The organism is Vibrio sp. 10N.222.52.C12, assembly GCF_041474215.1.
In the GTDB taxonomy this organism is placed as follows: Bacteria; Pseudomonadota; Gammaproteobacteria; order Enterobacterales; family Vibrionaceae; genus Vibrio; species Vibrio crassostreae_C.
Genome location: NZ_JBFRTR010000025.1, coordinates 1 through 57,671 on the forward strand (window position 1 = coordinate 1; position 57,671 = coordinate 57,671).

The following is a 57,671-nucleotide window of genomic DNA, read 5'->3' on the forward strand; positions in this document are numbered from 1 at the left end:
AAATAATTAAATTCTAATTACGGTAAATAAAAACGCCTGAACGATTATTTTTTACTTTTCCTTTTTGGTAAGTTAACTCACCATTTACAAATACACTTTCGATTCCCTCAGCAACTGAAATAGGGTTTTCAAATGTTGCTGTGTCTTTAATATTCTTTGGATCAAATAAAACTAAATCGGCAAATGCGTCTTGGCGAATCTCACCTCTTCCCGCGAGGTTGTAGCGCTTCGCAGACATTCCGGTCATTTTGTGAATCGCTTCTGGCAGCGCAAACAGTTTTTCATCTCGGCAGTAGTGGCCTAAGACTTTCGGGAAAGTGCCCCACAATCTTGGATGTGGATGCGGGTCATTTGGTAAACCATCAGAACCAACCATGGTCAGCTTGTATTTCAATACGCGCTTTACGTCGTTCTCATCCATGCAGTGGTAAACCGCACCGGCTGGTTGAAGCGCTTTTGCTGCGTCCATCAGTGGTAGGTTCATCTCATCAGCAATCTGCTTAAGCGTTTTGCCTGCATGTTCAGGCTTTGCTTTAGACCAAGTGATGAAGATGTCGAAATCGTCCGTCACCTGTTTTAAATCTAACGTCGAAGAGCTCGCTGAATATGGGTAACAGTCGCAAGACACATCTTGGTGCTCTGAAACCTTGTCCATCAAATCAAGCACTTCAACGGTTCTGCCCCAGTTGCCTGCACCTGCACATTTAAGGTGAGAGATAACAACCGGTACTTTCGCGTATTGGCCTGTCTCAAACGCCTCTTCCATCGCGCTTAAGATCTCTTCAAATTCGGTACGCATATGCGTGGTATAGATGCCGCCATGGCTAGACAGCACTTTGGCTAACTGCATCACCTCATTCGCGTTGGCTTGCTTCGCACTTGCGTAAGCCAAACCAGAACTCAAGCCTAATGCGCCCTGCTCCATTGCTAAATCAAGGTTGCTTTGCATTGCTGCAATTTCTTCTTCGCTTGCGGTGCGTTGTAGGTCGTCCATCACTTGGTTACGCAGTGTGGTGTGGCCAACTAACGCTGCTACGTTCACCGCTGGTTGCGCCTGCTCCACTGCTTGTGCATACGCGGCAAAGGTTGGGTATTTGAAATCAACCTGCGCGCCTAAAAGGTTCATTGGGTCTGGTGGGTCGCCGGCCAAAACTGTAGGTGATGCACTGATACCGCAGTTACCAACAATCACGGTTGTCACACCTTGGCTGATCTTTGGTAGGCAGTCTGGGTAACGAATAACATTGGTATCGTCGTGTGTGTGTACATCGATGAATCCAGGAGCCAATGCTAAGCCTGCTCCCTCAACCAACTGGCTGCAATCTTCATGATCGATTTTGCCAATTTCGGCGATTTTTCCATCTCGGATTGCTACATCGGCACAAAACGATTGTTCGCCGGTGCCATCGAACACCTCTACATTTTTAATTATCGTATCGAACAACATTTCTCACTCTCTCAATCCACTCTGTTGATGGAGCTATATTAGAAATTCAGCCGATTATTTTCAGTGACAAAACACACATAATATTTTAATTTGTGTGATAGTTTCTACCACAAAATAGATTGTGGATATATTTAAACATTAAATAACAACAACTTAAATCATGTTAGGAATCAGTAATGAAACATAACCCTGCACATAAAGATGTTATAAAGTATCAAAACGATAGTTTTATCTTGACTGAAAAAGGCCAAAAAGGGAGAGCAATATCACAATCTGAGAACGGTGTTTATCGACTGGTTGATGAAGACATTTCGCTTCCGGTAGCAATTATCAAACAATCAGCGTTGACCAATAACCTGAATTGGATGCAATCATTCGCCGATCATCATCAGGTTAAATTGTCGCCACATGGCAAAACATCGATGACGCCTGATTTCTTCCGTCAACAGCTAGAAAATGGCGCTTGGGGAATTACCGTTGCGACACCTGCACAAGCAGAAATTGCAGCAATGGCAGGCGCAAAAAGAATCATCATGGCTAACCAATTGGTAGGTAAAACCAACATGGCGATCGTTGAACAGTTGATCAGTGAGTTTGATATCGACTTTTACTGTTGTGTGGATTCTTCGGTAAACGTGCAGCAACTTAACCAATATTTCTCTAATACAAAACAGACACTAAAAGTACTGATCGAATTTGGTGTACCGGGCGGTCGCTGTGGTTGTCGTTCACCACAAGAAGTTCTAGAACTGGCTCAAACCATACAAGACACACCTGCCCTTTCGCTGGCAGGTATTGAGGTATATGAAGGTGTGATTCACGGTGACAATGCAGAACAAGACATTCGTACCTTCTTAAATCACGCGCTCACCTCGGTCGAAAGCCTCGCGTCAGATGGCCTAATTGCAGGGCAACCTATCATCACGGGCGCAGGTTCGGCTTGGTATGACGTGGTTGCAGAATGTTTAGCGAACCTAACCGATTACTTGGCGATCATCCGCCCGGGCTGTTACGCGATTCACGACACAGGTATCTACCTAGACGCTCAAAGCAAGGTGTTGCAGCGTGCCCAAGTAAACCAAGGTTACGCGTGCGAATTGGGTGGAGATCTGGAATCGGCACTTGAGGTATGGGCGTATGTAATCTCTCGCCCAGAACCGACCAAACTAGTTGTTGGGCTAGGCAAGCGTGATGTGGCCTTTGATGCGGGGTTACCTATTGCCGAACGCGGCTATCGCAATGGCGAAGCTATCTCTGTGAAAGGGCTGACTGCGACCGCCGTGATGGATCAGCATACCTTTGTTGAAACGGACGGCTCTTCTGAAATTGAAGTGGGCGACATGATTGCATTCTCAACCTCACACCCGTGTTTAACCTTCGATAAGTGGCGCCACATTGCCATCAGCGATGACGACCATCAGGTAACAAACTGGGTGGAAACCTGCTTCTAGTTCGATTTTTCAATAAGCTAGAATCAGCGAAACAATAAGATATACTAACGGGGCTAACGCTTAGTTTTAAACGGCTAAATGGCTAAAAAGCTAAAGAGCTTACTTCTTACGAGCTAGGTTCTTAATAACTAGGTGATAACGATTAGCCCCATCAACAAAGGATCAGGATTCTTGAGTTTAGAAGTAGATATCATTTCACAGATAACGGAGCGTTTTCCCGCTCTTCGTGATGCAGAGAAAAAAGTCGCTAAGCTGATCATGGACGACATTGATTTTGCTGCCAATGCCAGCATCACAGAGCTTGCTGAAAGCGCTCAAGTCAGTGAAGCCACCATTACACGTTTTGCTAAGGCTATCGGCTGCAGCAACGTACGTGATATGAAGATCAAGCTTGCTCAAACACTGACAGTTGGCCAGCGTTTTATTCTCGAACCGGTTGACCAAACGGGTTATCAAGGTATCTACGAATCGATCAAGCAAAGCCTAGACATCAACCGCACCTTGTTCAAAGAGCAAGACGTTGAAACCGCAGTCAGCTGGCTGCATAACGCCAGACAGATCATTGCTATTGGTATGGGTGGTGGTTCAACCATTGCTTCTCAAGAGCTGCAACATCGACTGTTTCGTTTAGGCTACCCAGTGGTGTCGTACAACGATGGCTTGATGTCACGTATGGTTGCTGCCACGGCAGATGCTAATGACGTAATGGTGATGATCTCTGCGACTGGCTTTACACCAGTGATCACAGAAACGGCAGAGCTGGCTAAGCAGTACGGACTTAAGATCATTGCGATTACCCCACAAGATACACCGCTAGCAAAAATTGCCGATATCTTGTTACCCATCAAGCATATGGAAACCGACTTCATCTACAAGCCGTCGGCTTCTCGCTACGCTATGTTGGCGTTAGTGGATGTGCTTTCTATGGGAATCGCAGTCAATCACAAGAACCGCTCGCGCGACAAACTGCGTCGCTTGAAAGTTGCGCTCGATTCTTACCGAGGCGGTGGCGATAGACAGCCTCTCGGTGATTAACGAATCAAGGATAGAATGAGCTTAAATTCACGCGCGCGGCAGTCTTTCACAAGCTCGTATAAGCTCATTTCTAATCCTGTGATTTGGATACCAGCATCCATTAGTCGACGGATTGCCAGATCTTTGTTGAGTGCCGTTCGTGAGCTAACACAGTCGCCAACTACCTGAACCTTGTACCCAAGTTCCAACAACCCCATTGCGGTTTGATAAACACAAATATGAGCCTCAATACCACACACTAACCAAGTCTCTACATCCTTGGCTTGAACCGCCTCAACAAACTTGGGCTCATCACACGCGTTGAAAGTGAATTTAGGTATCGGCTTTGCATCATTCAGCAAGTCATTAAGTTCGTCGACTGTAGCACCTAGCTTCTCTGGGTTCTGCTCCAAACGAATAATTGACAGCCCCAAAACCTGCGCTCCTTGAGCTAACTTCCCGCAATTAGCAATCAGCGTATCGCTCTCATCAACAAGGCGTGCGAGCTTGCCTTGTACGTCCACAACCACCAAACCTGTGTTTTGTTTCGTTAGCATGTTTATTCCTTGTTTTAAACAGCCTGACTCACTAAGCAACCTGATGTGTATTTTTTCTACTATGTAACGATTCAGCTTACAAAGCCATACAGTAATACATACAAGACTACGGAATAATACTCACCAACGGTCGAAAGGTCGCAAAATAAAAATTATTGATACTGACATGACATTTAAGAGTGAGTAACAAAGATGAACAAGATAACGAAATCAGCATTAGCACTGGGTTTAATCAGCGCAGTTTCTCTTCCAGCTTTAGCAGCAGGTACTGACGGCGGTGCGTACATTGGTGGCGGACTTAGTGTCTACCAAGATTCTGACACAGACGGTCACGGTAGCTTAGATTCAGATGGCATGGGCTACAACCTATACGGCGGCTACCAATTCAACCGTATCGTAGGTGTTGAACTTGGCTACACAGATTACGCAAACTACAAAAATAGCGCTGAAAAGCTGTCTCCGACGTCTGTTTCTTTGTCAGCAAATCTTGGTTACACATTCGACAACACAATCCGCCCATTCGTATTGGCTGGTTTAAGCTCTGTTGACCTAAACGCAAATAAGAGTGCTGGTTACGCTGATGACAGCGGTACGGGTTTCCACTTTGGTGTAGGTGTTGAATACACGCCAATCGAACACCTAACGCTACGCTTAATCTCGCAAGCGGATGCAGTGAGCGTAGACGACACAGTCCAATTTGGTAACTCTCAAATATCAGCTGGTGACCACACGCTTGCCTTCAAAAGCATTAGCTTCGGTGGTTCATACAACTTCTAATGTGATTGAACCACATAGAATAAGCTGAACATACTAATTCACTTTGCTGTTCCACCTTGTCATGAAGGTCACTCAGTAAAGTAAATTTTTTGTATCTACACACCTTAGCGTCATTTCACTTTAGCCAGTTTATCGCTCACCATCACTGATTGAGCTTTATGCGTTGATATTAGAGCTTTCTTGGTAGCGAGACTAAAATAAAGGGATAAGTGACACAGGAAGACAAGACCTATGAATCTACCACGCTTAAACATGTCGATAAACAAACTCCCTTTCGTTTTGGCAGTGTATTACCTGCTTGTCATTAACTTGCCTATCTCACGCGAACTGTTCAATATTCTTAGTGCCTCACAAGCCGAAAGCATTGGGTTTATCATCTCGATCCCATTTTTCTTTCTCGCCGCATTCAACTTTATCTTTCAAGTATTCAACTGGCCGATATTCGCCAAAGCTTTTTTTATCTTGTTACTACTTACTTCCTCTTTAGTCAGCTACAGCATGTTCAACTACGGCATTTTCGTAGACTATGGAATGATAGAAAACGTCTTCGAAACCAACAGCGGAGAAGCCGCTAGCTACCTAAGCAGCTATTCTATTTTATGGTTTGTTCTGATGGGAGGAGTCCCGTCACTGCTGCTTTTATTTACGGATCTTGAAAGAGAATCTTGGAGAGATTTTGCGATTTGGAAGTCGATAGGGCTGCTGTCTTCGTTGATCGTCATTGCCATCATTGCCGGGTTGTTTTACAAAGATTACGCATCGATTGGTCGTAATAACTCTCATCTTAAAAAGATGATCATTCCGACCGAATACGTCGCTTCAACCGCAAAATACATCAACAATACTTACATCAAAGAACCGATTCCTTACCAAGAAATCGGCTTAGATGCGCAGCTAAAACCAGAAGCTAAACAAGCTGAAAAACCAACCTTATTGGTGTTTGTTCTTGGTGAAACGGCACGTGTATATAACTACCAATATTATGGCTATGAGAAAGAAACCAATGCTCATACCAAACCCTATAACCCGATCTTTTTCTCTGATGTTCAGTCATGCGGAACAGCCACTGCGGTTTCTGTGCCGTGTATGTTTTCTAACATGAATCGCAGCAACTACGATCGTGATAAAGCCTACAACCAAGATAACGTAGTCGACATTATGAACCGCGCGGGCATTCACTCTATCTGGCGAGAGCACGATGGTGGAGACAAGGCGGTCGCACATCGAATCAAAGAGATGACTCTCGTCGCCAAAGACAGCGACCCGCTGTGTAATAAAGATGTGTGCTATGACACAGCCATGCTAGAGAACTTCGAACAAGATACTCAAGTTCTTAAACAAGATAGCATCATTTTCTATCATATCTCCGGATCTCACGGCCCAACTTACTTTGAGCGATACCCAGAAGATCATAAGAAGTTTGTGCCAGACTGCCCACGTTCTGATATCGAAAACTGCACCAAAGAGCAAGTGGTCAACACCTACGACAACACCATCTTGTACACAGATTTCTTTCTATCACAGGCTATTCAGAAGCTAGAGAAACTCACCGATAAGTACAATGTTGCGCTGATGTACATTTCCGATCACGGAGAATCATTGGGAGAAAATGGCGTCTACTTACACGGCATGCCTTATTCATTGGCACCGAAAGAGCAAACCCATGTGCCTATGATAATGTGGATGTCTGATGGTTTCGCCGAGCAGAAAGGGATAAACCAGACCTGCTTAAGAAAGGCAGGCAAAGAACAGAGCTTCTCCCAAGATAACCTGTTCGACTCTTTACTCGGCCTAATGGATGTACAAACCAAAGAATACCGAGAAAACCAAGACATTTTTGCTGCGTGTCGGTAGTGCTTTTACTTATGTAAACCATCGGAAAACTCGAGTTGCCTGAACAAGCTCTCCTCAACTTCCCCTAAAAAGAAAAGACCTCGGTCTTTTCTTTTTTTCGTCGCTAACATGGAGCCAGAGTGCTAATTTATAACGACGAAACAATGAGCTACATTTAATAGAGACAATAATGGAAGAGTCCGTCGTACTCCAAAGACCAACATGTCTTATTAGACTTCATCTCACTCACATCGCTCATTGAACTTACCACGATTAAGCTCAGTTCAATACCGCGCCTGAATGGCGCATAATATCAATGTTTACGTCATATCATTAAGGACAAATGAATGGACGCTTTCATAATTTCAAGCTGGCAATTTTCTGAGGGGGTGGCACATGAACACACCACCAGCCCAGCCTCATTCGAGCAATCAACTTGGTATCACTGCCAAAGAGATGCTGACGGTTTGAGAGAATGGCTCCACAGTAATACGGTTCCAAATGCCATCATCGATTCATTACTCACCGATGACACCCGCCCTCGGTTCGAACAATTTGGCCACGACTGTTTTTTGATGATTCTGCGAGGCATTAATCTAAACGAAGGTGCTAACCCTGACGACATGCTTAGCCTACGCATCTTATGGTACAAAGGCACTTTAATATCGACACGTAAAGTTCCTTCAAAAGCGGTCAGTAATCTGATATCTGATCTCAAACAAAACCAAGGCCCTACATCATTACCTGATGTGTTGTTGGGCATGATCCGTGGAATCAACCACAGTATTTCAACCTTCCTAGCACCCGTCGAACTATTAATTGACGAGTTAGAATCTACATCCAATATCGACATAAGATCCATTAACGCTCTACATTCAAGGCTACTCAGACTAAGGCGTTATTTGAAGCCACAGAAATACGTTTTTGAAGATTTAATGAGTGACCTACCTGCGCCATTGAGTAAGCACAACAGTCATATAAAGAACAGCCTTGATACCATCCTGAGAATTAACGAGTCTGTTGAGTTTTACATCGAACAAATTAATGTATTTTTAGCGAGCCTAAGTCAGCAACAAGCTGAAAAAATGAATAGAAATACGTACCTATTTTCTATCATTGCAGGTATTTTCCTCCCTGCTGGGTTTTTCACCGGTTTACTGGGTGTCAATATCGCTGGGATACCCGGAACAGATAACCCGATAGCATTTCCACTATTTTGCGTTGGGCTGCTCGTGGTCATAGCGGCAGAGGTCGTTATTTTGAAAAAATTGAGGTTTATTTAATGGTTGAGTTTTTGCAATCCAATATGTGGCTTAGACAAGTAGTTTTAGGTTTACTTCTTATCACTGTGTATTGGGTGATCAAACGCTTAGGTAAGAACTGGATAGAAACATTAGCGGAAAATAAGCGTGTCGAATTGAAGCGAAAGCAGTTCGTGATTAAGTGTTTCAATATTGTTCTGTTTCTACTCTTCATCGCTGTGTTTACGATTGTTCTTAACTTGGGTTTTGGTGATATTTCTCTGTTCTTGTCTTCGATATTTGCGGTGCTGGGTGTCGCTTTATTCGCGCAATGGTCGATTCTAAGTAACCTCACAGCCAGCGTACTAATATTTTTCGTCTTCCCTTATCGCATTGGCGACAGAGTAAGAGTCGCGGAGAAAGACGAAGACATCAGCGGTGTGATCATCGATATCACCATGTTCCATGTTATTCTTCGACACAGTTCGGGCAACATTATCACCTACCCTAATAACCTGATCCTACAAAAAGGCGTAATCAAAGTTTTGGTTGAACCGGAAGCAAAAAGTGAAGCAGGTGATACTGAGCTAACCAAAACTGAAAATTCAGAATCATAAGATTTACTGGTGCCTTAGATATCGGCAAGTCAAACAGATAGACACAGCGAACTGATTCGTAAGATATTAAAAGAGCTTAGTTCGACATGGATTGCAAAACTTGGCGATAAAGGACATTAGAGAGAAGCTTCAATAAGGTAAAAAGTCTAACACCCAATACTTACGCCAAACAAGGCGGATTAACCATAGATGTGTATGGTGGAGTGAGATCTGACTAACCCACCTTTTCTCTATGACGAACGCACTGTTTATAACGTACACCTCTGTCTTTTGTGCCCCATTCGTAGCAAGTTTTATTGAGTTTAGATTTGCGACTAAATATACTGGGGACATCATCAGACGGAGGACAAAAATGAATAATAAAAACAAACATATAGTTTTAATTCATGGTCTATATATGCCTGCGTTGATCATGCAGTATCTGGATAGAAACTTCAAAAAACGCGGCTTTACAACGCACAAGTTTGCCTACAACTCGCTGCGTTTCCCTTCTGCAGCCAAACGCCTCAATCGCTTCGTAAATGCTCGCTTTAATGAGTACGATGAGGTCTATTTTTTTGGTCACTCACTCGGTGGCTTACTCATTCGTCACTACTTTAAGTTTTATCAGCCCAATTTTGCCGACACCTGCATTATTACCGCAGGGACGCCGCACAATGGGGCAACTATCGCCAAAACACTGTCGAATCATGGGCTTGGTTTTATATTTGGTTCGAGCAAAATGATCTTAAGCGATGGCCTGGGTGACTACGATATTGATGTGCCGATTGGCGTGATTACAGGTACCTACAACGCCGGAGTCGGACGTATTGTTCTGGGAAGAAACCCGGGCGATGGCACAGTCACACTCGAAGACGCCAACCTGAGAGGAGCAACGGATACTTACGCCCTCAAACTCAACCACACGGCGCTCGTCTACTCCAAAGAAGTCGTAACACTGTCGGCTCAGTTCATCGAACACAGAGCTTTTAAGGACGCTTCATAGCTTATTTCCATTAGCTTTTGCGCGTTGACTCCTGTATCGAGCTCTGTTCTCTTATATGTGAAAGACAAAAACAAAAATACCACTCTGCGATAAGAGTGGTATTCAAAGATTCATTACTGAAAGTGAGTGCTTGTTATACTTTCTATACTTGTTACAAGCGATTAACTCGTGTTGGTAGGAACACCTCACCCAACATGCATCGCACCGAACCACCGCCAATGTCTTCAATCGTTTTCACGTTAAATGGCAGCAGTTTTCCATGCGTCGAAAGCTGAGCTAACTGGGCTGGAGAAAACGCATCGTAAGCCGATTGAGACATCGCGATCACCTTGTCGCCATTCACGGTTTCAAGCTGCAGGATGTTGCCACAGAAACGGTTCATCTGATCAATTGAGATAGAGATAACCTGCTTATCTTTAGCAAGCGACTTCACCACAAAGCGGCGTTCAAACTCAGGAATCACTTCATCACAGATCACGCAGAAGTTATCGCCAATCGCCATCATCACATTGGTATGGTAAATCGGTTGGCCAGACGGTAATGCCGTTTGGAACGAGACCACGCGAGAATAACCAATGCGCTTCGCATAATCTTCTAACACTTCGCGGTCACAACGCTGAGAAAGCGCAGCGTAGATGGTCTTGTTGATATGGTCGATAACCATCACGCCCGTGCTCTCTAGATAAGAACCTTGCGCGATGTAAGACTCTAGAGACTCGCTATGGTTAACAATGCGACCCGACGCTTCTAACGCTTCAATAAGAGCATTTGGCTTAACTTCATTCTGACGGTTTTCACACGCCATAGGGAACGTGAATAAGCTTCCATCACTACAGGTACTGAACCAGTTGTTTGGGAAAACAGCATCCGGAGTTTCAACGCCCAATTCTGGGTAATCAAACTCTACAACTTGCACACCTTCTTTACGCAACGAAGCGACCATAGCTTTAAATTCGGCCATCGTTTCTACTTTCACCTCAGCTTCGGTCAGATTAACTCTGTGCTGAAATTCGTTATCACGTGCTGTTTCTTCGTTAAATTTAAACTCTTTTGGTGGCACCATAACAACGCAATTGGCGTTTTGAACATTAGTGATATGAAGTGATTTTTTGTGTAGGTTTAACATTTCAACCGTCCCTATCTTTTATTTACTTCAGAATTGTAAACAACTTGTTACGACAAGATTCACTGAAAAGAATATTTATTTGAATATTTATCCCAAACAATTACTGCAGATCTTAGATTAATCGGTAATTTTTACTGCAAGATAACAGCACATCAGAAAGAACCAACTGTATGCATATTCGTTAAGTCACTTTATGGATAAATATTCTGATTCCATTTTCTCGCCCATCACGAGTTTTGATTACAATTCAATCCATTTAACGTTAGGATTATCACCGTTGCATAACAATCAATTACGTTTGAAATAAGCTTAACTTTTCCTGTCTAATTCAATCTAAAATAAGCGTCATGAAAGACACTCTTTGGACCTTTCCTGTATCGCTTAGACAAAGTTTTAGTGTTTTAAAGCCAAGTGCCTAAATAGGCGCTAGAACAAAATCCATCGAATGACTTAATACTGATAAGAACCCATGGGCGCTTATATAATTTCAAACTAAGACAGTTAAATTTCGAATCAAGACCATAAAAACAAAGCTGCACCAACGATGCAGTCGCTTATAGATGCACTAGTTTATAAAGGGAAATCTATGTACAAGAAATTTGAAGGCTTTACTGAAGCCTTTCCAAAGGGAGAGCCGATACAACCTCCTACTGGCATACTGGCATTCTGCCGCCATTACACTCGAGGTTTCGAAAAACCATTGATTTTGCTCGGGTTGATGAGCATGACCATCGCGATCATCGAAGTCGCGCTGTTCGGTTACATGGGGCAATTGGTCGACTGGCTATCAACAAGCAACCCAGACACTTTCTTAGCAGACAACGAATCGACATTGATGGGGCTCGGTATTCTGCTGTTGGTTGTGATGCCAATCTTGATCAGTGTTTACTCGCTATTGCTTCACCAAACTTTGCTGGGCAACTACCCAATGTCGATTCGTTGGTTAGCACACCGCTACCTTTTGAAGCAAAGCCTGTCCTTCTATCAAGATGACTTCGCCGGACGTGTCGCGACCAAAGTGATGCAAACCTCGCTTGCAGTGCGCGAAACTGTGACCAAGATGGTCGATGTGTTTGTCTACGTGACGGTTTACTTCACGGCGATGCTGTTCATGCTTGCTGAATCAGATTGGCGCTTGATGGCTCCGATGCTGATTTGGCTATTCGTTTACATCGGTATTCAACTGCACTTCGTGCCAAAGCTAAAAGACGTGTCTTCAGAGCAAGCGGATGCTCGTTCACTGATGACAGGTCGTATTGTTGATAGCTACACCAACATCGCGACGGTGAAATTGTTCTCACACAGTAAAAGAGAAACCGAATACGCCGAAGAAGGCATGGAAGGCTTCCTAGATACTGTGCACCGCCAAATGCGCTTGGTAACCGGCTTCAACATCTGCGTGGAATTCGCTAACTATCTATTGGTGTTCAGCATTGCGGGTATCTCTATCTACCTATGGCTAGATAGCGCAATCACCGTGGGTGCAATCGCGATTGCGGTCAGCTTGGCTCTGCGTATTAACGGCATGTCGAAATGGATCATGTGGGAAATTGGTGGTCTGTTTGAGAACCTTGGTACCGTGATTGACGGCATTAAAACTCTGTCTAAGCCTATTGCTATTGAAGACAAGAAAGACGCGAAGCCTCTGGAGGTTCCACAAGGCGGTATCAACTTCGACAATGTAAGCTTTAACTACGGTGAGAATAAGGGGGTGATCAACAACCTAAACCTCAACATCAAACCGGGTGAAAAAGTGGGTTTGGTTGGCCGTTCAGGTGCAGGTAAATCGACCCTAGTTAACTTACTACTGCGTTTCCACGATGTAGAAAGTGGTCGCATCCTGATTGATGACCAAGAGATCTCGAGCGTTACTCAAGATTCTCTGCGTAGCAACATAGGTATGGTGACCCAAGATACCTCACTGCTGCACCGTTCGATCAAAGACAACATTCTTTACGGTCGACCAGAGGCATCAGACGAAGAGGTATACGCGGCGACTAAACAGGCACACGCGCATGAGTTTATCGAAACGCTAACCGACCCGTTTGGCAACGTTGGTTACGATGCTCAAGTGGGTGAACGTGGCGTTAAGCTTTCTGGTGGTCAGCGTCAACGTGTGGCTATCTCACGTGTTCTTCTAAAGAATGCTCCATTACTTGTTCTCGATGAAGCAACTTCTGCACTCGATTCTGAGGTAGAGGCAGCGATTCAAGAGAGCTTGATTGAGCTAATGGAAGGCAAAACGGTTATTGCGATTGCACACCGCCTGTCGACCATCGCAGCGATGGATCGCCTGATCGTGCTTGATGCCGGCAATATCGTAGAAGAAGGCACGCACCAAGAGCTGATTAACCAGAATGGTATTTATGCGCAGCTATGGAATCACCAAACCGGTGGCTTCATTGCCGATGACCTTGAGCAAGCTACAAACGCTTAATTTTTGTGCTATTTTAAAAGTGCGATGTGATTCACAGCAATTTGTTTATTAGCGGTAAATTACACATGGCAGAATGTTATGTCGTAATTATATAATGACATTAACACCAAAGACGCCTCGCTTGCGCGTTCTGGAATAAGGCTAGACTTCGGGGGGAGGCTAGCCTTTTTTATGCCTGCTATTTGGCGCTCTTTGCTACCTGTCCAATAAACTTCATCGATCCTTTTGTTTTTTTCTTGGCGTTTTTTTCTTAAAATGCGCGCAATATTCTTTCTAGAGATCAACCATGAACAAAAGTGTCTTAACTAACGTTATCGCGTTAGCGCTGCTTGCTGGCGGCTATGCGACAGCAAACCAATACTTGCTTTATGCAGGCCTATTCGCCTTTTCTGGTGCCATCACCAACTGGCTTGCGATTCACATGTTGTTCGAGAAAGTACCCGGCCTATACGGTTCTGGAGTGATTCCAGCGCGCTTTGAAGAGTTCAAGGCAGCCATCAAGCAACTGATGATGGAGCAATTCTTTACAGAAAGTAACATCGACCGCTTCCTAAGCAGCGAGATGACAGGAAAGTCGCTCAATCTAGAGCCTGTGATTCAGAAGATCGACTTTAACCCTGCATTCGACTCACTGGTGCATGTTATCGAGAACTCTCAGTTTGGCGGTATGTTGGCAATGTTTGGTGGCACAGAAGCACTAGAGCCAATGAAAGCGCCGTTTGTTGAGAAGATGCAAGAATCTGTGATTGAAATCAGCAAGAGTGATTCTGTAAAAAATGCCATCAAAGACGAGCTAGAATCGCCTGCGATGATGGATGAAATCAAAGAAAACATTGAGGCGATCATCGATCAGCGCTTGAATGAACTAACACCTAAGCTGGTTAAAGAGATGGTTCAGACCATGATCAAGAAGCACCTTGGCTGGCTTGTGGTTTGGGGCGGTGTATTCGGTGGTGTGATTGGCTTAATCTCTGCGGCCATTACGCTTTAAGGCGAACAAGTTTATCGGATTGCTCTTTATCTGACGCTCAACAAAAAATGGAAGCTTATTGCTTCCATTTTTTATATCTAAATCACGTTGGTAAGCGAAATTAGGCCACTATTTTAGAGTTGCCAACAACTCAGGGTTCACGCCGAAGCCCTTTTTATGCTCTTCAATCACCACTTCACTACGTGTCTGAATCACACCAGGCAAGGTGCCCAACTTCGTTGCCATAAACGCTTGGTACGCCTTCATGTCTTTCACTCGAACCTTGATCATGGTGTCAAAGTCACCCGACAGTGAGTAGCACTCTTCCACCTCAGGCATCATTTCCACGGCTTGGGCAAATTTGTCGAAGATCGAAAAGCTAGTCTGATCGAGACGGATATGGATAAAGACTTGAACATCGAGTCCCAGCTTTTCTGAACAAAGCTCAGCATGATAGCCCGTGATGTAGCCCTCTTTCTCCAATCGCTTGAGTCTATCAGAGCAAGGTGACGTCGTAAGGTTGACCTGTTTTGCCAGTTCAACAACAGGTAAACGCCCTTTCATATGCAGAATTCTTAGTATCTCTTTATCGATACGATCGAGCTGATGCTGAGACATAACATTCCTTAAACATTCTAAATTCCGCTCAGTATATTCCATACCAAGTGCAATCGAAGAAAACCTCGCTCACACATTTAAAAACTAAATGCACGGATGATATTCACGCCAGATATAAACACATACAAATAGATAAGAACCCTTATAAATCAAACTCTGGTTATTAACAAATTATTATAGAAATGACCCGATTAACAAATAAGTTGAGCCGGAAACGAAAGAAAGGATATAGGCCAAAGTGAATAATATAATTATCAAAGAGAAAGGATGACTCTATTATGAAAACGCAAGAACTCGCATATAAACCTTACGGTATTGGTTCATGGACACACGTAACGGTATCAAAAGATGTTGCTCAGGCACTAGCAAATGAATACTCAAACTATGGTTGGGATGTGAAGATTGATGGCGACGCCATTGTTGCCGAGCTAGCACTCAAAGCCGCATAGAAACGCAAAAACCTCCTAAAACGGAGGTTTTTTGATCTAAGTTAGTGAGCGCTTACTGTAAGTTAAGCTAAACCAATTTGGGGTACAGTACTTCCTGTTTCGCAACGGCAGTTACACGTGCGGCAGAAGTGCTGAGTTTCCATATCGTAGTGCAGGTTTCCACTAAATAGCTTTGACGTCCATTGCATCATACGGCCAGAAGCTGTCTCGGGCTCTGATTCACAACGTTTCATTATAGACTTATGTAGTGTTGTTTTTTTACATCCTTTGCAATAGAGATCAGGCATACCTTTGTCCTATAGGTCTTTAGTGGTTACTGACAATTGACACATCATGTCTAATTCAGTTCAACAATTCACCGAGCTAATCACAAAAGTGAGCGCCAAGTTCAAAAAATAGCCATTTTCTGTTTTATTTTTTGACATCACACGCCACCAACAAGACAGACCTTTCATTTCTCGCTCAAGATCCTTCGCTTTCGATTTACATTGTAAACCCCCATTTCAATATCAGAAAACCTCGAATAAACTTAATTTGAAATAAGACAAAGGTCGTACTCACATAAAAAAATAGAGCCACCGAAGTGACTCTATTGTTCATGTCTTTTGCTAATTCATTGGTATTTTTACAATGTAAATTAGTCTAGCTCAACGAGGTTCTTCTCGAACTCAGCGTGTTGCTTCTTAACTTCGTCTTCAGGCTCGCCCGTAATTAGACTCACGATAACGATAGAAAGAGTCGATAGGATGATTCCCGGTACGATTTCGTACACATCGAACCAACCGCCCGTGAACTGTTTCCAAAGTACGATAGTCACACCACCAACCACGATACCCGCGAGAGCGCCGTTACGGTTCATACGAGACCAGTACAGGCTCAATACAATAGCTGGGCCGAATGCAGCACCAAAACCAGCCCATGCGTAAGACACAAGGCCAAGTACTGAACTGTCTGGCGTCATCGCTAGCACAAGTGCAATCAAAGAGATTAGGATAACCGCGAAGCGGCCTACACGAACAATCTCTTCAGACGTCGCATCTTTCTTAAGTACTTGCTTATACAGATCTTCGGCTAGTGCAGATGAAGATACAAGTAGCTGTGAATCCGCAGTACTCATGATTGCCGCTAGGATTGCAGCAAGTAAGATACCTGCGATTACTGGGTGGAACATCGCGTTCACAAGAAGCATGAAGATCTTCTCGCCATCGTCTAGCTTAGGCGCGCCAGAGTTAGTCACGTAGATTAGACCAACCAGACCTACTAGCATTGCACCAACCATAGACAGAGCAGACCATACCACCGCGATACGACGCGCTGTTGTTAGGTCTTTGTTGCTACGTGTTGCTTTGAAACGAGCAAGGATGTGTGGCTGACCGAAGTAACCTAGACCCCATGCCGCTAGCGAGATGATCGCGATAGCAGAAAGTGGCTCACCTTTCACATCATTCCATAGCGTGAGAAGCTCTGGGTTGATGTTGTGAAGATCAGTCGATAGCTGACCAAGACCACCGTTCATCGCTGCGATTGGTACAATCAATAGCGCAGCAGACATCAGCAGACCTTGAACCAAATCCGTCCAAGATACCGCAAGGAAACCACCAAATAGCGTGTAAGAAACCACACATACTGTACCGATGATTACCGCTGTTGTGTAATCTAGGCCGAATACTGTTTCAAACAATTTACCACCTGCTACCAAGCCAGAACTTGTGTAGAAAAGGAAGAATAAAAGGATAAAGAAAGCAGAAATTGTTTGGATCAGCTTAGAATTATCATTGAAACGACGAGATAGGAACTCAGGTAGCGTCAGTGACTCTGTTGTAATGCTGTAAGTACGCAGACGCTTAGCACTGATTAACCAGTTCGCCCAAGTACCAACTAGCAGGCCACCAGCAAGCCAGAATGCTTCAAAACCAGCAGCATAAGCGTAACCCGGTAGACCAAGTAGTAGCCAACCACTCATGTCTGATGCACCAGCAGAAAGTGCAGCAGGCCATGGGCCTAGCGAACGACCACCTAGGAAGTAGTCTGTCGAGCTAGAAGTACGTTTGTAAGCAATAACACCGATTGCCAGCATCATAATTAGATACGCAATGAACGTCGTCGTTATTGCAAAACTGTTTTCTATCATTTGATAGTCCTCATTTGTAAAAAGCCTTCCATACCTAATTCAATGCAAGACACTCACCGTAAAGGCAAGCGAGTGCATTGAGTTAGGTATTGAGGCTCCAAGGCACTATGAGTTAAATCCAAAGATGGTGAAACCAACAATGGAGAAAACAAAAGTGCTTAGAGCCAATGTTACTGAAGGTTAGTGAGCTTCGCTTCCAAGTTCGAGCAAGGTCGCGTTACCGCCCACGGCTGTTATATTTATAGTTCGCGTACGCTCGGTAATGAAACGCAGCGATAAGTGTGGATCGTGAGCAACATGCATTGCTGTCAGATCCGTTTCAGCTACTAAACTGACGATGGCACCGTCACGCTTAGCAAGTTGTAAATTGATAGCTTGAGCCGTTTGTGAGTTACCTACGTAACCTGCGCTACGTACATCGCAAGACAGCAGCTGTTGAGCCGCGTCGTACGAAGCAACCTGCACCAAGTTCGTCGGTAAATTCGCTTGTTTCGCTGCATCAGCGATCAAGGTGTTGAATTGCACGTCATCACTGCACAATTGCACGCTGTTACCCGCTAATAGTGCTGCGGTAATCATCGCGGTTGCTGTTTGCAGTGCTGGCTCTTTGTCTTGGCAATCATCAACAATCACCAAAGCCACACCACGTCCTGCAGCATACAGCTCGTTTGTTTCACCAGTCGGGCCAGCCATTAGGTGCTGCTCAGAAAGCAGCGCAGAGGCTTGCTCTAGGTGATAAGTTGCCACTGCCGCCAAAGACGTAGATTGGCTTTCGATCTCTGATTTGAATGCAAGTACCTGAGCACTCTTATGATCAAAGTCGGTAAGATTCCATTGTTCCCACGCTAACAAAGCATCAGAAAAACCTGTCACTTGATGAACCATGATACTGCTCCTTATGCCTTGTCTTGTGATTGAGAAAAATGAACATCAGTAAAGCGGTATAGGTAGTGAGGACCACCCGCTTTAGGGCCAGTACCCGACAAACCTTGACCGCCGAATGGTTGAACACCAACAACAGCGCCCACTTGGTCACGGTTGATGTAGCAGTTACCCACACGAATGTGTTTCTCGATCCAACGGTAAGTTGTTTCGTTACGGCTGTGGATACCCATAGTTAGACCAAAACCGGTTTGGTTAATTTGGTCTACTACTTGTGTCAACTCACTCGCTTTGAAGCGAACGATATGCAGTACAGGACCAAACTGCTCTTCTTTCAAACAGCTGATGTCATCGATTTCAAATGCACTTGGTGGAACAAAGTCACCATGTTCACAATCCGCTCCTAGAGAAAGTTGAGCCACTTTCTTCTGGGTCTTAGTCATATTTTCTAGGTGCGTCATCAACTTCTGCTTCGCGTTTTGGTCGATAACTGGGCCCACATCCGTTTTATGAAGATGTGGAATACCAACGCTTAGCTCATCCATCGCACCGTGAATTAGTCCAATCACGCGATCTGCAATGTCTTCTTGAATGTAAAGCACACGTAGCGCAGAACAACGTTGACCTGCAGAAGCGAATGCCGAACGAATAACATCACGGACTACCTGTTCAGGCAGTGCGGTACTGTCGACGATCATCGCATTCTGACCACCGGTTTCCGCGATAAACGGAACAGGCTTAGCGTTACGACTCGCCAATGACACGTTGATACGTTGTGCTGTTGGTGTTGACCCCGTAAAGGCAACGCCCGCAATCGCATCATGACTGGTTAGCGCACTGCCGATCTCAGCGCCACGACCCGGTAGTAACTGAATCGTGCCAGCAGGGAAACCCGCTTCATTCATCAATTCCACTGCGCGAGCTGCAATTAAGCTTGTTTGCTCTGCAGGTTTCGCCACAACCGTGTTACCCGCCACTAGTGCAGCTGTAATTTGGCCAAGGAAGATCGCCAATGGGAAGTTCCAAGGGCTGATACAAACGAATACACCACGACCTTGTCGCGAAGCGATTCGAGTTAGACCATCAAAGCCTTTTAGCTCAAAACCTTGTAGGTTGTTCGCTTGTTTTGCGTAGTAACGACAGAAGTCGACCGCTTCACGCACTTCATCAATGCTGTCGTGAATTGTCTTACCCGCTTCTTGATGACAAATTGCCACCAGCTCAGCCAGGTTTTCTTCCATCAGATCCGCCAACTTCTCAAGCGCAGCGGCTTTGGTTTCAACCGATGTCGCATTCCAATCAGCAAATGCGGCGTCTGCACCAGTGATCGCTGCGGAAACATGATCAAGGTTTGCAAAAGCCACCTGACCCACGCTAATACGACGATCGTAAGGTGCTGTTACTTGTTCAACATTCTGATCAGCCTTGATCATGCTTTCGGCAAGAGATTCGCCGTTGATCACAGGTCCAGCAGTCCATTGATTGTTCAAAAAGCCTTTTACTTGCTCTTCAAACTGATGCGCTTCGCTCTCGATATCAATGTTCACACCGTATGAGTTCTTACGCTCAGGGAATACCGCTGGCGGCAGAGGAATCTTAGTGTTGTTCAACGTATCGAATGCCAAAAGCATGTCGACTGGATGCTGTGTTAGCTCTGCTACAGGGCAACGAGCATCAACCAAACGGTGTACAAACGAGCTGTTTGCACCATTCTCTAACAGACGACGTACTAGGTATGGCAGTAGATCTTTATGGCTACCAACTGGCGCGTAAATACGTACCGACTGTTGGTAAGCTTCCATTGCATGGTTGTAAAGTGAATCACCCATGCCGTGTAAGCGTTGGAATTCAAAGTCTTTATGGTCTGTCATCACTGCAATAGCGGAAACCGTATGAGCATTGTGGCTAGCAAACTGCGGGAAGATATTGCCACGAACACTTGGGCTCAATAGATAACGCGCACACGCTAGGTAGGCTACATCAGTCGCTTCTTTGCGAGTGTAAACAGGGTAGTTATCGAAACCAGCTTGTTGTGACCATTTGATCTCACTATCCCAGTAAGCACCTTTAACTAGGCGAAGTGGGATTAAGTCACCCTGCTCTTTTGCTAGGCGGTTTAGCCAAACTAGAACCGGTAACGCACGCTTTGAATACGCTTGAATAACCAGACCAAACTTGCCCCAGCCTTTCACTAGCTCGCTGCGATACAGTTTTTCGAATAACTTAAGCGAAAGCTCTAGGCGATCCGCTTCTTCTGCATCAATCGTGATCGCAACATCAAGCTCAATCGCACGGCGCAGTAACTGCTCTAGCGTGTCGCATAGCTCAGTCAGTACGCGGTCTTCATTCGCCACTTCATAACGTGGGTGAAGCGCAGAAAGCTTGATAGAAACAGACGGTGCTGGGCTAGATTTTGAAGAGACGTATGTGTCTCGACCTACGGCTTCAATCGCCATTAGGTAATCTTTGAAGTATTTGTTTGCGTCAGCAGTGGTCAGTGCCGCTTCACCTAGCATGTCGTATGAGTAGGTAAAACCTTTGTCACGCATAGACTTACCGTTCTTCTGCGCTTCAGCAATGCTGCGACCAAGAACGAATTGGTGACCCATCACCTTCATCGCTTGGTGCATCGCTTTACGAATCACCGGCTCAGAAAGCTTGTTCACTAAACGGTTAACCGCTTGACCTGCACTCTGCTCTTTAGATGAAAGTCCAACCACCTTGCCTGTTAGCATTAGGCCCCAAGTTGATGCGTTAACAAAAACCGAGTCAGAATTCTTCAGGTGAGATTTCCAATCCGCAACGCTAAGTTTGTCGCGAATCAACGCATCAGCGGTTGCCGAATCAGGAATACGCATCAAGGCTTCCGCCAGACACATTAGCAAGATGCCCTCTTGAGTATCTAAGCTGTATTCAAGCAACAAGGCGTCGATCATCTGAATAGATGTTTTATCCGCACGGATAGACTCAATCAACGACGTCGTTTTGTCTGTAATTTGCTGCTTTTCAGACTCAGAAGGGGTAGCTAGCGGCAGAAGTTGCTCTAGCCATTGGGTTTCATCCACCATATATAATGGTGAGATAAGCGTCCAAAGATCAGCAAGCGACTGCTCATTGAATTCTGGCTTTAACACATCAGTAGCTGTAAACATGCGTTTTCCTTAATCTCACACCCGAAAAGAGTTCGGGATCTCTACAATGGCTGCAGTGTATTTAGAGTATATAAGGATTACTTGTCAAAAACTCCGAGTTTTTTGCTAAAAACTCGCTTTATTAACAAAACAAACACAAGGTCACATATGAAACTTTAAAATAATATGCCGTTTTGTTTCACTATTTAACAGAAATTTTCTTTTTGTATTGGGATGGTGACATGCCTTGAAGGCGTGAAAAGGTGTGAGTAAAGGAAGATTGACCGGAGAAACCAGCCAGTTCAGCGACCTGACCAAGGCTTAGATTACCTTGTTCAATTAAACGACGAGAACGGTCGATGCGCTTGCCAAGAACGTACTGGTGAGGGGTAATGCCCATTTGCTCTTTGAATAACATATGGAACTGGCTTTCACCCAAGAACACACTACCCGCAAGCTGCGCGACGGAGATCTTGTTTGCTAAATGCTGTTCTATGTAGCGATCCAACGCTTCAAGATCAAAGCGTGAATCTTTGATTGAGGTTTCAAATGCCGAGATGTGCCTTTGCATCAATGCAATCACCGTATCATTGCACGCACGGCTTAATAACAGATCATCAGGACTGGCCTGCATCTCTTGCACCAACATATGGATAAGCTTTTGAATTTGCGCATCTAATTGGAAGTAGACGTTCGATGATTCTAACTGGTTAATCTTCTCTAGCATCAGAGGGTCATCATCGGTTGGCATAGGCATGTTGAGCACGAGAATATCCGACTGACCAACCACTCCGCCGAAAGCATGATCAGAGCTCGCTGTCACCACACAACCTTGTCCTGGGCCAACAAGATTCCCCTTACCACTCACTTCAAATTCCGCCTGACCTTTTAAACCAATCACCACCTGAGAATAATGGTGATCGTGGCAATCCATATGCGATGGCAAAGTGATGATCTCAGCAGGACGAGGGCCAGTAAGGCCTAGCGGAGAAAGGTCTAGGTTAGGAAAGGGTAAAGGTTTAGACATGACAGAAAAATACTCGGGTCAACATAGTAAGAATAATACTCTTAAATGCGCATAAGATGAATTTGTAAATGCTCATGAGAGTTATTTGCTCGCGAGAATGAAAAGATCATTATCGCGATCATCTTGATCATGCCTCCGGAAGGATGATCAAGAGTGTACAAACTACGGGCATTGTAAAACCAATCGTTCCGGCGAGTTTAGGGACTTCACAAGCAATCACACAAGCACGAAAAACCATGTGGTCAATAAATGCTTTTTCACGCCAACATAATGAATAAATTTTCTTATATAGCTCAAATAATTGGCTATAAGCCTGTAAAAAGTGTATCCGAAGTACCGAAACTTGGCTTTTGAGTAGATTGGATAGCAATAAAACGGTATAAAGACGGGTACTGTGTTAATTGCTAATAACTAGTGACTCACAACTAGGAAGTAGACACTTTATTAACGAGCCAATTTTCAATCTACAAGTTGCAGGGACCTATGACTAACTTTCGAATTTCAGCGCTTTTACTTGCGCTATCCCCACTTTGGGTATCTGCATCGGTATCCGCTGAAGAACTGAATCAAGTCGATCCCGTTTCAGCTATCGATGCAAAGCTAACAGAGAAAAACTCAGATATTGAGCGTATTTCAGCAACCAAAGTATCGGCGACTGAAAACCTAAAACAACTTCAAAACAAGAACAGCAAGTTGTTGCGCGAAGGTGAAGAACTTAAGGCAAAACGTAACAGAGCCAAGTCTGTACTCGACAAACAGTACAGTCGCTTGCTTGAAGATCCAGAAACAGATTTAGTCTCTTTCCAGAAAAGTTACCAAGACGCTTGGGCTGCGGTTAAAGAGAATCAATCGTCTCAGCTAGATAACGAACAAGCGATCAACGAGAGCGAAATTCACCTTTCTCAAATCAAGCAAAAGCAAGCTCGCCTGAATAATGAGCTGGCAAACTTGAGAGAGTCAAAAGTTGAAGCTCGCGTAAAACGTATCGCAACAGAACTGCGTGAAAGTGCGGTGCTTGAAACCAGCTATACCACCACATGTTCATCAACAATGACACTTGGTGAGTGTACTGCACAGGGTAAACACCTGACCAATCAAAAAGCCGTGCAAACGTTCAAGAGCCAATTACTTGAGCAGCTCACAGAAAGCACACTTGCGAAGCAAAACTTACAAGGTGTTCAGCTGAATATCCATGTTCAAGACAGCCAAGCGATCAAGAGCGGCTTCTCTGGTAACAACTCTTACTTCATGCAGATGCAAGCTCAACTTCAAGCAAAACCTGAAGCAGTTGCAGCATGTAACCTATTGAATGTTTCGACTCGCTACTGTTTAACAGGCAGTGACGCAGCAGTCGTTAAGAAGAGTGACAAACAGTGGGCTAACGTGACGGTACGTTCTGATCAGTACAACGACTCAGTAACCATCAACGGCATTAAGTATGGCAGCACCCCTCTTGAGGTTGCGCTACCAAGTGGTCGTCACCAAGTAACCATTTCAAAACAAGGTTACGAGTCTTACAACCGCACAGTTACCATCAACGGCAGCGACACGATTTGGGTTAAGCTTCTTCCTAGCAAAGAAAGCTAAACACCCTTTGTATATAGAGCCTGAGCCAATTCAAAACGCTTAGCTCGATATCAGATAGCCGTGCCTATTTCACAAAGCTGAATGAACACTCGCCATTTTGTTGATAGTTATAAACTGTATGATCGTTACAAATTTGTATGGTCGTTATAACCTTGTTTTATCGTTATAAACAGTAGCTGCAGACGAAATGGCGTTCTCGTTTAGAATATTCGATTAACCTAAATTACGATTGAAGTAGCCCATCATGCGCCAAGGTCTTCCTACTCTATTATTTGCACTTGCTCCATGCTTAATGACGCCAGCTGTTTTTGCTGAGGCAACACCACCAGCGATCGCGTCATCTGTCACCGACATTGAAAGCTCACTTTTTGAAAAGCATGCCGACTTAACGGCTGTTGAAAAGAAATTAGCCGACAAACAAAACGAAGTCGACAATCAGGCGCAGCAAACGGCACGTCTAGCTGAGTTATCAGCTCAAGCAGAGCAAACACTCGCAAAGGCAAAAGCCAGCCTAGAGCAAGATTACACGCGCATGATTGATGATCCCGATTTCGATATCTCGCTTGCTCAAAAACGCTTCCAAGACGCTTGGAAAACCGTAAAAGAAGGCAAACTTGCGATTTCAGACTCAGAGCAAAAGCAGCAAGGCTTGGTGATGGAGCTTGAGGCTATCCAAGCCGAGAAAGCCGCGGCAGAAGCTTCAATCGCAAACCTAAACCAAGACAAGCTAAGAGCAAGAGCAGAGCGACTAAGATACGAGATCACTCAGACGGAAGAGCAAACTGTTAGCTTTACCAACCGTTGCAGCAGCGATATGACACTGGCGCAGTGTTCAGACCAAACGGTGACTTTGGCACTTCAAAAAGCGGTAAAACAATTCCAACACAGCCTAATCGATAACGCGACTGAATCGAAAACAGTGAAAGAGCACCTTGCGTCTGCTTCGCTGAACATTCACGTTCTGCAACACAAAGTGAAATCCTCTGGCTTCTCTGAAGATAACCGTTACCGAGCGGTGATTGCGGCGAACCTAGAAACTCGTCCAGATAAGAACACACCTTGTCGCCTGCTTGGTATTCAGTCATCAAACTGTTTCACACAAAGCGAGCAACAAGCCAACGACCAGCAAAAAGAAGTTGCTTGGGTTAACTTGGTGGTGCGTTCAAATCAATACAACGACAATGTTTCTATCAACGGCGTGAACTATGGCAGTACACCGGTTGAAGTGATGTTACCGACGGGCCAACACATGGTCACGATCGAAAAAGAAGGCTACCTTTCTTTCCATCAAGAGCTGAAGATAGCCCGCGATCACAACCTACGAGCCGTATTGCAAGCGAAACAGAATTCATTAAATGTCGGCACCAAGTTTGCCGATCCGATGGGTAACGACATTCAGAGCCCTGAAATGATTGTTGTCGGCTCGGGTCGCTACCTACTGGGTGAAAATAACGCACAACAAGTGACGATCAAACAGCCGTTTGCATTAGCCGCAACACCAACCCGTGTTCAAGACTTCAAAGCATTCGTAAAAAACACAGGCTACCAGACAGACGCTGAGCTGATGAACACCTGCGATACATTCGTCAATGCAGAGATCACAACCGTTTCAGATAAAGACTGGCAGAACCCAGGCTTTAAGCAAGCTAATAACTCACCGGTAGTTTGTGTTAGCCAAAACGATGCCAAAGCTTATACACGTTGGTTATCTAAAAACACCGGCTTCACTTACCGCTTGCCAACACCACAAGAGTGGGAAGCTGCAGCAAGAGCTGGCCAAGACACCAACTTCTGGTGGGGCAATGAATTCCGTTCAGGCAAAGCCAACACTGGCTGGGCGGGTACACCATGGTCAAACGTTAGTACATCTCCGGTTAAGTCATTCCAACCAACACCAACAGGCTTCTACGACATGGTGGGTAATGTATGGGAATGGACAACCGTTCAGAAAGGCCTAGCGAAAGGTGGCGCGTGGAGCTTCTCTCCTGAAGAAGCAAAAGTGTTTAACGAACTGTACGTACCGCCTTCAACGGCAGCGAACTATCTAGGATTCCGAGTAGTACGAGAGCTGTAGGCTCCCAGTCATAGGCTCAGAACCCCAAATATTTACTCTAGGTTCTCAATTATCACATTGAGCAACATTTATAGGGGAATTCCCCCCTTATGCATAAGCACTCCTGGGAGTAGATTCGTCGATAGAGTAGTAAGTCACTCTGGGTATCAAATTGATGCCTCAGTTTAATTTACCTGACCCTCGTAAATTAGACTGAAAATCTTCTACATGTCGACAAGGCATATCTTGTCTTTAGCCAGCCCCTCTTCAGGCTGGCTTTTTTTTGCCTGATTATCACCCTTTATGCCCATCGATTCTCCGTGATTGACACAGTTAATCAACAGTCCGTTTAACTGTCAGTCACCCCTTATTTTTCGTACTCTAATTGCCATTGCAGCGCTATAAGAAACTGATATTATTGCAACATCGCAACACACGAGATAAAACCTTGCCAGATCCACTCAACTCCATACATCGTTCTTTATTCGAACAACTTCCAGGCTGCTGGGGCTGCAAAGATACTGACTCGGTCTTCGTGTACGCCAACCTTGCTTACAACCAATTGATTGGCTTAAAACCCAATGAGACTTGTACTGGCTTGACCGACTTCGACATGCCCAGTCAAACCACGGAGTGCGCACAAGATTTCAGGGCTCAAGATAAACATGTGATGGATACACGCAGTACCCTTAAGATTCTCGATATTCACCCCTATCCAGACGGACGCTGGCACGCCCATATCTTTACCAAAACCCCTTGGCTTGATGATGACGACAACGTCCAAGGCACCATCTTCTATGGCCAAGAGCTTACCGATACCGCGATCTTAGAGGTTGGTCATTGGGTTTGTCAGGCCACAGGGACAAAAGGCGATCAGGCATCGCTTGCGGGGTCAGAGCCGCGCGTGTCTAAGCTGCAAAAGCGGCTGACTTCGAGAGAATCAGAGGTACTGTTCTTACTGCTTTTCGGCAAGAAACCACAGTACATCGCGTTGACGTTAAACATTTCAATCAAAACGGTCGAAGGTCATGTCGCCAGATTGAAACAGAAGTTTGATGCACGCAGTAAAAGCCAATTGATTGAGTATGCATTGGATTCAGGATTGGGCTCAGTGATCCCAGAAACTCTGCTCAAAAAACAGATCTCTGTTGTTCTTCACAGTGACTGATTGACTGTTCAGCTGAAAATGCAGACAAAAAAATGCCGTTGATTTGATCAGTCTAATCAACGGCACTTTTGGATCTGTTAAGCAGCTAAGCGATCAAGCAGCCTAAGGCGCTAGACGATCAATATCCCAACTGTTGTCTTGGCGAGAGAACAAGAAACGGTCGTGCAAGCGGTGTTCACCACCCTGCCAGAACTCAATGCTATCAACACGAACTCGGAAGCCACCCCAGAAAGAAGGCACAGGAATCTCGCCTTTGGCAAACTTCTGTTTAAGCTCTAGATACTTACCTTCTAAAATCCCACGCGCTGAAATGCGGCTACTCTGCTTACTTGCAATCGCGGCCAATTGGCTCTCTTTTGGACGTGACGAGAAGTACTTCATATTTTCCATAGCGGTCAGCTTTTCAGCCGTGCCCGTAATATGAACTTGTCGTTCGAGTGGATGCCAAGGGAAGTGCAAACTGATTTTGCTGTTGTGCTCAAGCTGGTGCGCTTTGCGGCTACCTAAGTTGGTGTAAAAAACGAACCCGTCTTTATCAACATTCTTCAGCAGAACAATTCGTTGGAATGGCTGACCATTTTCATCAACCGTAGCAACTGTCATGGCAGTAGGGTCCGTCAACTTCGCTTCAATGGCTTGCTCTAGCCATAGATTGAATTGCTCAATCGGGTCTGCGGCCAAGTCTTTGCGTCTCAATCCACCCTTAGCGTATTCGCGACGAATATCTGTCAGTTCCATTTGGTTGCTCCTTTTAATTTTTTTGTGATTTTGCGCCGTAATCCTTTGAAACACAAGTCTAAGCCATGGTTTTGTCTCACAGAAGGTGCTCTGTGTTAACAAGATCTCGGTACTCTCTCCATCATATTGATAATCTTTATACAAACCGATGACAAGCTGAGATCCGAGTGACCAAAATACTGCCTAACCTAATGACGCCCTTTGTTTTATTCTCATTGTTATTGGGAGCTGCAGGGCTGACCGCAACCCACTTTATGGCAGTACAATTCCAAGAAAAAATCGTCACTCAGCAACTCGATGAAGCGGCGAATAAAGCCAATCTACAAATCGATTCTGAGCTGGATAAATTCAAACAGATCCCAGATTTGCTCAGCCATGACCCGCGCTTGCTCTCTTATTTTGACTCATCGATTTCCGCCGCGCAGCTCAATCAATTGCTGTTTGAATGGTCGAATCAAAGCCAGGCCGACACCATCTATATTCACGACCCGAGCGGTACTGTGGTCGCTTCCAGTAATTACCAAAAGCCTCGTACCTTTGTCGGTGAGAACTTCTCGTTTCGTCCCTACTTTGCTTCTGCCATTCAAGGTAACAACACACAATATGTCGCGCTAGGCGCTCGCTCGAACGTACGAGGTTATTTTCTGTCTTCACCTCTGTATATCGACAAGGAAGTTGTTGGCGTTATCACCGTAAAAGTGAGCTTAGAAAATCTCGAAAACATCCTGACCAGCGACGATTTTGAGATCGTAGTACTCGACTCTAACCAAGTGGTCTTTCTATCAAGCCAAGCTCCGTGGCTTTACCATTCATTGTTGCCATTAACGCAGCAACAACAAACGGATATCGCACTTCAACGCCAATACGGTCAAAGCGAAATTTCGATCATCGAAGCCTTTCGTCCTTCAAGCTCTCAGTCAGAAGCGAGCAATACCAATCAATCTAGCAACCTTCAATCCAATGAAATCCGAAAAGAGCTCACCGCCAACCAGTTATTCAAGCTTGGTGCTTTTAATCTTTACCCTGCAACGGTCAGCAACAACCAGTACCAAGTTGTCGCACTAAAAGAGACCAGAGCTGAACTTATTAAAATCTTTCAGATCGATGTCATCTTCGTGGTGATTTATAGCTTGGTGATGCTCATCGCTTGGTCGTGGCGCCAGACTTATCTCGCGAAAGTGGCGTTGACCCGACTCAACCAAAACCTAGAGCAAACCGTTGATAAACGCACTCACTACTTGAAGCAATCCAATCAACAGCTGCAACAAACCCTTTTTCAATACCAAGAGTCGCAATCCAAGTTGAAACAGACAGAACAAGAGCTGACACAAACCGCGAAATTAGCGGTACTCGGCGAGCTGTCAGCGAGCATTAACCACGAAATCAACCAACCGCTTGCAGCGTTGCGAACCTACAGTGAGAACAGCTTAAAACTGCTTGAAATGGAACGAACCGATTTGGTGAAAAGCAATCTTGAGAAAATGATTGGCCTCAACAACACCATTACCGACATCATCGCGCGACTCAAAGTCTTTACTCGCAAGGTCACTAAACAAGAGCATCATATGGCGAACCTGCACCAAGCGGTCAACAACGCCACCAGTATTCTCAGTGCGCTGATGATCAAGCAAGGAATTACGCTAAGGCTAAGCACGGTGCCAGATGACATCAATATTGCGATTCATCCAACCGAACTCGAGCAAGTACTGGTGAATCTGATTCACAACGCGACTCAAGCGCTGCAACATCAAGTTCTTGAACAGAAAATCTTGCAGGAGCAACAAAACCTGGAAAGCGTTGACCAACAGGCTAGCCCACAGATAGGCATCGAATGGCAACTGCATCATGACTCTTGTCAGCTGATCATTTGGGATAACGGAATTGGCATGCCGAACGATAAGCTAGAACAGCTGTTCGACCCGTTTTTTACCACCAAACCGGAAGGTTTAGGGCTAGGGCTTTCAATATCGAAACGGATTATTGAAGCGTATCACGGCACGATCAGCGCGAACCGGTTAGAGCCTTCAGGCATGGTATTCTCGCTAAACATCCCGTTATATAACGATAAGGGCTAACACGCCGTTGTTATTGTTAACGGAAAACGAATTTCACATTACTGCTAATCTCACCTACAGCTAAGGACTCGACTTTTGCACTCTATGCCTAAACTCTATTTTGTCGACGATGAACCCGCCATTCGAGACTCCGTAGAACAAGCCATGCTCATTGAAGGCATCGATATCGTCTGCTTTCCCAATGCTATTGAGGCATTAAAGAAAATAGATACCACGCAAGCCGGAATTGTCATCACCGATATTCACATGCCAGTGATGGATGGCATTCAATTAACGCAAAAATTACTGAGCCAAAACCCTCATTTTCAGGTCATCGTACTTACCGGACATGGTGACGTGCAAACCGCGGTATCAGCGATGAAAGCCGGTGCTTACGATTTTCTGGAAAAGCCATTTGTGGTCGATGCCCTACTCACTGCCGTTAAAAAAGCCGCAGATAAGCTCGCACTGGTTGAAGAGAACAACCTATTGCGTAAAGAGTTGGCAATGCAAAATCAGGTTGGCCCGAAACTGATTGGTCAATCACCATCAATGCAGGCATTACGCCGAGAATTGATCACCCTAGATACCAAAACTAACCCACTTCTATTATTTGTTGGTGATTTAGGGACGGGGAAAAGGGTCACAGCACAATACACCCATGATTTACACAGTCATCAAACCGCGGAGCTTTGCCCTGTCGCTGCGTTTAATTTGCCACGCAGTGACGAAGCGACATTCCATCAGTTTATTTTGCAACTGTTCTTGAAGCATCAAGGTGGAACACTCTATATCCATGAGACAGAAGCACTAACTCAGGATCAATGGCTGTGGTTAGCGAACCTAAAACCTACTCTACTTCGTGAAAACTCATGCAAGACCAATGCAACTTGTATCATTATCGCAACTACAGTAGTTCCTACTACAATTACAGGTGAACTGCGCCGATTTAATTTACTACCCTTGGCGCAAAGAACGGAAGATATTGGCTCTTTGTTCAAACACTTTGCTCGTGGTGCAGCCAGTCGCTATCAACTGCCGCCACCCGTCATTACAGAAAAAGAGATTCGGCGACTCATTACAACGCATTGGACTGAGAACATTCGTCAGCTTCGCCAACATGCTGAACTCAGAGTGCTGACTCAAATTAAGCAGCCGTCGCTCGACAGCGATACTGATGAGCAAAATGAACTCGATATGAGCATTGAAGAGCAACAACAGTCGTTGAACCAACGCACCGATAGCTTTGAACAAATTATCTTGATTGAGGCGCTACATCGCCATCAAGGTCGTTTAAAAGAGGTACAACAAGAGCTGCAGGTGTCGCGAAAAACACTGTATGACAAACTAAGAAAGCACCAACTCGATAAAACAGATTTCAAGAACCGATAAGTCTTAAAAAATATATAAATTCAAAGATTTAAATGAGCAAAATCTTAACATTTATCAAAAGTAAGAATACACTCAATAGGCTTGCACTTTTATTTAGCGAACAAGGACTGTTATGAGTCAGAAAAATTTCAGCAAATTGAACGAGACCGAGCTTGAGTATGTCGATGATAAAACAGCGGCACTACTCCTCAATACGCCCACCAGTGCGCGAATTATGTTGTGGGTGATCGTTCTGTTTTTTATTGCTGCTATTGGGTGGTCTGCATGGGCAGAGATCGACAAAGTTACCGTTGGCCAAGGCAAAGTGATCCCCTCCTCTCAGATCCAAGTGGTACAAAACCTTGAAGGTGGCTTGGTTAAAGAGATCTTAGTTAAAGAAGGCCAACGCGTTCAAAAAGGTCAACAACTGCTGTTAATCGATGACACACGATTCCGTTCTGACTTCCGCGAACGTGAACAACAAGTCGCGAACTTGACCGCCAACGTGTTAATGCTTTCCGCTTCCCTGACCAGTGTTGTCATCAACGAAGAATTCTCTGAAAAAGAATGGAAGAAAAGTGTCACTCTCGATTATGGCAAGCTTGCGTTCCCACCTAAATTCTATGAACTTCAACCTCAACTGGTTAATCGTCAAAAAGCAGAATACCGTCAAGATCTCAATAATCTGAGAAACCAGCTTTCCGTTTTTGATCAACAAGTTGAACAGAAACAGCAAGACCTAGTTGAGATTAAAGCGCGTGTTCGAAACCTAAAACAGAGCTACCAGTTTGCTCGCCAAGAACTGGATATCACCAAACCTCTCGCCGATGAAGGGGTGGTACCACGAATTGAATTACTTAAACTGCAAAGACAAGTGAACGACACTCGCCGAGAAATGACTTCGAGCGAGCTAAAAATTCCTCTTTTACGCTCAGCAATCAAAGAATCCATGCTCAGCCGTATTGACGCCGCACTGAACTTCCGCTCCGAACAACAAGAAAAACTCAATCAAGCCCAAGACAAGCTCTCTGCAATGACCGAATCTGCCGTTGGCCTAGAAGACAGAGTAAACCGTACCGTGGTGGTTTCTCCTGTAACAGGCACAGTTAAAACATTGGGTATTAATACTGTCGGCGGGGTTATCCAACCGGGTATGGACATCGTTGAGATTGTACCAACAGAAGACTCTCTATTGGTTGAAGCGAAAATCGCCCCGCAAGATATCGCGTTCCTACGCCCAGAATTGACTGCCATCGTTAAATTCAGTGCTTATGACTTCACTAAGTACGGTGGTCTAGAAGGCGTGTTAGAGCACATCAGTGCCGATACCACTCAAGATGAAGAAGGCAATAGCTTCTATATCGTGCGCGTGCGCACCGAAAAACACAATTTTGGACAGAACGAAGAGTTGCCAATCATTCCAGGTATGACCGCCTCTGTCGATATCATCACGGGTAAAAGAACCGTGCTTGAGTACATGTTGAAGCCACTATTAAGCGCTCAAAACAATGCACTAAAAGAGTAATGACGTTTGATGTTTGATAACGCCTTTCAATACACAGCAAATAGACAAGAGCAGAGGCTATGAAGTCTCGGATTTCGCTATTGCTGCTGGTCCTCACCTCTTTCACCTCTGTGGCGCTCAACAAGAGCGACCAACGGTGGATAGATGCAGTGACCAAAACCTACGGCGATAGAGCCGGAAAGCGAGTGGCAACATGGCGCTCAAATATGACGTCATACGACGGATTAAGTGAAAAAGAGAAGCTCAGGTCGGTGAACCAGTTCTTCAACCAGATGTACTTTGTCGATGACAACATACTGTGGGGAAAGAATGATTACTGGGCAACACCACTGGAATTTTTAGGCAGCAACGCCGGTGATTGTGAAGACTTCACAATCGCAAAATACTTCTCTTTGCTTGAACTGGGCGTCCCAGATAAGAAATTACGATTAGTGTACGTAAAAGCACTGGAACTAAACCAGTTCCACATGGTGTTAGCTTACTACTCAACACCGAGTGCAGAGCCATTAATTTTGGACAACTTAAACCCTGAAATTAAACGCGGTTCCAAACGCCCAGATCTAAGACCAATTTACAGTTTTAACGGTAAAAACCTTTGGTTGATCAAGTCGGCAGCAGGCAGCGGCAAGTTGGCAGGGAAATCTTCAAGATTGAGCTTATGGAACGACTTACGTTCACGTGAGCGCTCTCTAAAATTAAACAAACCCATTATCAATTACGATGAGTAGGTACAATGACTTTATATAAACAGCTTGTGGTCGGGATGGTTGCAGTGTTCATACTGCTGATGACGTCAGTTTTTATGATCGAATTCAATACCACCCGTGGATACTTAGAGGAGCAGCAACGCTCTGAGGTAAGTAATACCATTAATACTGTTGGACTGGCTCTCGCCCCTTACCTAGAAGAAAAGGACAAGGTGGCAGTAGAGTCTGTTATCAACGCCCTGTTTGATGGCAGTTCTTACTCAGTCGTTCGATTGATCTTTCTCGATAGCGGTGAAGACATTCTCCGCTCATACCCTGTAAAGCCAACTGGCGTACCAGAGTGGTTTACCAACCTAAACCTGTTCGAGCCTGTTCATGACCGCCGCGTGATCACCAGTGGCTGGATGCAATTGGCCGAGGTCGAGATCGTAAGTCACCCAGGCCCTGCCTACGATCAACTTTGGCAAGCATTCATCCGCTTACTGAGCATATTTGGCACGATCTTCTTGCTCGGTTTGGTGTCTATCTCTTGGATCCTTAAGCGCGCTTTACGCCCGCTCTCGTTGATCATTACCAAGATGGATCAGATCGCCAAGAATCAGTTTGGCGAACCTCTGGCTCGTCCAAAGACAAAAGATCTCACCTTGGTTGTCGATGGTATCAACCACATGTCGACTCAAGTTGAACTGGCATTTAAAAACCAAGCGAAAGAAGCTCAGAAGTTACGTGAAAGAGCATATATCGACCCTGTATCTCAGCTAGGTAACCGTGCTTACTACATGTCTCAGTTAACACAATGGTTAGAAGAGTCGAGCTTAGGTGGTTTAGCGGTACTTAAAGCGGAGTTTATTAGTGAAGAATACGATGAAAAGGGCTATCAAGAAGGTGATGCCTTGGTTCATCAACTGGCTGAACAGCTACAGGCTTCAATTTCATCACCAGACATCACCATCGCTCGTATTTCTAGTGACGAATTTGGTTTCATCATGCCAAACATTGATGAGAGCGAACTGAAACTTGTCGCGAGCAGCATCGTAAACTGTATCCAGAGCCTAGGTTCAGACCCAACAGGCACTGCGAACCCACACATTGCTCTTGGTGTGACATACAGCAACACGCGTAAAACCAGTACTGAAATCATGTCGCTGGTGGATAACGCACTTTCAAGTGCCAAGGCGAATCGAGAGCTTGCTTACGGCTACGTAACCGCAGACGATCACGGCGCTGTGATGGGCAAACAACAATGGCGTATGTTGGTTGAAGAAGCGATCATTAACGACCTCATTACCTTCCGTCTGCAGGCTGCAAACAATGCCTTTGGTAAAACGTATCACCAAGAGGTGTTCTCTGCGATTGAAAAAGATGGCGTGCGTTACGGTGCCAACCAGTACTTATACGCGCTAGAACAGCTTGAAATGAGCCACATCCTCGACCAATACGTTATCGAGAAGATGATTGAAAAGCTCAATGCAAAAGAAGTAACCAGCCCTGTCGCTATTAACATTTCACCAAGCAGCATTTCTCAACCAAGCTTCATCCGTTGGATCGGTAAGACGCTTGAACAGAATGCTTCAATCGCTCACCTGTTGCACTTTGAGATTCCAGAAAACTGCTTCATCAACGTTCCGCACTACACGGCACTATTATGTAACACCATTCGCAACGCTGAAGCGGTGTTTGGTGTCGATAACTACGGACGTAACTTCCAATCACTGGATTACATCAACGAATACCGTCCAAGTTATGTGAAACTAGATTACCTGTTCACACATAACCTTGATGACGAAAAACAGAAGTTCACCTTAACGTCGATCTCTAGAACCGCTCACAACCTAGGCGTCACCACCATCGCGTCTCGAATAGAAACTCAGACTCAGCTAGATATCCTGTCTGATAACTACGTAGAAGTGTTCCAAGGCTTCATTGTTGATAAATAGTTGTAAGGGTTATATCACATGCAAGATCCACTATTGAACTCACTGATCTACGTTAGCCGGTATTACGGGTTAGCTAACTCGCCCGAAGCGTTGATCAATGGGCTACCACTATCTGATGGAAAGCTAACCCCTTTCCTATTCCCTCGTTCTGCTGAACGAGCAGGATTAGTGGCAAAAGAAAACCGTTCCGACTTAGAAAAGATCCCTCACCTGATTCTGCCTGCAGTTTTATTGCTTAAACAAGGTGAGGCGTGCGTTCTCAACAGTATCGATTTAGAGAAGCAAGAAGCGGAAATCATTACAGCGGAAAGCGGAATGGTGCCAATCATCATTCCCGTCGAAGAGCTGAAAGAACAATTCATCGGTCGCTACTTCTTGGTCAAGAAACAGTTCCGTTATGATGAACGTTCACCAGAGGTTCTAAAAACACGCAAAGGGCATTGGTTTTGGAGTACGATTTGGGAATCGAAAAACATCTACCGAGATGTGTTGATTGCCTCCATTCTGATCAACATCTTCGCGATAGCCGCGCCCATGTTTACACGCTTGGTGTACGACAAAGTCGTACCTAACCTCGCCTTTGAAACTTTGTGGGTGCTAGCGAGTGGTATCTTTGTCGTGTTCCTATTCGATTTGCTGCTCAAATTGATGCGAAGCTACTTCATTGACGTTGCTGGTAAGAAATCCGATATTCTCATTTCCTCCAAGCTGTTCAGTAAAGTACTGGGGATACGTATGGAAGCGAAACCTGCTTCTGTCGGTGCTTTCGCTAAAAACTTGCAAGAGTTCGAATCCATTCGTGAATTCTTTACCTCTGCAACCATTGGCTCGTTAATCGACCTCCCCTTCGCACTGATGTTCTTAGCGCTAATTTGGTTAATGGCTGGAAACCTTGTGTTTGTTCCCGTTGCTGGCGTGGTCATTTTGATCGTCTATGCATTGCTAATCCAAGGTCCACTGCGCCGTACCATTGAGGAAGGCTCTCGTCTTGCTTCGCAGAAGTACGCGAACTTAATCGAGAGTTTGGCAGGGTTAGAGACGGTTAAGCTGTTCAGTGCGCAAAGCCAATTCCAATTCCGTTGGGAAGAAGCCGTTGCTCACATGGCGAATTGGAATATCAAAAGTCGACGCATCACTGACAGCATCCAAAACACCGCCGGCTTTGTTCAGCAAAGTACTAACGTTGGTATGATCATCTTTGGCGTGTATCTAATTGCAGAAGGTGAACTTACGATGGGTGGCTTGATCGCTGCAACCATGTTGAGCGGCCGAGCGATTGGCCCGCTTGTTCAGCTGTCTTTGCTTTCGACTCGTTACAACCAAGCAAAGTCATCAATGACTCTGATTGAGCAAGTGATGTCGATGCCTGATGAACAAGAAGAAGGTAAACGCTACATTCACCGTCCGATTATTCAGGGCCATATCGCGCTAGATAAAGTGACGTTCCACTACCCAGATTCACCAGTGGCTTCAATTAGAGACTTAACCCTCAATATTAGTCCTGGTGAGAAAGTAGCAATCATTGGTCGTATTGGTTCAGGTAAAACCACACTAGAACGTCTGATTATGGGCCTGTACAAGCCCACAGAAGGCCATGTACGTATTGATGACACGGATATGGAGCAACTGCATCATGTCGACGTACGACGCAATATAGGTTGTGTTCCGCAAGACAGTAACCTGTTCTACGGTTCAGTAAGAGACAACATTACTTTAGGTCGCCCTTTGGTGGATGACCGTGACGTAATGGATGCGGCAAACCGTGCAGGCGTAACTGCGTTTACTCAGCAAGATCCTGCAGGTTTGGAACGCCAAGTGGGTGAAGGTGGTGCTTTGCTGTCTGGTGGTCAACGTCAGTCAATTGCCATTGCAAGAGCCTTCCTAGGACGCCCCCCAGTATTGTTAATGGATGAGCCGACCAGTGCTATGGATAACCGTTCAGAGATGCACATCAAGCACCAGCTTAACCAATTGCTACCAAGCGAGACGTTGATTCTGATTACACACAAAACGTCGATGTTGGACATTGTCGATCGAGTGATCGTAATGGAGAAAGGCTGCATCATTGCAGATGGTCCAAAAGCACAGGTTCTTTCAGACCTTAAACAAGGCCGAGTGAGAGCCGTTAGTTAGAGCGCTCAAGCCACCTAAATAAATAATTATCAGTAGAAACCAAAAGGGGGAGCATCAGCTCCCCTTTTTTATTTGTCAGTATCGGCACCTTAACCATACGTAACTTTGTGTTCAGCACAAAAGTCTACAAAGCAATATCCTCTTGCTCCATCTTGAATGAACATTGGATCTCGTATTGGTTGAATGAGAAAACACTTCCGCCGTGGGTTCGCTTGGTTGTGACTGTCTCATCACCAAATTGAATCGTCACTCGGGTATACACTTTTTCGTGTACCTCTACAGTGCATTCAGCAAGGTTGGTTGCAAACTCCGCTTCGAGTGTATCTAGCTGCGACTTTGTGTTTTCTATTGCGAGGTTATTCTTCTCACGTTGCTGCTCTATTTCTAGGGCTTGCTCTTCGCTTCTCTCTGCTTTCGGGCGCTTCTTAAATTCTAACTCTTGGCGAATCACACCCATGGTTTGCTCTTGAGTGTATTTATAAGTTTCCTTCAGCTCAGCTATCTTTTGGCGGTAACCATCGTAGCGCGCAAAACCATGTACCTTAGTTGCGGTGTCTCCCTCAACACCTAAGAAGACACATTCTACTTTTCCGCCAACTTTGGCTTCACCACCGCTTAGCGTGCCGTGTTTTTTCAAGCTGTCCATCACGATAAGGTTGTTACCACAGCGAATGTCGTTACTCATACTGTGCACACCAAGTCGAAGGTCATTGGCCGTTTGTAGCTCGGCATTCTGTGCGTAGCTTGCTGTGATAGAGCCTTTACTGAATACCTTACAACTTTTTGGCTCACCCTCTTTGGTCGTGTGGCCGATAATGCCTTTCGCGACTTTGATATCCCCCTGAGCTTGCACTTCGGCCGATTCGATAAAGCCACCAACCGTAACACTTCCGGTCGCCTTGACGATCATCCCCGGCTCGATGTTGCCAGAGACAAAGACATTACCTTTAAATTTAACGTGCCCAGTTGAGACATCGACGTTGCTGACACATAAGGCGTCGTCCACTTCGATGGTTCGGTCTTTAATGATGGGCAATCCAGGGTGTGAGGCGAGTAGTAAATTGGGATCTTCAGGGGAGATGTAAGTGCCCTTTCCAGGCTTGATTAAACTGTCTTGTCCAGGAAGCGGTGGGATAATTCGGCCTTGAACGGTAAAGCCAGCGATGCCTTTGGTAGCGGGGGTTCGTTTCATTAAGTGATCATTTTGACCAACGGTAATGGTTTGTCCCAAGTCTCGCATATCAATCTTGCCTTCGTCTTTGCTGCGAGGCTTCAAGACTTGGCGAGTAATATCTTCAACCAAAGCGGCAAACTTAGCATCCTTACCTTTTACTGGTTGTGTCCCTTTAGCGACGGGCTGAGTAAACTTTTCCCCGGGCTTAAGTTTGCTACTCATCATCAGAACTTTTCTGAGCGCTAACTTATTTATTCCTTTTGTTATTTGAGCTAGAGATAAGCACTGAATGATGTCGCTACCACGCAGTGGGTGTCCATTGTAGGGACCAGTGACCACGAGACTCGCCAACATCTCATCATCAGACAGTTCGACCGCAACAGTGGCATTTCGAACTTCAGCAATCAAGATTCCTTCATAAGCTTCACCCTTACCTTCTTTAGCAAGAGTAACGAAACGCAACACCTCTTCTTCGAAAAGAAAATAGTTTGATGCATTCAAAGCTTCCAAGGTTGGTGGCAGCGTCTTGTTATCAAAGCTTGCGTCAACCACAATCCCGGTTGGCAGACATGCCATTACTTGTTGCTTGTCTTCCGACAATGTAACGATGTTATCCCACATTCGAATTGAGTATCCCTAATGACTCAGTTGTTATTCAGTCTATATAATTCATTCTGCGCTGAGTATCACATTATTAGAATAATCAGCGTCACATCACTTACTTTCGATTCTGCAAACATGACTCATAAATAAGACTTACACATTTTATGATCTGCTTCGCCTTTACAAATACATAGGAAGATTTTTTCAGAATATTTCGTGTGATTGAATGTCGATTCGATATTGGTGCAAGATAGTAAAGGCGAATAGCTTTAGAAGATTAAAGGCTGTCATGGAGAGATGAAACAGAAGTGATGTAACAGATAGTCAGGGTAAAAACGGATTTCAATATGGAGCTTCAGTTTACAGTGTAAATCCAAGATTCTAATTTACACTGTAAATCTAATTTGTAGCGGTCAGTCTATTTAAATGATGGCTAGCCTATTTACACTGTAAATTTGCTAACAGAGCATCGACATCTTTACGAAACTGAATCTCTGCTTGTTTACGACCAACCAGATTAAACTGTTCGACACAAGCCTCCCACTCTTTCTGCTGAACAACCTTTGCGATGAGTAAGTCAGAAATACCTACGTTTCGATCGTTACTGAGTAGAATCAAGTTCAGTACGCTGAAGCTGATCGCATCATAACTGTTGCCACCGTTCACGTAATTTCTAACTAACTGAGTTTCAAACTCGCTAACGGTTTGGACACTCTTTGGCAGCAGATCTCGCACCATATCGGTTTCAAGTGAAACCAAAGAACCTGAAACAAGAAAACAGTAGCTACGCTCGAAATGATTTTGAACTTGGTTTATCCAGCCTTGAGAGTTTGAGTTAAGCGCCTTAACCATCAGAACCGAGTGACAGCCACTTGCCTGATCTCGCTGGTGGCCGATGTGCACAGCTTCAAATTCACTACGCCGCCAAAAAGAAATCAATTCGCTGGTCGCGCCAAAGCTTGTCGCCAGATAATCTGCTTGGCTGGTTTGCTGTGATAACTGAGCCAACATCCAACGGCCAATACCCAAACCTTGATGACGCGCTGAAACAGCAATGCGCATCACTCGAAGGCAACGGCTGCTCGCCGCATGAGTACAGCCAAGTTGGTTTGCCAGTAATACTGGAGCAAGGTGACCTTGAGGCCTGCGTTTTCCAAGTTGAATTTGAGTAATCAACTCGCTGTCCAAACCACCCTCTTCCGTCACCAACATACAACCTAAACATTCACCTTGCTGCCAAGCGGCGTATAAACGGATTGCTGGATTGTTGAGAAACTGCATTAAGTCATTAGGCGAGGTCTGATAGTGCGCATCCACAAGAAGAGAAAAACATTGTTGTAGCTGCTCAGGATTAGCCAAGCATTCTGCTTTTGATAACTCGACTAAGTTTAATTTTTTGATTGCGTCAGCAGAAAAGCCATCGAGTTCATCAACCGCCGATTCAGTGACTGATGCGTCATTACCAAGTAGAAAGCAATCAAACAACCAATCCTCTAGCGGATCTTTGTTATTCCAACGAATCGGTTGTTCGAGCTTAAAGCCTTTCCACCCCGGACGATGCTCAGAAAGCCAAGACTCAAACTTAATACCGAACCCTCGCCCACTGCCTTCGTAACCATGTACCGTGGTTGAAAAGACCATACGGTGATAGATGTCGACCATGGATTTAAGCATCGGAATTGGAATTGCAGCTGCTTCGTCAACCAATAACAGATCGCAATCAGGCTTAGATTTAAGTAATTCATCTGTTGCGACGAATCTTAAACTGCCACCTTGATGACGAATGTGAGTAGCGTTTACCACTTCGCAAGATTCCAACCCTTGGCCAGCAAGAGAAAATACCGGCTCTACCGCTTTCACTGAAGGTGCAGTAACAATAATATTAAAACCGTGACGCTCAACTAACAGCTGCGCTGCGGCAATACCCAATGTCGAGCTTTTACCACGCCCTCTATCCGCAGTGAGAATCAAAGGACGTTTACGATGTCCAGACACCACTTTTTTGACTAATTCAACAGCCGTGTTTTGCTGTTCAAATTTATCCAATCCGTTTTGGGCGCTTTGCATCTGAGGAAGAGCGTGAGTTGCTTGAACTACATCGCCGGCTTCATTGTGTTGTGAAACAGAAATCAGTTTATCGAAATGACGTTTTAACCAACGTTGGCCAAAGCTTTCACTATCTTCAGAGGCATTAACTTTTGGCGGCAACACCAACAACAACCCACCACCAACTAACGAACCCAACGCGGCACTAAAACCATTCGCATCGAACTGCTCTCTAAAATCACAAACAAGAACTTGGCACTCACGACCAAGCAGTTGTTGGCCTTTTTTTACTGGAGCATGAATCACACCTTCAAATGGCGTACCGCCAACCTGGAAGATGCTCGGAGTGTTTGAATCTTGAAGGAAGGTAAAAACAGCAGAGTTTTGCCAATAAAAATCGCCATCAAAGACCACGCCGTAACGGTGATCGTTATGCTGAGCAATATTAGAAAGTGTATGTAGAAAAGTGTTGGTTGGGTTTGTCATAGTTAGCGTCCAGATTCATCTAAACACAGTTTATCACAGCCAAATAAAAAGCCGCATTAAGCGGCTTTAGAGGAGTAATGAAAAGTCGTCGACTTAGTCGAGCTTCGATTGAACGAAGGCGAGGATTTCTTCCATTGTTGCATCATCAACTTTCTTAAGGTTCAACGCCAAGTTTGAACCCTTGCGGCTGTATGATGCGCGGCCCTTAATAAGCTCAACTTTTGGAGAAGCTTTCTTCGCTGGCGCTGGCGCCAATTCAAGAATCCAACCTTCCAAAGTTTCTGTCACGTCTTTGGTTAGACGAGTTACGCCTTGAGCTTCGCTACGCTGCCATACGAAACCTTCAGAAGCATCACACTTAGTAAGCAGTGTTTGCTGCTGTTCACTCGTCAATCCACCAAACTGCTTGTGCAGTTTAACAATAGTTGGACGACCAAGGTCGCTCACATTTGGGTAAGCTTGTAGCAATTCAAGTGGTAGAGCAGCTGCTTTCAATGCACCACTCACTAAAGCTTCACTGCACTGGAACATTTTAGCCAGTGCTTTCTGATCTTCAGCTTCGCCTTTATCCAGCTTCGCTTGCATCTCTTTGCCCTTCTCGTAAAGAGAAAGCGGTTTATGAGCGTTAGCTACGTCTGATAGGAACTTAGCGTGTTCGCCGTTAATGTTTTCAGCAACATAGATTAGGAACTCTTTGTCAGCCAAAATACATGACATACGACGACGGCTACCATCAAGAACTTCAATCTTACCGTCTTTGTTCTTACGACCAACCGCTGGGTATTGCTGACCACGTTCTTTCAATGTTGTAAGAACATCAGAAAGCGCGTGCTCGTTTAAGAAAGATTGCTCACGAGCGTTCTCTTCAAAAACAACCGTTCGAGTAGCCACTTCAGCCGCAGGAATTCGAACCAATTCAAATGAAACCAAATCTTCGCCAGCAACAGAAAGCTCAATCACTTGAGCCTGCTCTTTTGCCGCTGTTTGCGCTTCTTGTGGTGTTGCTACGCGACGTTTGTTTGCTTTACCAAATAGCTTTGCATTTAAGTCAGATGTTTTAATTGCCATTGTTGTTATCCCTGATTAAGTGAAGGCCAGTTGCTATGTAATACGCGCTCTAATTCTAGAGCACTTTTTTGTACTGCGTCTTGAGCAACAGCTAGAGTTTTCTTACCGCCCTCAAAGTCGCTCACCGTTAGATCGAAAACCGTGCTGTAAGTGTCGGCACAGGTTTCAAAAGCACGGCTTCTTGGAATGGTTGCCATCATTACTTGGTCATTCAACAGGTAGTTCATTTCAGTCAGAACTGACACCTGTTTCTTGTTGTCGTCTTCAAACATGGTTGGCATTAGACGAACAAATTCGAGCCCTTTCCAGTCATCCGGGAACATTTCGTAAACCGTTGGTAAGTGCTGGAAGAAGTTAACCGTTGAAGCCCAATCCAAACGCTTAGCTGCACATGGAATCAGAAGTGCGTTCGACGCGTACATTGCATTCCATACTAGAGGGTCAACGTGCGGGCCGGTATCAATCATAATCACATCGAAGTCATCGGCGATTTTGTCGATAAGCTTCTCTTTTAACAGACGAACAATATCAAGTGACTGATCTTGTGAAAGGCTTTGCCACGCTTCAGCGTTAAACATCGCATCTTCTGGGAAAGCAGAAATTGTCTTCAGGTTTGGATACTGAGTTGGCAATAGTACGTTCTTACGAAGAAACTCTAGATCGACATCTTGGCCTTCAGGCACGTTGTCCAACATGATATCGACGGCAGAATAGATGCTGTCGTGCTCTGCCCCACTAATTTGTGGATTTAGGAACAGACGCAAAGAGCCCTGTGGGTCCAAGTCAATCAGACAGATACGGTAGCGCTTATCCAAATTCAGAGACAAACAAGCGGCTAAGTGAACTGCTGTCATTGATTTACCCGTACCACCCTTCTGGTTTTGTACGTTGATAATCCATGGCTTATTGTCAGCGTGCTGCTTACGTTCATGGAACTTCGGCACTTCTGCCGCGTCCATCAACATGTGAGCTTCTGTCAATGAAATCGAGTAATGATTAGCGTTGTTCTTTGTGAACTGATGGCCATCAGCTTCAAGTTTAGTGATCGCTTCATCGAGCTTACGACGCGTTAAACCAGAACGAGTCTCCATCATAGCTTTAGACATTGGAGGGAAATGTTCATCACTTCGCTCTTCCAAAATAATCTCAATTCGGTCAGCCTGAACTTGTTGAGTTTGTTCGGCTAGCTGATAGAGCTTATCAATCGTTTGTTCTCTTTTCATTGCCAGTTTCCGTAATGATTAACTAAGTACAAATTGTACAGCGATTAACAACAAACACAACAAAAACATGAACATACATTTATGAGTAAAATCACATAAAATAGACCGCGTTTTTACAATTTGATGAAACATCGCCTTAGACAAACACAAAAATGACTGTTTCTATCATGTATAACCATGCTATTTCTAGTCTACATTTTAAATGTTACAGCATCACTTATTTACAATGTAAATGGTATTTCAACGAAAAACCTTCGGAACGATTGAAATACAACCGTAGATTACGGTTGGTGTGATTTGCATTCGAATTTATAGATTTTCAATCCAATAAAATTAAAAAACACTCAATGACCAAAAAATTCAAAACAGAAGAGAAGATGGGGTGTCAAAAAACAACAGAGGATTGGAACTTAACCGGAAGAATGATCATGGAGTACATCCAGTGTAAGATAATTGATAACGCCAAATTATGAAGCATGATCAAGGCGTAAACTGAGCAATATTGATCCGAGCAACTGCAGATTGGAAATGATCAACCTCCGGAAAAATGATCAAGTAAACATAGTTCCGGAAGCATGTAATTTATGAACTAAGTTACGGACAAATGCTTTTGGAATGGGGATTCAACGCCTATAAGGGCTCAATGATTGAAAATTCAATCGACACAGACCAAGAATACACAAACATGACAATTTCATGATCATGCTTCCTAGTTAAGACCCACCCGCTCTAAATACATCAAAGCAATCCATTTCCAGCGGATACAGACTAAATTTTGCACTCAATAGGGTAGGAACGATAAAAAAGTATGCTCTCTTGATCATTGTTCCGATAGATTGGCCACCACAAGTGTCCACTTAGACAAGTCAAAAGCGACTTAGAAACCGATGTTGAATTCCGATCTGTGGATAAGCTGTATAAGTATAATGATCATGCTTTCGAACCAATAATGATCATGCTTACAATGACTTAATGATCATCGTTCTGATGTTCTGTGATCATGCTTTCTTAAGTTTAATGATCATAGTTTCGGAACCTTTATGATCATGCTTTCCAATGCGATTTATTTTAATACTTTAAATTCAGCCACTTATAATCAAAGTTACGTCCAGATCATTAGATCACTTAATCATTTAAGATCATATTAATCAAAAAGATCAGTTATTTAAAAGCCAATAAATTCTCTTTATTTATGATCATTCTTTCTTTATCATTCAGGAACTATAGTGAAATTACGGTTAGTGTGATACGGATCAAAAATGAAACCAGAAGAGAAATTGTTAATTAAGGCACGAAGCCACAAAGATGGTCATTTATTTGAGGTATCTGAAACAGCCGTTGAATGGATAGAACAATATCAATACTTCAAAGGTGTCACCAAAAGCATAGTTGAGCTTCTTAACCTAATTTCACTTCGTGGGTTTAGCAGTAAAGACGGGTACGTTTCCACCACTGAGATTATTGAATCAACCGATGGTCAAGTCACTCGCGCAGCCTTACAGCAAAGGCTGAGAGCTGCAGTTAATATCGGATTGTTCAAACAAATCCCCGTTCGCTTTGAAGAAGGCCTTGCTGGTAAAACCATGTTGCATCGCTTTGTGAACCCAAACCAATTGATATCGGTGCTGGGTGCCACCAGCTTAGTGACAGAAAGCGTGAAGCAAAATGAAAAGCAAAAGCGCTCTAAAGCCCTAGCTCAAACCAAAGTAAACAAGCGCTTACTGAATGAACATGGGTTGAATACCCCACCAACGATGAAAGATGAAGCGGATCAATTCATTGTTTCGCCAACCAATTGGGCGGGGATTATTGATCAAGCGTTAGCGCCACCTAGAACTCGTAAGAGCTACCAGAAATCCATGGTTTCGATCTCTGGCACTCGCGCTGTGATCGAGACACGATCTTCTAAAAATATCATGACCGTTGACGATCTGATGACGCTATTCGCGTTATTCACTCTCACCGTTCAATATCATGATCATCACCAAGATGATTACCATCTAGACGCGAAACACACGCCAAACAAAACACCACTCTACATCACTGATATTTTGTCTTTACGTGGCAAGAAAGACAGCGGCCCTGCACGTGATTCTATCCGCGACAGTATTGATCGTATCGAATTCACGGATTTCCAACTGCACGAGCTTACAGGTCGTTGGCTTAGTGAGAACATGCCAGAAGGCTTTAAGAGTGATCGTTTCCGATTCTTAGCTAGAACCATTACCGCATCGGAAGAAGCGCCTACAGAAGGCTCTGACGGCGAAATTCGCATTAAACCGAACCTATACATCCTGGTTTGGGAACCTTCGTTCTACGAAGAGCTGCTGACGCGTGACTATTTCTTCCTATTTCCGCCAGAAATCCTGAAGCAACATACCTTGGTTTTCCAAGTGTATTCGTACTTTAGAAGCCGCATGGCACGTCGCCATTCAGATAGCATGTTGCTCAGTGAGCTCAACCAGAAATTGGCGCGTAACATCGATTGGCGTCGTTTCTCGATGGATCTGATCCGCGAGCTCAGAAAATTGGGTGAAGTCGGGGATCAAGAAGATACCTTCCTGGTTAATCTATGGGGTTATCATTTGACGATCACCGCGTTGATCGAAAAAGGGAAAACGACCGATTATCAGGTAGATATCAAATGTAATGTGGAAGAAGTATTACGTTACTCAAGAGCGCGTACCACTAACGCAGGTAAGCGTAATATGGCACCAACGCTGCCGAACCCACTTCGTAACGAAATGGTGTCTAAGCAGAAACTGGAAGAGCTGTCTGAGATTATCGATGGTGAGTTTGAACCCATTCAGCGTAAAGCACCGTCGCCAAGAGGCAAATTGGGACGTCGAGTTAAGCAGCGTAAACACTCTGTTGAGATCAACGCTGACGAGATCATGATTACTCTCTCTAAATATACCTCTGCAGAGGCTCTAGAACGCAGCATAACGGCTTTATCTGCTATGACAGGGCACTCACATGCCTCAATCAAAGAAGAGTGCTCAGAGCTCATTGAGAAGCTTGATTGGTTGAGAGTAGGGGAGGACGTTATCCCATACGAAACACTGAGTCGCTTGATTGAGCTATATAACGACCGAGATAGCACCAGCAATCGACATCTGTCCATTGAACGTTTGATCTCTGGTTTAGCGGTGCGTCGTAAAGTGTGTAAACAAGTTCATGAAGGTCATTTAGACGAAAACGTGTTCCTTGCGCTCGATGAAATGGCGATTGGCCACTAGTCATTATCCTATCGCGATAAGCCTGTTTTACCGTCGCTGAATGGATAGTTTTGAACACATTAGGTGCTGATTAAAATCGCACCTAACGCTGACAAAGTGATGACAAAGTAGCGCATCTAGTTGATTATTATTTATCCCGAATAGACAACCTTTGTCCTTTCTTGTGATTAATAGATTGGCTCATATTTTGTTACATCATACTGAATAGATTTTTGCGAGTTCCCAAGGGACTCGCTTTTTTTTGCCTAAAATTCAGTCAATCATTAAAATTCAATAGCTTACAGAGTTAAACGCCGAAGCATGATCAAGGCTCGATCATGCTTTCTACGGATCTAGCTCTGGTGAGATTCTGATTTGATGCTTGATCGAGAAGGGCTTGATCAGTGGAGATGGCGTTGAATAATTCCTTGATCATCGTTTCGGGGATGGGTTGCCATAAAGCGTACATGCGACTCGATCAATTTTTCAGACTCTGCTTTCCAACGTGGTTCTTGCTGTTGGTTCGTAAACTCCAAAGCCAATACACACAAGTGTTGTAGCCGCTGTGTACACCACTCTTGCAATCTTGCTTCTGATTTTGGGTCACATGACACCGCTTGCAGCTTACTGTAGGCAAACATTAGGTATTGGTAGGCTTTATCTTGATGGCTTGAGCTGTTGGCCTCCTGCGAAGCCAAGTCCGGATTCGATGAATCCGCGAGGTTGCGATAGAAAGTAAAGATTCTCAGGCATCCGTCTAGCCAACATGCGATGCCTTTGCTCTGATCATCCGTGATCAATGGCCCCCAGAGCGCATCTGGAGGCGTTAAGATCAAAGGTTCTAACCGGTCCACTTGATCATGCTTTCGGTCTTTGTACCAATCTCCGATCCGCTCTAACCAAGTGTCTAGTTCATTCATGCAACGTTATCCCACTGTTTTACAAAGTGATTATCAGAAACTTGTTTGATTTCATGCTGTATTTCACTGCTCTGCTCTCGAATACGATCAGCGTCTATTGAATAGTTTGGCTCATTTTTGACGAGTTCGCCAAATGGCAGATCGGGATCTGGTACCGCAGAGATCAACAACTTAGTGTACGGGTGTTGTGGATTGGTCAAGATCGACTGGGTTGATCCCCACTCGACGATCTGCCCTTTGTACATCACCGCCGTCTCTTCAGCGATGTAATGTGCCGTGGCAAGGTCGTGGGTTATGTACAAAAAGCCTATGCCTAACTCTTTCTTCATTTTTTGCATCAAGTTCAACACGCCAAGTCGAATCGAAACGTCCAACATCGAGGTGGGTTCGTCAGCAAGAATAACCTCAGCGCCAACGGCCAGTGCTCTGGCTAGGTTAACCCTCTGTCTTTGGCCCCCACTGAGCTCGTGCGGGTATTTGGCTAGCGTTTCGATGGGTAACTCCACCAGCGTTAATAACTCTTTGAGGCGCTCTGTGAGAGCCTGTTTAGTGGCTACCTGTTTATGGATCTTAAGTGGGCGCGTTAAATGGTGCTCAATGGTGTGAGTGGGATTAAGTGAACCAAAGGGGTCTTGAAACACCATTTGCACACGGCTGCGATAATCCAAGATATCTTTACGGCTTTTCAGCGTAGAGATGTCTCTGCCTTTGAACAGTATCTCTCCCTCTGTCGCAGGGTAAACCTTGGTCATCAATCGTGCGCAGGTGCTTTTCCCGCAGCCTGATTCTCCGGCTAAGCCGAAAATCTCGCCTTAGCCTATGTGAAAGCTAACGGATTTGATTGCATTGAAAGAGGGGAAAATGAGAGTTGGATCAAACCACATTTCTTATGGGGAATCTTTTAAATATAATTGCAGAAAATGGCTTTGGCAAAGTTTAAATGAGGCATTTATTAATTAGCTTTGTGAAGCGTCGGAATCATCACACTTCAGTACAGAATTTCTTAACAAGCGAAAAAGCATTTGCTACAGATTACCTGTCCATTACATGGTGCTTTTCGGAGGAAAACATGTCCATTAATTCTATCAACCATGATGAAATGACAAATATTGCAAACAAGTGGGATGCTGAAGAAGAAGTATCTTTCAAACCAGAAAAGAAAATGAAGTCTGCTGAAGCTCGTCGTCGTATCGAGACTCTAAGAGAAATTAGAGAAAGCGGTTTGAGTCTGGAAGAAGCGAGGGAGCTAGGTCTTATTCACTAATAATCCCCATTGCATTTAGAAGGGTGGCACAACGCCACCCTTTGATTTATAAGTGTTTTTTCATGTTTCCTATCCAGATTTAATCAACTCCTTGATTCTTTGGCTCACTGTTCTGTTTAGCCTAACCCTTTTGATATTACGCTTTTCAGATGAAAAACACGCACATGGCATACTCTTGAGCTAAGTTGTTTGACAGTCATATTCAACGCCACTAATTTTAAAGTTAAAGCAAAAATATGCGATGTCGTTGGTAAGGAGAAGGCTATGTCTAATTCTGTGGCTCAAGCTAAAGAAGTGCTGTTTTACGAACCCGAAGATCCGAACGGATACCTGTCAAATTTTGCCGCTTGTCCTATCAAGGTGGGTGATCAAGTTTGGGCAACCAGCGAACATTATTATCAAGCGATGAAGTTTGCCTCCGAAGCGCTACGCAATATCATTTTGGAAGCCAGTACACCTGCCGAAGCGTTCTCTTTAAGTCGTGACTACGAAGACCAAGTTCGCGAAGATTGGTATGACATTCGTGTTGAAGTGATGCAGTTTATTGTGACGGAGAAGTTCAGACAGAATCCACAGTTTGCGCTGTTTCTTACCAATACCGGAGATTCGGTGATCAAAGAACATTCGCACAAAGACCACTTCTGGGGCGATGGCGGCGATGGAACCGGCGAGAACCATTTGGGTAAGATTCTGATGGCAGTGCGTCACCAGCTTCGCACTCAGCAACTGCATTTAATTGCTTCGCACTGATTCGTCGATTCAGATAGCGGCATGCTTATCATTACTCCTTAGACGCATTTAAAAGGCCGCCCTGCTATCTAGTATGAAGCAGGGCGGCCTTTTCGGTTTTAGAGAGTCAGGCATCAACGAGAGTTAACGTACGTGACTAAGCTATCCGTTGATAAGTTCTACGTTACGCTGGTGCTATAAGTAACTCTGTACGATGTCGTCAAGCTGTCCATCGTCTTTCATTTGGTCTAGGCGTTGGTTGATGAAGCTTTGCAGCTTAGGATCCATCTCAGGGTCAAACGCCAAATGGATAGGGTAGTTATTGATGACAGAACCAAACTCATGCATCTGGTAATCATCAATACTCAGTTTTTGCTCGTTTAGGTTGTATTTGATTCGTGATTCCATTTCCACAAACACGGTGTCGCCAGGTGCTCGGTTCAGGACACGAAACGCAGCAGTGTAATCTTTTACTCGAATCTCGTTGAGCTTGCCCTGTTGGATATAAGGTTCCAAGTTCGGATACTCAAATCCTTTCAGCAATACCACGGCTTTCCCATCGAGATCATCGATTGTATTGAACTCAAATGGCTTTTTACCGCTGCTGAGTAATACGTGTTTTACATTGTAAATCGGGTCTTCAGATAGGTTCGCAGATTGAATATTCCCCCAACTAGGGCTGCCATAGGTAACCCAGTTTGGATTCTCTCTCGCATCGAGCTTGTCGATCATTCGATTAAAAGGGTAGGTGTGGTAGTTGATCTCATATTGGCTGTCATCAAACACGGCTTCCACAATATCTGAAACAATTCCTCTGTGAGATGACCCGTCAGTTTCGATTTGAAAAGGTTGCGCTTGGCTCGCAATAATGTAGTAGTGAAGAGGTTCGCTTGCAGAAGCATAACTGCTTGAAAACAAACTGACTATGGATGCAACGATAAGATGTTTTTTCATAACCTTCCCTAGTTATTTGATGAATGACTACTATTATACTAGTTGAGTAATTGTAGTTTGCTAGGATAACAATAATGGTAATTTGTGTATGGTGACAAAAGGAAAACGCTACGTTGGACTCTCCCGACAGTTGATCGGGATGATAATAGCGATCAGTACCTTATTCACAGTTATAGTGACAGGTCTCGGGTTGTATGTAGAGTACCAAAGTCGAGTTTCTTTTATCAGCTCTCAGATCGAGCAGGTCAAGGCTGGCTACCTTTCTGGTTTAACGGCAAGTTTGTGGGTTGAAGATCGAGAGCAATTGTTTGTGCAAGCCGAAGGCATCTCTCGCCTCCCTTCGGTCAGTTACCTTCTTATCGAAAGTCCCGATGAAAAAATTCTAGAGTTAGGTCAAAAGACCGAAGGCCAATCTTATTCTCAGTCTTGGGAAATGGTGCACCAGATGGGCGGCACAGACTTCCCGTTGGCGACGCTCACGGTGCAATCAGACTTGAGCATGATCCTAGATGACTTTGAAGAACGAGTGTTATTGTTGCTCGCCTTCGAAGCCGTTAAAATCTTCTTGTTGTCTCTCGTATGTTTAACCATCGTCTATCGTCTTGTCGTAAAACGTTTGATGACTATGTCTTCCCAAATCAACCAACAACAGGTCGAAGACAACAAACCGCGCTTTATAACGCCAACTCACTCTACTTACAAAGATGAGATATCGACTCTAGAGAGTAGCTATAACCGATCGGTAGAACGTATTCGTCAACAATATCAAGAGCTGGAAAAAGCCAAAGACGTTGCTGAGGTGGCCAACCGCAATAAAAGTGAATTTCTTGCCAATATGAGTCACGAAATCCGTACACCAATGAATGGGATTATCGGGTTGTCGTCTTTGCTCTCTGAAATGGATATGCCGAAAGAGCAAAAAGAGTACATCAACATGCTCAACACCTCTTCGCTTACGTTGCTCGACTTAATCAACGACATTCTCGATTACTCGAAGATCGAAGCGGGGCGACTAGAGCTTCAGCAAGAGCCGATGAAAATGATGGGCATTGCGGCCGACGTTGAATCAACCTTTCGAGTGAAAGCCGAACAGAAAGGGCTTCGATTCCAATTAGCGATCGACCCTAAGATCCCAACCATGGTGATTGGCGACGGTACACAACTAAGACAAGTCCTAAATAACTTAGTAGGTAACGCGATTAAATTTACCGAGCATGGCCACGTCACGCTCTCGCTTCGTTTGGAAGAGGTGGTTGAGCCTGAGCAAAAACTCAGAGTGAGGTTCGAGGTTGTCGACAGCGGTATCGGTATTGCAGAAGACAAACAGAAATCGGTGTTCGATAAGTTTCAACAAGCCGACGGCAGTACCACACGTATTTATGGAGGCACAGGGCTTGGTCTAACAATATGCGAGAAGATAGTGACATTGATGGGCAGCAAGCTTGAACTCACCAGTGTTGAAGGTAAAGGCAGTACCTTCTATTTTACGGCTGACTTTGACCCGTGTTTAGAAGCCGATGAAAGCAATATCGATTTCAATAAGGTTTCGGTTCTGCTTGTGGATGATAGCCAGCTGAACATGCGTATAACGTCTACACAGCTTCAATCCTTTGGCGTTAAGTCTGAGTGCTGTGAAACGGCAAACCAAGCGTTAGAGTTGGTTTCAGAGTCTGTGGCTAAGTCATCACCTTATGATCTCGTTCTGATAGACAAAGTAATGCCGTCCGTTGATGGCTTTCAACTGGCGAGAAGCTTAGTTGAACGCTTTGGTAGCGAGTGTCCCAAGTTAGTGATGATCTCTGCTGACCCTAGAAAGCAAGATGAAGCTCGTGCTAAACAAGTCGGTTTTGTTGCCTACATTGCGCGTCCTTACCAAGATAATCAGCTTAAATGGACCATCAGTGAGGTACTCGCGAGAGCGGCTGATACTTCAGTCTTTACCTATCCGAACAGAGGAGAGGTTGCGTTTAAAGACAATGAACCTGTGCCGTTAAGTAAACCTGCAGCGGTTGTTAAAGATGCTCCCATTGTCTCTGTAAACGCCACACCAGCCGATAAACAAGCTCCAATTCAAGCAGAGTCAAAACCTGTCGCAGTTGCCGGAGAATTTAGTGGTACAGTTTTAGTTGTTGAAGACTCGCGAGTAAACCAACAAGTCGCCAAGATGATGCTCAAGAAGCTTGGCTTTGAGGTTGATATTGCCGACAACGGTGAAATTGGTGTCGAGAAATTCAAAGCCAACGAATACGAGATGATTTTTATGGATTGTCAGATGCCGGTTCTCGATGGCTTCGAAGCGACCAAGCAGATCCGAGCGCTCGAAGAAGGGGCTGCAAAGCATATTCCAATCATTGCGCTGACGGCCAACGTCGTGCAGCGAGACAAGCATTTGTGCTTCGATGTAGGCATGGATGAGTTTTTACCTAAACCGGTTAACCAAGGCAAACTGAGAGAGATCGTAGCGAGTTTCTTGTCGAAAGAGACGGAATCAAACAAAGAACATGAGCAGCAAATTGTTTAGTTGAGTATCTCTAATCTTACTTTCATTAAAAGAGTAATGAGGCGAATTAGACATAGTCTTTTATGCCGTTGGTTATATTTGAAGTATCGTGTGAAAGAAATGATAAAGGTGGCCTGAAAAGACCACCTTTTTTGTATGTGTCGGTTTGAACTTAATCTCTATCGATTGCGAACGCAGACCATGCTTGACGTGTCGGCATCACTTCGACTCGGTTAATGTTGATGTGATCTGGCAAGGTTGCGATATAAAACATCTGCTCGGCAATATCCTCTGCTGACAACGGTGTAGTGCCTTGGTAAAGGTTGTCTGAAGCCGTCTGGTTACCTTTAGTTCTTACAAGAGTAAATTCCGTTTCTGCAATACCAGGGGAGAGGTCAGTCACTCGTACCCCTGTGCCTTGTAAGTCACAACGTAGGTTGTAACTGAACTGCTTTACGAACGCTTTGCTGGCACCATACACATGGCTTCCTGGGTAAGGCCACTGTCCGGCGATTGACCCAACATTGATGATTGAGCTTCCTGCGCCTTTTTTAATTAACGTAGGCAACAGCGCATGAGTAACATTAACCAAGCCTGTGACATTGGTATCGATCATAGTATGCCAGTCTTTCAAGTCCACATCAGGCGCGCCTTCTGGTGCCAAAGCTAACCCAGCATTATTGACCAATGCGGTAATCGATGAAAATTCAGCGGGTAATGAATCAATGGCTTGTTTTACGGCGTCTGCGTCTCGAACGTCGAGTTGAATTACATGCACAGGCACCGTTAATTCTTCCTTTAGGTCGAGTAGCCTTTCGATTCGACGACCAGACAGCACTAACGACCAGTTATCTTCTGCGAAACGTTTTGCTGCCGCTTTGCCGAAACCAGAGGTTGCCCCTGTAATGAACGCTATCTTATCCATAAATACATCCTTCTAATTTGAAATTAACATAAGTAGTGCCATGCCGATCAAAATCGGCGCGGTCGTTGTTTTTGCAGACAAGTTCGGTACTGATAGATACAGTTTTTGCCCCAGTACATTGCCAATCAAAGCTGCCGGTAATAGCCATAAACCTGTGATGAACGATTCTTGGTTAAATGCGCCAATCCATATGAAGCCGATCAGTGAAATCGCTGAACTCAGCAGAAAAAACACAATCGCGGTGGCTCTCTGTTCACTGGTTTTAATGGTCAGGTTCATCAAATACGTCACTAATGGCGGACCTCCTGAAGAAGCGGTGGTCATGCTAAACCCCGAAATGGCTCCCGCCCAAAACGCGTGTCGTTGGTGCAACCAAGTGAGGCGTAAGTCCAAAATAATCAGCGTGCCAGCGACCAAAGACATCATCGCGATAAAGGCCTTCAAGCCTGATTCCGATATCGTGCTAATGAAATACAGCGAAAAAGGCACCGCAACCAACATGCCAATACACAGCGGCGCAATAAGCCGGATATTGATGGTGGTTTTACTTCGCTTGAGCAGAGGAAAGGCACTTAAAAAGTCCAACAAGATAGCGATGGTTACCGCTTGCAATGGTGGAACAATAAAGCTGAGGGAAAGCGCTACGATAATCGCAAACCCAAATCCTGAATAGCCTCGAACTACTCCTGCAAACAGAATCAATGTCATCGCTAATCCTAATTCCACTCTTGCTCACCTCTTTGCTTTTGATATTGCTGCTGCGTTAATTAGCGTTCGATGAGACCTGTCTCGTCTGCCTTTCAATCTATTCACACCTAAGAGTTTTGAATAGAGCCAGATCGACGATTGGATTGGGTCAGGCTGTTTGTTGGATCGGGGATGAGACTTGGGCTGATGTACTGGCCCAATGTTTTGTTGAAACTGACACTATGACCTCCGCCCTGTTTGGGATGAAGATTATTCCATCCGATAGCGCAGCCTTTTCAATGTCGTGTTTTGTGTCTTTCATTCTCGAAGACGAGCCAAGCACGAGCGGCTGTGAATCTAGTGTTGTTAATGGAGACGATGAAATGGAAGTATCAACAGAACAGCTTGTGAACCAAGATATTATCGACCTCGACAAGAGCGTATTTCATTCTTGGTCGATTCAAGAAGCAGCGGAGCCTATCGCCATTGCGGGTGGGCAAGGATGCAAAATGTGGGACTACGAAGGTAAAGAATACCTTGATTTTAGTAGCCAACTGGTTAACACCAACATTGGTCATCAGCATCCACAAGTGATCAAAGCGATTAAAGATCAGGCTGATTCATTAGTGACCGTTGCCCCTGCGACCGCCAACCTCACTCGTGGTTTGGCGGCTAAGCGTATCTTGTCGAAAGCGCCAAGCTCGTTTAAGAAGGTGTTCTTTACCAATGCAGGGGCAGATGCCAACGAAAATGCGATTCGCATGGCGCGACAATTCACAGGGCGCGACAAGGTGCTATCTGCTTACCGTTCTTACCATGGCAATACAGGTACTGCTATTGCTGCGACGGGGGATTTTCGTCGAATTCCAAACGAGTATAGCCGTGGGCACGTTCACTTCTTCAATCCATTTCTCTATCGAAGCGAATTCAACGCGGCGACTGAGGCAGAAGAGAGTGAGCGTGCCCTGCAGCATTTAGAGCGAGTGATTGAATGCGAAGGACCAACGGCGATTGCGGCGATTATCCTAGAGACGATTCCGGGAACGGCTGGTTTTCTCATTCCGCCCAAAGATTACCTTATCGGCGTGCGTGAGCTGGCAACCAAACATGGCATTCAGTTGATATTCGATGAAGTCATGGTCGGCTTTGGCCGCACGGGTAAGTGGTTTGCGTTTGAGCACTTTAATGTAGTGCCGGATCTGATTACTTTCGCGAAAGGGGTGAACTCGGGTTATGTGCCGGCTGGTGGCGTGGTGGTCAGCGAACCGATCGTTGAGTACTTTAAGTCAAACTTCTTTATGGGCGGCTTAACGTACTCAGGTCACCCTTTGGCGATGGCTTCTATCGTTGCAACGCTCGATGTGATGGAGCAAGAGGGCATTGTCACACACGCTGATAACGTCGGTAACAGCGTTTTAGGGCCGCTTCTACTGAGCCTTCAAGAGTTGCACCCTATGATTGGTGATGTGCGCGGCAAAGGGATGTTCTGGGCTGTAGAGCTGGTGGAAGATCGTGAAAGTAAAACACCTTTGAGCAATGAAAAAATGGGGCAATTGAAAGCGCAATTGACCAAGCGAGGCCTGTTGACCTTCATTGTGAATAACCGCATTCACGTTGCGCCACCTTTGGTTATTCAGCCAAGCGATATAAAGAAAGGCGTTAAGATCATTGATGAAGTGTTGTTTGAACTCGCTTCTTAAGTCTCCAATAAGATAGCCAGCACAGCAACCAAGGCACTTTGACAAAGAATTCCCCGTTCTTTTCAACGTGCCAAACCTAACCTTCAGAAACGATAAAAGAGCATCGATTGATGCTCTTTTTACGTTCTTTCACTAAATCAGTCTGGTCAAACTGCTCTTAAGTGATGCTAGATCTTCATCACCTCTGACAGCTCTTTGATACCGGGTG

The 57,671-nt window shown here is 44.8% G+C and carries 42 protein-coding genes and 2 pseudogenes (1 of these 44 running past the window's edge); 25 read left to right on the forward strand and 19 right to left on the reverse strand.

Going from position 1 to position 57,671, the window contains the following annotated elements; genetic code table 11:
- Positions 1 to 13: 13 nt before the first annotated feature.
- Entirely contained in the window at positions 14 to 1,447 is a 1,434-nt protein-coding gene (locus AB4623_RS05055) for an amidohydrolase family protein (RefSeq protein WP_102428088.1), read from the reverse strand.
- A 176-nt stretch (positions 1,448 to 1,623) separates the two neighbouring features.
- Between AB4623_RS05055 and AB4623_RS05060 the strand changes: the two genes are divergently transcribed.
- Both AB4623_RS05060 and AB4623_RS05065 read left to right on the forward strand, forming a co-directional pair.
- Positions 1,624 to 2,898: an amino acid deaminase gene (locus tag AB4623_RS05060; RefSeq protein WP_372145870.1), complete on the forward strand. Its 1,275-nt coding sequence runs from the start codon at positions 1,624 to 1,626 to the stop codon at positions 2,896 to 2,898.
- Between the two features lie 171 nt (positions 2,899 to 3,069).
- On the forward strand, positions 3,070 to 3,933 hold the full coding sequence (locus AB4623_RS05065; protein WP_017062019.1) for a MurR/RpiR family transcriptional regulator: 864 nt from the start codon (positions 3,070 to 3,072) through the stop codon (positions 3,931 to 3,933).
- Here AB4623_RS05065 and AB4623_RS05070 read toward each other — a convergent pair.
- Positions 3,930 to 4,469 carry a hydrolase gene (locus AB4623_RS05070; protein WP_017065162.1) on the reverse strand — a complete coding sequence of 180 codons (540 nt, stop codon included), beginning with the start codon at positions 4,467 to 4,469 and terminating at the stop codon, positions 3,930 to 3,932. The two genes, AB4623_RS05065 and AB4623_RS05070, sit on opposite strands and share 4 nt — an antisense overlap.
- Positions 4,470 to 4,661: 192 nt before the next feature.
- On the opposite strand from AB4623_RS05070, the gene AB4623_RS05075 reads away from it, so the two are divergent.
- From AB4623_RS05075 to AB4623_RS05100, 6 genes and pseudogenes are all read left to right on the forward strand, one after another.
- Positions 4,662 to 5,246, forward strand: coding sequence for a porin family protein (locus AB4623_RS05075; protein WP_102333566.1), 585 nt, complete (start codon positions 4,662 to 4,664; stop codon positions 5,244 to 5,246).
- Between the two features lie 231 nt (positions 5,247 to 5,477).
- Positions 5,478 to 7,100 carry a phosphoethanolamine transferase gene (locus AB4623_RS05080; protein WP_372145872.1) on the forward strand — a complete coding sequence of 541 codons (1,623 nt, stop codon included), beginning with the start codon at positions 5,478 to 5,480 and terminating at the stop codon, positions 7,098 to 7,100.
- A 326-nt stretch (positions 7,101 to 7,426) separates the two neighbouring features.
- Positions 7,427 to 8,362 (forward strand): CorA family divalent cation transporter, encoded by a 936-nt coding sequence (locus tag AB4623_RS05085; protein ID WP_017062015.1) that lies wholly within the window; start codon positions 7,427 to 7,429, stop codon positions 8,360 to 8,362.
- Complete coding sequence (locus AB4623_RS05090; RefSeq protein WP_017070158.1) at positions 8,362 to 8,937, forward strand: mechanosensitive ion channel family protein; 576 nt, start codon at positions 8,362 to 8,364, stop codon at positions 8,935 to 8,937. The genes AB4623_RS05085 and AB4623_RS05090 overlap by 1 nt, the downstream gene beginning before the upstream one ends.
- 18 nt (positions 8,938 to 8,955) lie before the next feature.
- A pseudogene (locus tag AB4623_RS05095) lies at positions 8,956 to 9,155 on the forward strand (AraC family transcriptional regulator); the annotation flags it as partial.
- A gap of 134 nt (positions 9,156 to 9,289) precedes the next feature.
- Positions 9,290 to 9,922, forward strand: coding sequence for an esterase/lipase family protein (locus tag AB4623_RS05100; protein ID WP_372103093.1), 633 nt, complete (start codon positions 9,290 to 9,292; stop codon positions 9,920 to 9,922).
- 151 nt (positions 9,923 to 10,073) lie between these two features.
- Here AB4623_RS05100 and AB4623_RS05105 read toward each other — a convergent pair whose 3' ends face one another.
- The gene (locus tag AB4623_RS05105; RefSeq protein ID WP_017061193.1) at positions 10,074 to 11,048 is read right to left on the reverse strand and encodes an arginine deiminase-related protein; all 975 of its coding nucleotides are present in this window, start codon (positions 11,046 to 11,048) and stop codon (positions 10,074 to 10,076) included.
- Positions 11,049 to 11,634: 586 nt separating this feature from the next.
- Between AB4623_RS05105 and AB4623_RS05110 the strand changes: the two genes are divergently transcribed.
- Positions 11,635 to 13,485 carry an ABC transporter ATP-binding protein gene (locus AB4623_RS05110; protein ID WP_065584473.1) on the forward strand — a complete coding sequence of 617 codons (1,851 nt, stop codon included), beginning with the start codon at positions 11,635 to 11,637 and terminating at the stop codon, positions 13,483 to 13,485.
- Between the two features lie 286 nt (positions 13,486 to 13,771).
- On the forward strand, positions 13,772 to 14,476 hold the full coding sequence (locus AB4623_RS05115; RefSeq protein ID WP_017065155.1) for a hypothetical protein: 705 nt from the start codon (positions 13,772 to 13,774) through the stop codon (positions 14,474 to 14,476).
- Positions 14,477 to 14,584: 108 nt separating this feature from the next.
- Here AB4623_RS05115 and AB4623_RS05120 read toward each other — a convergent pair whose 3' ends face one another.
- The gene (locus AB4623_RS05120; protein ID WP_004732526.1) at positions 14,585 to 15,073 is read right to left on the reverse strand and encodes an Lrp/AsnC family transcriptional regulator; all 489 of its coding nucleotides are present in this window, start codon (positions 15,071 to 15,073) and stop codon (positions 14,585 to 14,587) included.
- Positions 15,074 to 15,351: 278 nt separating this feature from the next.
- On the opposite strand from AB4623_RS05120, the gene AB4623_RS05125 reads away from it, so the two are divergent.
- Positions 15,352 to 15,522, forward strand: a complete 171-nt coding sequence (locus AB4623_RS05125; protein WP_017061196.1) for a hypothetical protein — start codon at positions 15,352 to 15,354, stop codon at positions 15,520 to 15,522.
- A gap of 637 nt (positions 15,523 to 16,159) precedes the next feature.
- Here AB4623_RS05125 and putP read toward each other — a convergent pair.
- The 4 genes from putP to AB4623_RS05145 form a co-directional block, all read right to left on the reverse strand.
- The gene (gene putP / locus AB4623_RS05130; RefSeq protein ID WP_029235685.1) at positions 16,160 to 17,650 is read right to left on the reverse strand and encodes a sodium/proline symporter PutP; all 1,491 of its coding nucleotides are present in this window, start codon (positions 17,648 to 17,650) and stop codon (positions 16,160 to 16,162) included.
- Between the two features lie 183 nt (positions 17,651 to 17,833).
- Positions 17,834 to 18,538 carry a 1-pyrroline-5-carboxylate dehydrogenase gene (locus AB4623_RS05135; RefSeq protein WP_017065152.1) on the reverse strand — a complete coding sequence of 235 codons (705 nt, stop codon included), beginning with the start codon at positions 18,536 to 18,538 and terminating at the stop codon, positions 17,834 to 17,836.
- Positions 18,539 to 18,549: 11 nt separating this feature from the next.
- Complete coding sequence (putA, locus tag AB4623_RS05140; protein ID WP_017065151.1) at positions 18,550 to 21,687, reverse strand: bifunctional proline dehydrogenase/L-glutamate gamma-semialdehyde dehydrogenase PutA; 3,138 nt, start codon at positions 21,685 to 21,687, stop codon at positions 18,550 to 18,552.
- A gap of 181 nt (positions 21,688 to 21,868) precedes the next feature.
- Complete coding sequence (locus AB4623_RS05145) at positions 21,869 to 22,693, reverse strand: AraC family transcriptional regulator (RefSeq protein ID WP_017065150.1); 825 nt, start codon at positions 22,691 to 22,693, stop codon at positions 21,869 to 21,871.
- Positions 22,694 to 23,176: 483 nt separating this feature from the next.
- Here AB4623_RS05145 and AB4623_RS05150 point away from each other — a divergent pair, with 483 nt between their 5' ends.
- From AB4623_RS05150 to AB4623_RS05160, 3 genes are all read left to right on the forward strand, one after another.
- On the forward strand, positions 23,177 to 24,280 hold the full coding sequence (locus AB4623_RS05150; protein WP_017065149.1) for a PEGA domain-containing protein: 1,104 nt from the start codon (positions 23,177 to 23,179) through the stop codon (positions 24,278 to 24,280).
- Between the two features lie 244 nt (positions 24,281 to 24,524).
- On the forward strand, positions 24,525 to 26,354 hold the full coding sequence (locus AB4623_RS05155) for an SUMF1/EgtB/PvdO family nonheme iron enzyme (RefSeq protein WP_372110386.1): 1,830 nt from the start codon (positions 24,525 to 24,527) through the stop codon (positions 26,352 to 26,354).
- Between the two features lie 364 nt (positions 26,355 to 26,718).
- A complete protein-coding gene (locus AB4623_RS05160; RefSeq protein WP_136974553.1) occupies positions 26,719 to 27,501 on the forward strand; it encodes a PAS domain-containing protein in 783 nt (260 codons plus the stop codon).
- Positions 27,502 to 27,603: 102 nt separating this feature from the next.
- Here the strand turns inward: AB4623_RS05160 and pdxH are convergent, their stop codons facing one another.
- A complete protein-coding gene (pdxH, locus tag AB4623_RS05165) occupies positions 27,604 to 28,239 on the reverse strand; it encodes a pyridoxamine 5'-phosphate oxidase (RefSeq protein ID WP_017061203.1) in 636 nt (211 codons plus the stop codon).
- A gap of 167 nt (positions 28,240 to 28,406) precedes the next feature.
- Between pdxH and AB4623_RS05170 the strand changes: the two genes are divergently transcribed.
- The 6 genes from AB4623_RS05170 (at position 28,407) to AB4623_RS05195 (ending at position 37,966) form a co-directional block, all read left to right on the forward strand.
- Positions 28,407 to 30,314, forward strand: a complete 1,908-nt coding sequence (locus AB4623_RS05170; RefSeq protein WP_372145874.1) for an ATP-binding protein — start codon at positions 28,407 to 28,409, stop codon at positions 30,312 to 30,314.
- Positions 30,315 to 30,398: 84 nt separating this feature from the next.
- Positions 30,399 to 31,685: a sigma-54-dependent transcriptional regulator gene (locus tag AB4623_RS05175; protein WP_371724787.1), complete on the forward strand. Its 1,287-nt coding sequence runs from the start codon at positions 30,399 to 30,401 to the stop codon at positions 31,683 to 31,685.
- Positions 31,686 to 31,797: 112 nt separating this feature from the next.
- Entirely contained in the window at positions 31,798 to 33,189 is a 1,392-nt protein-coding gene (locus AB4623_RS05180; protein WP_017061206.1) for an HlyD family type I secretion periplasmic adaptor subunit, read from the forward strand.
- A 59-nt stretch (positions 33,190 to 33,248) separates the two neighbouring features.
- Positions 33,249 to 33,917, forward strand: a complete 669-nt coding sequence (locus AB4623_RS05185; RefSeq protein ID WP_019823329.1) for a transglutaminase-like cysteine peptidase — start codon at positions 33,249 to 33,251, stop codon at positions 33,915 to 33,917.
- 5 nt (positions 33,918 to 33,922) lie between these two features.
- A complete protein-coding gene (locus AB4623_RS05190; protein ID WP_086969028.1) occupies positions 33,923 to 35,833 on the forward strand; it encodes a LapD/MoxY N-terminal periplasmic domain-containing protein in 1,911 nt (636 codons plus the stop codon).
- A gap of 18 nt (positions 35,834 to 35,851) precedes the next feature.
- A complete protein-coding gene (locus tag AB4623_RS05195; RefSeq protein WP_017061209.1) occupies positions 35,852 to 37,966 on the forward strand; it encodes a type I secretion system permease/ATPase in 2,115 nt (704 codons plus the stop codon).
- A gap of 124 nt (positions 37,967 to 38,090) precedes the next feature.
- On the opposite strand, the gene AB4623_RS05200 is transcribed toward AB4623_RS05195, so the two are convergent.
- The 4 genes from AB4623_RS05200 to AB4623_RS05215 all read right to left on the reverse strand — a co-directional run bounded on the left by AB4623_RS05200 (position 38,091) and on the right by AB4623_RS05215 (position 44,566).
- Positions 38,091 to 39,761: a DUF342 domain-containing protein gene (locus AB4623_RS05200; RefSeq protein ID WP_372099543.1), complete on the reverse strand. Its 1,671-nt coding sequence runs from the start codon at positions 39,759 to 39,761 to the stop codon at positions 38,091 to 38,093.
- Positions 39,762 to 40,181: 420 nt separating this feature from the next.
- Positions 40,182 to 42,275, reverse strand: coding sequence for a GNAT family N-acetyltransferase (locus AB4623_RS05205; RefSeq protein WP_372145876.1), 2,094 nt, complete (start codon positions 42,273 to 42,275; stop codon positions 40,182 to 40,184).
- 93 nt (positions 42,276 to 42,368) lie between these two features.
- Entirely contained in the window at positions 42,369 to 43,343 is a 975-nt protein-coding gene (locus AB4623_RS05210) for a ParB/RepB/Spo0J family partition protein (protein WP_017065141.1), read from the reverse strand.
- A gap of 5 nt (positions 43,344 to 43,348) precedes the next feature.
- On the reverse strand, positions 43,349 to 44,566 hold the full coding sequence (locus AB4623_RS05215; RefSeq protein WP_017061213.1) for a ParA family protein: 1,218 nt from the start codon (positions 44,564 to 44,566) through the stop codon (positions 43,349 to 43,351).
- A gap of 1,259 nt (positions 44,567 to 45,825) precedes the next feature.
- Between AB4623_RS05215 and AB4623_RS05220 the strand changes: the two genes are divergently transcribed.
- On the forward strand, positions 45,826 to 47,805 hold the full coding sequence (locus AB4623_RS05220; protein WP_372145878.1) for a replication initiator protein RctB domain-containing protein: 1,980 nt from the start codon (positions 45,826 to 45,828) through the stop codon (positions 47,803 to 47,805).
- Between the two features lie 380 nt (positions 47,806 to 48,185).
- On the opposite strand, the gene AB4623_RS05225 is transcribed toward AB4623_RS05220, so the two are convergent.
- Both AB4623_RS05225 and AB4623_RS05230 read right to left on the reverse strand, forming a co-directional pair.
- On the reverse strand, positions 48,186 to 48,704 hold the full coding sequence (locus AB4623_RS05225) for a transcriptional regulator (RefSeq protein WP_372145880.1): 519 nt from the start codon (positions 48,702 to 48,704) through the stop codon (positions 48,186 to 48,188).
- A pseudogene (locus AB4623_RS05230) lies at positions 48,701 to 49,555 on the reverse strand (ABC transporter ATP-binding protein); the annotation flags it as partial. The gene AB4623_RS05225 and the pseudogene AB4623_RS05230, both read right to left, overlap by 4 nt.
- Before the next feature lie 218 nt (positions 49,556 to 49,773).
- On the opposite strand from AB4623_RS05230, the gene AB4623_RS05235 reads away from it, so the two are divergent.
- Together AB4623_RS05235 and AB4623_RS05240 are read left to right on the forward strand one after the other, a co-directional pair.
- A complete protein-coding gene (locus tag AB4623_RS05235) occupies positions 49,774 to 49,968 on the forward strand; it encodes a hypothetical protein (RefSeq protein WP_017061218.1) in 195 nt (64 codons plus the stop codon).
- A gap of 189 nt (positions 49,969 to 50,157) precedes the next feature.
- A complete protein-coding gene (locus AB4623_RS05240; protein WP_372145882.1) occupies positions 50,158 to 50,718 on the forward strand; it encodes an NADAR family protein in 561 nt (186 codons plus the stop codon).
- A gap of 174 nt (positions 50,719 to 50,892) precedes the next feature.
- Here the strand turns inward: AB4623_RS05240 and AB4623_RS05245 are convergent, their stop codons facing one another.
- Positions 50,893 to 51,651, reverse strand: a complete 759-nt coding sequence (locus tag AB4623_RS05245) for an ABC transporter substrate-binding protein (protein WP_136974558.1) — start codon at positions 51,649 to 51,651, stop codon at positions 50,893 to 50,895.
- Between the two features lie 88 nt (positions 51,652 to 51,739).
- On the opposite strand from AB4623_RS05245, the gene AB4623_RS05250 reads away from it, so the two are divergent.
- On the forward strand, positions 51,740 to 54,172 hold the full coding sequence (locus AB4623_RS05250; protein ID WP_372055648.1) for a response regulator: 2,433 nt from the start codon (positions 51,740 to 51,742) through the stop codon (positions 54,170 to 54,172).
- A 151-nt stretch (positions 54,173 to 54,323) separates the two neighbouring features.
- Here the strand turns inward: AB4623_RS05250 and AB4623_RS05255 are convergent, their stop codons facing one another.
- Positions 54,324 to 55,076: an SDR family NAD(P)-dependent oxidoreductase gene (locus tag AB4623_RS05255; RefSeq protein ID WP_017061222.1), complete on the reverse strand. Its 753-nt coding sequence runs from the start codon at positions 55,074 to 55,076 to the stop codon at positions 54,324 to 54,326.
- Between the two features lie 12 nt (positions 55,077 to 55,088).
- Complete coding sequence (locus tag AB4623_RS05260) at positions 55,089 to 55,784, reverse strand: sulfite exporter TauE/SafE family protein (RefSeq protein WP_017061223.1); 696 nt, start codon at positions 55,782 to 55,784, stop codon at positions 55,089 to 55,091.
- A gap of 362 nt (positions 55,785 to 56,146) precedes the next feature.
- Here AB4623_RS05260 and AB4623_RS05265 point away from each other — a divergent pair, with 362 nt between their 5' ends.
- Complete coding sequence (locus AB4623_RS05265) at positions 56,147 to 57,463, forward strand: aspartate aminotransferase family protein (RefSeq protein ID WP_136977786.1); 1,317 nt, start codon at positions 56,147 to 56,149, stop codon at positions 57,461 to 57,463.
- A gap of 167 nt (positions 57,464 to 57,630) precedes the next feature.
- Here AB4623_RS05265 and AB4623_RS05270 read toward each other — a convergent pair whose 3' ends face one another.
- A protein-coding gene (locus tag AB4623_RS05270; RefSeq protein WP_017066354.1) for a PLP-dependent aminotransferase family protein crosses the window boundary here: on the reverse strand, positions 57,631 to 57,671 show its end. The gene runs 1,474 nt beyond the window's last position; the window shows 41 of its 1,515 coding nt (coding positions 1,475-1,515); its start codon lies off the right edge, out of view; its stop codon occupies positions 57,631 to 57,633.

Coding starts and splice junctions, on each gene's coding strand:
- pdxH (WP_017061203.1), bottom strand. CDS start 28,239: ATGGAACTGACAGATATTCGTCGCGAATACGCTAAGGGTGGATTGAGA.
- AB4623_RS05100 (WP_372103093.1), top strand. CDS start 9,290: ATGAATAATAAAAACAAACATATAGTTTTAATTCATGGTCTATATATG.
- AB4623_RS05135 (WP_017065152.1), bottom strand. CDS start 18,538: ATGGTTCATCAAGTGACAGGTTTTTCTGATGCTTTGTTAGCGTGGGAA.
- AB4623_RS05195 (WP_017061209.1), top strand. CDS start 35,852: ATGCAAGATCCACTATTGAACTCACTGATCTACGTTAGCCGGTATTAC.
- putA (WP_017065151.1), bottom strand. CDS start 21,687: ATGTTTACAGCTACTGATGTGTTAAAGCCAGAATTCAATGAGCAGTCG.
- AB4623_RS05150 (WP_017065149.1), top strand. CDS start 23,177: ATGACTAACTTTCGAATTTCAGCGCTTTTACTTGCGCTATCCCCACTT.
- AB4623_RS05255 (WP_017061222.1), bottom strand. CDS start 55,076: ATGGATAAGATAGCGTTCATTACAGGGGCAACCTCTGGTTTCGGCAAA.
- AB4623_RS05235 (WP_017061218.1), top strand. CDS start 49,774: ATGTCCATTAATTCTATCAACCATGATGAAATGACAAATATTGCAAAC.
- AB4623_RS05120 (WP_004732526.1), bottom strand. CDS start 15,073: ATGTCTCAGCATCAGCTCGATCGTATCGATAAAGAGATACTAAGAATT.
- AB4623_RS05245 (WP_136974558.1), bottom strand. CDS start 51,651: ATGAAAAAACATCTTATCGTTGCATCCATAGTCAGTTTGTTTTCAAGC.
- AB4623_RS05225 (WP_372145880.1), bottom strand. CDS start 48,704: ATGAATGAACTAGACACTTGGTTAGAGCGGATCGGAGATTGGTACAAA.
- AB4623_RS05070 (WP_017065162.1), bottom strand. CDS start 4,469: ATGCTAACGAAACAAAACACAGGTTTGGTGGTTGTGGACGTACAAGGC.
- AB4623_RS05265 (WP_136977786.1), top strand. CDS start 56,147: ATGGAAGTATCAACAGAACAGCTTGTGAACCAAGATATTATCGACCTC.
- AB4623_RS05155 (WP_372110386.1), top strand. CDS start 24,525: ATGCGCCAAGGTCTTCCTACTCTATTATTTGCACTTGCTCCATGCTTA.
- AB4623_RS05055 (WP_102428088.1), bottom strand. CDS start 1,447: ATGTTGTTCGATACGATAATTAAAAATGTAGAGGTGTTCGATGGCACC.
- AB4623_RS05210 (WP_017065141.1), bottom strand. CDS start 43,343: ATGGCAATTAAAACATCTGACTTAAATGCAAAGCTATTTGGTAAAGCA.
- AB4623_RS05220 (WP_372145878.1), top strand. CDS start 45,826: ATGAAACCAGAAGAGAAATTGTTAATTAAGGCACGAAGCCACAAAGAT.
- AB4623_RS05205 (WP_372145876.1), bottom strand. CDS start 42,275: ATGACAAACCCAACCAACACTTTTCTACATACACTTTCTAATATTGCT.
- AB4623_RS05175 (WP_371724787.1), top strand. CDS start 30,399: ATGCCTAAACTCTATTTTGTCGACGATGAACCCGCCATTCGAGACTCC.
- AB4623_RS05115 (WP_017065155.1), top strand. CDS start 13,772: ATGAACAAAAGTGTCTTAACTAACGTTATCGCGTTAGCGCTGCTTGCT.
- AB4623_RS05180 (WP_017061206.1), top strand. CDS start 31,798: ATGAGTCAGAAAAATTTCAGCAAATTGAACGAGACCGAGCTTGAGTAT.
- AB4623_RS05060 (WP_372145870.1), top strand. CDS start 1,624: ATGAAACATAACCCTGCACATAAAGATGTTATAAAGTATCAAAACGAT.
- AB4623_RS05200 (WP_372099543.1), bottom strand. CDS start 39,761: ATGTGGGATAACATCGTTACATTGTCGGAAGACAAGCAACAAGTAATG.
- AB4623_RS05080 (WP_372145872.1), top strand. CDS start 5,478: ATGAATCTACCACGCTTAAACATGTCGATAAACAAACTCCCTTTCGTT.
- AB4623_RS05075 (WP_102333566.1), top strand. CDS start 4,662: ATGAACAAGATAACGAAATCAGCATTAGCACTGGGTTTAATCAGCGCA.
- AB4623_RS05110 (WP_065584473.1), top strand. CDS start 11,635: ATGTACAAGAAATTTGAAGGCTTTACTGAAGCCTTTCCAAAGGGAGAG.
- AB4623_RS05105 (WP_017061193.1), bottom strand. CDS start 11,048: ATGTTAAACCTACACAAAAAATCACTTCATATCACTAATGTTCAAAAC.
- AB4623_RS05215 (WP_017061213.1), bottom strand. CDS start 44,566: ATGAAAAGAGAACAAACGATTGATAAGCTCTATCAGCTAGCCGAACAA.
- AB4623_RS05190 (WP_086969028.1), top strand. CDS start 33,923: ATGACTTTATATAAACAGCTTGTGGTCGGGATGGTTGCAGTGTTCATA.
- AB4623_RS05185 (WP_019823329.1), top strand. CDS start 33,249: ATGAAGTCTCGGATTTCGCTATTGCTGCTGGTCCTCACCTCTTTCACC.
- AB4623_RS05250 (WP_372055648.1), top strand. CDS start 51,740: ATGGTGACAAAAGGAAAACGCTACGTTGGACTCTCCCGACAGTTGATC.
- AB4623_RS05085 (WP_017062015.1), top strand. CDS start 7,427: ATGGACGCTTTCATAATTTCAAGCTGGCAATTTTCTGAGGGGGTGGCA.
- AB4623_RS05145 (WP_017065150.1), bottom strand. CDS start 22,693: ATGTCTAAACCTTTACCCTTTCCTAACCTAGACCTTTCTCCGCTAGGC.
- AB4623_RS05090 (WP_017070158.1), top strand. CDS start 8,362: ATGGTTGAGTTTTTGCAATCCAATATGTGGCTTAGACAAGTAGTTTTA.
- AB4623_RS05125 (WP_017061196.1), top strand. CDS start 15,352: ATGAAAACGCAAGAACTCGCATATAAACCTTACGGTATTGGTTCATGG.
- AB4623_RS05260 (WP_017061223.1), bottom strand. CDS start 55,784: ATGACATTGATTCTGTTTGCAGGAGTAGTTCGAGGCTATTCAGGATTT.